We start from the raw sequence: 55,152 nt of genomic DNA on the forward strand, positions 1-55,152 counted from the left end.
ACCAAATCTAACTAATTTTTTTTTTGGGGGGGGGGGGGGGCCCCCCCCCCGCCCGGGGGGGGGGCCCGCCCCCCCCCCCCCCGGGGGGGGGGCGGCCGGGGGGGGCCCCCCCCCCCCGGTGAGTTCGCCCGCCCGTGCGCTGACGCACCGCCATGCACGACGGCGGCTTCTCGGGGCTGTCTCGCATCCGGTCTGATCCGACGAGTGGTCCGACATCAGAGAAGGCGCCGCGTGCGGGCGAACTGACGGTCTCGACGAGGCGCGGGTGAGCTGGCACCATGTGCCGATCATGAAGCGGGCCCGGACGGAGAACCTGTTGAACAGCGTGTGGTCGGGGCCGGGTGGGCTCCCGGGGCGATCGGGTCCTCGCCCGGTGGGCAGGATGGCTGTGGCGGCAGGTGCCGCCGTCGTGCTGGCCGTGGCGGCTGGCTGCGCCGACGCGGCGTCGCAAACGTCGGCACCGAGCCCGTCGGCAAGCATGGTGGAGAAGGACCTCCACGCGTGGCTGCACGAGGGCGCGAAGAAAGTCGGTCAGGACACCTACTCGACCCGGCTGACCATGACCCGCAGGGACGTCGAGGGAGCTTCGGTCAGACGAGAGTCGAGATGACGGTGGACCCGGCCAGGTGCCGGAGCGACATGGCTATCCACTTCCCCATTCAGCAACCCGGCCACTTTCAGTGGATCGAGATCAAGACCGTCGACGAAGAGAGTTGGGTGCGGTTCTTCGGCTTCGGGGCGCCTCCCGAGGGGTGGCTACCGGTCGACCTGCCGCGTCTGCTGGGTGCGGACTCCTCGATCTTCATCGGTACGCAGGCGACGGACGATCTGCAGGAACTGGTGAAGACATCGGTCGAGCTGCGGCTCGTCACCGAACGAGCCGTTCGTGGTGTCCTCGACCTCCGTCGGCATCCGCACCTGACCGCCGAACTGCGTGCGGAACTGCCGGCGACCAACACGATGGTGCCCTTCGACGCCACCCTCGACGCGCAGGGCCGGCTCACGAACCTGACGCTGCACTTCGATCAGGTGGAAACGGGCGCCGGTGGGTGGCGGTTTCTCTACCACTCGTTCGGTCGGCGACTACCGATCGAACCGCCACCCGCCAAGGACGTACTCGATCCGGACGACCTCGACCCGCAACTGCTTGCCGAACTGCGCGACGTCGGCTGGTTGTAGGCGGGCCGCCGCCACCCCCACCGCCGGGACTGCCGCGTCTACGATCGGCCGGTGGCCCGATCCCTTGACCGCATCGCCCTCATCTCCGACGTCCATGGCAACCTGACGGCGCTGGAGGCCGTGCTGGCCGACATCGACGCGCGCGGCATCGAGCGGATCTTCAACCTCGGCGACTACGTCGGCAAGGGGCCGCGCGGTCGCGAGGTGATCGAGGTCTGCCGGGAGCGCTGCGAGGTCAACATTCTCGGTAACTGGGACGATTTCCTCCCCGACCCGGACCGGACCTACGACAACGAGGCGATGGCCTGGTGGCTGGCGCAGCTCGCCGACGGCCAGGGCAACTGGCTGCGCGGCCTGCCGTTCTGCCACGACTTCCTGCTGAGCGGGCGGCGGGTCCGACTCTTCCACGCGTCGGCGACAAGCGTGCACCGTCGGGTCCGGTTCGACCACGACGAGGCCGAGTTCCTCGGCATGTTCGCCAACACCCCGGCCACCGGCGACGGACCGGAGCCCTCGGTCGTCGGTTACGGCGACACCCACGATCCGTTCTACGAGGTCGACCGGGAACGCCGGACCCTGTTCAACACCGGCAGCGTCGGCAACTCGATGGGCGATCCGACCCCGGTCTACGTGATCCTCGAAGGTGTCCTGGGCTCCGAGGTCGACGCGCCCTTCTCGATCCAGTTCGTCCGCGTGCCGTACGACGTCGAGGCCGAGTTGGCCGTGGCGGCCCGGTTGGGCATGCCAGAGTTGGCGGGGTACGTCTCCGAGCTGCGGCGCGGCATCTACCGGGGCGCGATGCACGTTCCGGGCGGACCGAGGTACCACCGGCAGCCGAGACCGCAGCAACCGGCCGCGTGACCGGTCCGGAACCACAGACCGTACGCGCGGCGACGGCGGCCGACGCCGGGTGACCTCGCGACGGCCAGCGACCGAAACCCGTAGCCGTCGGGCACCTGCGCAGTTGCGTCCGGATTACCGCGAGAGCGTCGCGTCGAGCATGTCGATGAGCTGCTCGGCCGCCGCCGCCGTGTCGTAGTCGGGATCGTGGAGTTGCTCGGCGACGATCGCGTCGATGCCGCCACCGATGATGATCGCCGTTGTGCGTGCGTCGATGTCGCCGCTGCCGCCGCGCGCGAGCCGGGCCGCGCTGATGAGCTCGGCCAGGGGCCGCCAACGGGCGGCCGGATCCTGGTCGCCGTCGTCGTGCACCATCGCCTCGATGATCATCCGGGTGTGCCGGGGATGCTCACGCAGGTGCCCCACCATCGACCTGACGTACGCGGCGGGCCGGCTCGCGGCGTCGGCGGCCTCGACCGCACCGGCCACGCCTGCGACGAGAGCGGCGAGGGCGTGCTCGTGGGCGGCGCGTACCACGGCGTCCTTGGTCGGGAAGTGGTAGAGCACGGCGGCCTTCGTGATTCCGGCGCGTTCGGCGATGGCGGCCAGTGAGGCGCCCGCGTAGCCCCGGTCGGCGACCAGCTCGATGGTGACCTCGATCAGTTGGGCGCGGCGGGCGCGCTCGATCAGGGTCAGTTCGGCCGTCGCGCCGTCTCGTCTCCTTGTCACCCGCCGAATTCTACCGTACGGTCAAAAAATCTACCGATCGGTTAGGAGGGGTGTCGTGGGTGCCATGAGTGTCTGGTTGAAGAAGGCCGGCAAGCGACTGCGCCCCCGGAGGCGGCGGATCAAGGTGCTCCTGCTCGGGATCGGGCTCAGTGTTTTGGTGATCATCTTCGTCATGCGTACGCCGGCTCCGATCGGTCACTGGGACAGCGCGGACGGCCAGGACCGGTTCCTCCGGGCCTATGCGGAGGCCTTCGCCGCCCTGCCCGACCCGGCGGAGACCATCGACGTACGCACCGACTTCGGCATCGTCCGCGTCTACCGCTTCGCCGGCACCGGCGCGGAAGGCGGCGCGGACACCCCGCTGCTACTGCTGCCCGGGCGTGCCTCGGCCACGCCGGTCTGGGCGGACAACGTGCCGCTGTTGCTGCGGATCAGCGACGTCTACGCCATCGACCTGCTCGGCGAGCCGGGCATGAGCGTGCAGGCCTGCCCGATCGATAGCGACGAGGCGCAGGCCGAGTGGTTGCACCAGACCCTCGATGCGCTCACACCGGACAAGTTCCACCTGGTCGGCCTGTCGATCGGCGGCTGGACCGCGGTCAACCTCGCGCTGCACCGACCGGACCACGTCGCGTCGATGACCGTCATCGATCCGGTGTACGTCTTCGCCGACCTGCCGTTCGGCACCATCGTGCGCTCCATCCCGGCCGCGCTGCCCTGGCTGCCGAGGTCGTGGCGGGACAGCTTCAACTCCTACACCGCCGGCGGCGCGCCCGTCGAGGGCGAGCCGGTCGCCGACATGATCGAAGCCGGCATGCAGCACTACAAGCTCCGGCTGCCGCAGCCCACCCGGATCAACGAGGAACGACTCGGTCGAATCGACCTGCCGGTCCTGGCGATCATCGCCGGGGAATCGGTGATGCACGACCCGCAGTCGGCAGCCGATACCGCGCGCCACAACCTGCCCCGTGGCACCGTACGGCTCTACCCGGGCGCGTCCCACGCCGTCAATGGTGAGCAACCCGACCAACTCGCCGCCGACATCGCCGGTTTCATCGCCTCGCACCCGTGACCGGATTATCGGGCCTCGCCGTAGCCGTCATTATCCGTGGAAGTTTCATCTTTGTTCGCCGGATAGGAAACGTACCCTGTGTCATTCATTCGACGTCGACCGTCCAATCTGTACCGGTCTGCCGGAGTGCGTCCACCGCTTGTCGGGAGGTTTCTGTTCGGAACCGGGTGGCGTAGCGGGTATCGACCGGAGTAAGGTCTGCGTCTGCCACAGAGCGGTCTCCGGCTGAAAGGCAGCTGCTGTCCGCTGGCGAGATTCGTTTTCGCGCGAACCGTTCCGTGATTCACCCCTTTCGGCTTGTGCAGGAGTTTCCGTGCAGCAGGACGCGGTGCAGCCTTCCGGCGATGAACAGAATCAGATTGGCGGCAACTTTTTGCAACCCCGGGCGCGATCGTCCATACCAGAGGTCGACCTTGCGCGAGCAGGTTCGAACCCCGGACGGCTCGCCAACCGTCCGCCCGGCTACCCGAACGCGATCGTCTGGCTGCGGGTCGGCATTCTGCGTGACTGGCGTGGTGTACTGGGCTCCTTTGTCGCCGCCTGGTTCTACGTGCCGGTGGCACTGTTCACCGCGGTGGTGCTCGCAGCGGTCGCGGGCCTCGTGCTGGCGTTCACCGGCGGCGCGGTGTTCGTGGACCAGGTTCCCGACGAGGTTCGGGACGCCCCGGTTATCGGGCGACTGGTCAGTTCCTTCCTGGAACAGTCCGGTGGGGCGATCGGTGCTTTCGTCGGTGCCGCACTTGCGTTCCTGGTCGGTCTGCTGATGGTGCCGGTCCTCCGGTTTAGCGGCGCGGACAGCGGCGTTTCGGTGCTGGCCCAATTGGTCGGGATAGCTGCGGCGGCCATCGTGGTGGGCGTGCTCTACACCCTGTACCGGGTCCTGCTGGAGGATCGACTGCTCCGGGTGTCAGGTGCGCGTGATCTCAGCCGTCGGGAGAAAGAACTGGTCATTCCGATCCTGCAAGAGTGCGCGGAGCGGCTCGGTCTGCCCGGAGTACCGAGACTGCTGGTCGAGGACGATCTGGTCAGCACGAATGCGCGGACGTACGCGCGGCACATTGTCGTCACCACCGGTCTGCTCACTGATCCACGCGACGAGATCGCCGCGCTGTTGAGCCACGAGCTGGTGCACTGGCGTACCGGTGACGAGATCACCTCGGCCTTCGTTCGGGGTGTCGGCCTGCCACTCGTGCTCGTGCACGCCGTACCGACCTGGCTGATGCGCAGGTTTCCGCACCCGGCGACGAACCTGTTCGTCTTCCTTTTCTTCTGGCCAGTCCTGCTGACCATGAAGTACCTGGTCCAGCCGTTGCACCGGGCGGACGTCCGGGCCGCGGAGTACCGGGCGGACCTGGGCGCGGTGGTGACCGGGCACACCGAGGGGCTGCGGGCCGTCCTTGAGCGCCGTAGGTCGTTCGAGAGCGGGCGCAGCGGCTGGGACGAGGCCGTCTGCGCCGAACACCCGCCGAACGAGCTGCGTCTGGAACGGCTGGAGTCGGTCCGGGTAGATGGCGACACCGACGCACCGGAGACCCCGCCTCGGCGGGTGATCGCCTCCGCGGAACTCTTCGGCGGCGACGACCCGGTCGACCTGCGCCGCCCGGCCGTCATCGGTGGGGTCGCTCTGCTCTCCTTCTGCCTGCTCTCCAGCCTGCTGGGCGTCGTGCAGTGGGGCTTCTTCCGGCCGGAGTCCTCCGTCGACGGGTACTTCTCCGCCCTGGCCGACCGCAATGTCGACGACCTGGCCGGGTGGCTGAGCCCGGAGGCCGGCGCCGCCGTACGCGACGACGCTCTTCTCGGCGAGTTGATCAGGTCGGCGGATTACCAGCCGCCCACCGACATCGACATCCGGGCGATCGAGCGGGAGGACGACGACGCTACCGCCACCGTCTCGTTCGTCGTGGGCGAGAGCCGGATGGAGGCGGACGTCATGCTCCGTCGCAACGAGGAGTCGAAGCTCGGCGTGTTCAAGGGCTGGCACGTCGTCGGCGGCGTCTCGACCCTCTCTGTCGCCGCCGGACAGCAGGGTCTCATGATCAACGGCGTGCCGGTGCCGGAGGGCCTGCAGGAGCAGACGGTGCTCTCGGTGCCCGGGGTCCACGTCGTGACCGCTGCCGCCAACCCGCTCAGCGAGGTGGCGCCGCAGCGCATCACCGTGCTGCCCGGCACCGACTTCGACACGCCGATCTACGCGGTCCCGGAGTTGAAGCCCTCCGCCCGGAGCAGCATCGACGCACAGGTGAAGACGTACCTGGACGAGTGTGCGCGGCAGACCGAGGCCGCACCGCAGGGCTGCCCCTTCCGGTTGTCCGGGTACCAGGACGCCAAAGACCTCAAGTGGACGATCGACAGATACCCCACCACGCAGATCGACGTGATCGGTCCGGCGTCCGCACAGGTCTCGACGCCGTACGACGGGCAGGGCGAGGTGCGGGTCAGCGGTACCTACCAGTCCTTCTTCGGCAAGGAGACGTTCACCGAGAACTACGTCGTGGACGTCGCCGGTGTCGTCACCGCCACCGGCGACGAGCTCACCTTCCAGCCCGGTGTCGACGAGTGAACAGGAGCATCGGGTGACCGACACGTATCCGACGGCGAGGCAGCCCGTGCGGCTACAGATGATCACCGATCGGCGGCAGCCCGCCTCGGTCTCGCTGATCGACTGGATCCACCGTCGCCCGGAGTTCCGTACGGGTGTGCGGGACCTGGGCGCACGGACCGGCGGCCGGGCCGGCTTCAGCGAAGCTGTGATCATCGCGGTGGTGGCGCAGAGCCTGCTGCCCGGTCTCTTCGCCCTGCTGCAGACCTGGCTGAGCCAGCAGCCCAGCGGCGCCACCGTCCGGATGCGCATCGGTGAGTCGGAGGTGGAGATTCAGGTGACCGGGCGCACCGATCCCAGGCAACTGCTGGAGCAGGTCACCCGGACCATCCAGGAGAACCCCGGCCCCGAACCACCTCACCCGGGCCGGGGCGTCACCGCTTAGCTCTCGCCGGCTGGACGAGCCGACGCTCAGAAGAGGGTTGTCGGTTCGACCGGGACCGGTTCGGGCAATGGCGCCAGCGCCGGTACGCGGGCGCGTACCTCGTCGTGGAAGCGGCGGGCCAGGGGCGGCGCATCGGCGTTGTCCGGGGTGTGGATGAAGACGGTGGGCGACCGGCCCTCGCGCAACCACTCGGCGGTGACCTCCACCCACCGTCGCCAGCCCTCGACGGTGCGCTCCGGATCGTCGCGACCGAGGTAACGGATGATCGGTCGGGCGGTGAGCGCGACCGTACGCGGCGGCATCCTCGGCTTCTTCGTCCAGGCGTCCCGCTCGGCGTCGCTTGTCGGCGGGTCGGCGAAGAACGCGGTGGTGTCGAACGGTATCCACTCGGCGTCCGTCTCGGCCAGGGTGGTCTCCAGCAGCCGGGTCGCGCGGCGGTCGGTGAAGAAAACCGGGTCGCGCACCTCCACCGCGGGGTGGTGGGCGGCGGGCAGGCGGCGCAGGAAACGGGCGAGCGTCGGTACGTCGTCCGGGCCGAAGGAGCCGGGCAACTGGACCCAGAGGGCGTACGCCCGGGAGCCGAGTGGCTCGATCGCGTCGAGGAAGGTGCGCATCGGCTGGTCGACGTCGGTGAGGCGGCGCTCGTGGGTGACCACTTTTGGCAGCTTCATCAGGAAGCGGAAGTCGGGTTCGGTCTGCTCCGCCCAGGACGCGACCGTCTCGCGGGCCGGCGTGGCGTAGAAGGTGGTGTTGCCCTCGACCGCGTCGCACCAGCCGGCGTAGTGCCGGAGCCGCTCATGCGCCGGCAGTGGATGGGGGAGCAGCCTGCCCTGCCACGACCGATGGGTCCACATCGCACACCCGACGTGCAGTCGCATGGCCACCTGTTCAGCCGGCGTCGACGCGGTCGACGGTGATGGAGGAGACGCCGCCGGTGGCGTCGATATCGTAACGGTCCGTGGCGGAGTTCCACTCCGGCGGGGTGAAGGTCGTGCCGCCGGCCACCCCCGAGTGGGTAGTGCCGTCGATGGTGACCGAACCGGCGCCGCCGCCAGCGCGTACCTGCACGGGAGCGTCACCGGCCAGGCGGACGACGACCTGGCTCGCCCCGCCGCCGAGCAGGGTCCGCTGAGTCCCCTCGGGGGCGGGCAGCGTCAGTTCGACCCGGTTCGCGCCGGCGGTGAACTCGACGTCGCCGAGCTGCGCGCCGCGCAGGTCGAGGTGCTGCTCCTTGGCGCCACCGCTGAGCCGGACGTGCCAGCGGACCGAGTCGGCCAGCACCACCTCCACGACCGCCGGGCCGTCCAGGTCGGTGCCGCGCAGGCTGGTCAGCAGGCTTCCGTCGGTGAGGGAGACGGCGGGACGGACGCTGGCGTCGCGGGGGGTCGACACCCGGTACGCGTCGTCGCCGAGGTCGGCGGTGCGCACCTGGACCACGTCGGCACCGTCGAGCAGGACGAAGGTGGCCTCCCGCAGATCGCCGACGGCACCGGTGACGACGTGACCGTTGCGGCCGTCACCCCGAACCGACACCCACGTCCAGGTGGCGACCACCACCACCACGATGACCAGTACGGCCGCACCGATCCACCACCACAACCGTCGTCCGCCGGCTGCCTGAGCGTTCTCCACGTCGCCTCCCGTACATCGATGACCGCACGGGTTACTACCCGCCTGTCACCGACTCTTACGCGTGGGACGCCAGGCGGGCTCACCGCGGGCAGCGCCCGGTGTGCTTGCGGACGCTCGGTGTGCGCCGCGACATCGACTCCGGCCCGGAAGCAACATGGGTTGGAGCCGACATGTCTGAGCGACATGATTATGTCGTTCAGACATGTCGATGCAGAAGCTTATTGGCTCAGGCGGTCACTACGGACGGTGGTGACGTCAGGCGCGGGACCACTTCTGGTTGGGGGTGCCGGCGCAGTCCCACAGTTGCAGCCGGCCGCCGTTGTTCGGGTTGTTGTCGCGTACGTCGACACAGCGGTTGGCGTTGAGGTTGACCAGGTCACCGGCGGCGTTGAGGGTGAAGCGTTGCGCCGGGTTGCCGTTGCAGGCGACGAGGTTGACCTCGGTGCCGTTGGCCGTGCCGGCCCAGGCCGGGTCCATGCACTTGCCCATCGCGCGGATCGTGCCGTCGGCGGCGAAGGTCCACGCCTGCGCGGCGGTGGTGTTGCAGTCCCAGACCTGTAGCGGCGCGCCGTCGACCGGGTTGGCGCCGGGGATGTCGATGCACCGGCCGCTCTGCTGTCCCCGGATCCGGGTGGTGCCGGTGTTACCGTCCGGGACGTAGCCGTAGACCCGGACGTAGTCGACGAGCATCTGCTGCGGGAACTGGGTGCTGCCGTCGGGGTAGCCGGGCCAGTTACCACCGACGGCCACGTTGAGGATCATGAAGAAGGGGTGGTCGAAGACCCAGCGGTTACCGCCGAGCCGGCTCGGGTCGACCCGGAAGAACTCCGACCCGTCGAGATACCAGCGGATGATGTTCGGCTCCCAGTCCACCCGGTAGGTGTGGAAGCTGTCGGCCAGTGGCTGCCCAATGGTGCGGCTGCCGGTGATCCCGCCGCCGCCGGAGTAGCCCGGCCCATGGATGGTGCCGTGCACGGTGTTCGGCTCCCGCCCGACGTTCTCCATGATGTCGATCTCGCCGGAGGCCGGCCAGCCGACGTCGCCGAAGTCCCGGCCGAGCATCCAGAACGCCGGCCAGATGCCCTGCCCTCGAGGGATCTTGATGCGCGCCTCGAACCGGCCGTACGCCTGGCTGAAGGTGGCCGCGGTCAGCAGCCGGGCCGAGGTGTACTCGCACCGGCCGTAGTGGCACTGGTAGTTGGCCGGGTTCTCCCGGCGGGCGGTGATGACGAGGTTGCCCTGGCCGTCGTGCACCGCGTTGCTGGTGCTGTTGGTGTAGTACTGCCGTTCGTTGTTGCCCCAGCCGTGGCCGCCGATGTCGAAGCGCCACTTGGACTGGTCGACCGGGGTTCCGGCCGGCGAATTGAACTCGTCCTGCCAGGTGATCCCGCCGATCGCGGCGGCGGCCGGTGCGGACTGCACGGGTAGCAGGAGCGCGCTTGTGACGAGGGCCGCGCCCAGGGCGGCGGCTGCCCGCCGGAGGCTGCGGGAGGTGGCGTACACGATGGGATCTCCTCGGGGTGGAGGGACGGATGCGCTGGCGAGGCGGTTGGAGAGCGCTCTCCACATCCGAGTCTGTCGATTTCGACAGAATTAGTCAAGGTTGTTAACAGCTATCATCCGGCCGGGCTTGCGGTAAGCGTGCGTCAACCGGTGGTTGACGCACGCTTACCGTCAACCTAAAGTTGACGCATGACTGAACCCGTGCAGATGAGCAACCCGGTCCGGCTCGACGACCTGATCCAGACCATCAAGCGGACCCGTACCGACGCCCTCGACCAGCTCAGTGACGCCGTCATGATCGCCGACCACATCGGTGAGGTCGCCGACCACCTGATCGGCCACTTCGTGGACCAGGCCCGCCGCTCCGGGGCGTCCTGGACCGAGATCGGTCGCAGCATGGGGGTGAGCAAGCAGGCCGCCCAGAAACGTTTCGTGGCCTCGGCGTTGGATCCGCAGGAAGGCTTCCAGCGGTTCACCCCACGCGCCCGCAACGTGGTGATGGCCTCGCAGAACGAGGCGAAGGCCGCCGGTAACGCCGAGATCACCCCGGCGCACCTGGTGCTGGGCCTGCTGGCCGAGCCGGAGGCGCTGGCCGCCAGGGCGTTGGCCGCCGGCGGTGTGTCCGTCGAAGCTGTGCGCGAGGCCGCCACGGCGGCGCTGCCGCCATCCTCGGAGGAGGTCCCGGACCTGATCCCGTACGACACCGCCGGCAAGAAGGCCCTGGAGCTGACCTTCCGCGAGGCGCTGCGGCTCGGGCACAACTACATCGGCACCGAGCACATCCTGCTGGCCCTGCTGGAGCAGGAGAACGGCGAGGGCGTGCTCACCGGCCTCGGTGTGGACAAGGCCGCCACCGAGGCGAACATCGTGGCGGCCCTGGCCAAACTGCGGACCTTCGAGTAGCCGGTCAGGGCTCGACGGGGAAGCCGTACCGGGCGGCGTGCTCCGGGTCAGCCGGATCGATCTGGCGTAGCCCGGCGTCGGCGAGGCGCTTGTTCACCTCGTCGAGCTGCTCGCGCACCAGCCGGGCCTCCTCCTCGGTGACCCGCCCCCGGTGCGGCCGACCCGCGTGCTCGATCGTGCCGTAGTCGATCTTCTCGGCGCTGCGGCGGGTCTTCGGCGGGCGTACCCGCTCGGCGGTCTTCAGCAACTGCGCCATCGGCACATCGGTGGCCATTGCGTCGAACTCGCTCGCGGTCAGCACCACCCGACGCGGCTCACCGTGGCCGTGCCGGTCATGGATCTCGACCACCGCCACGTCCAGTGCCGCGTCGTCGATGCTCTCCACCTCCATCGGGGTGGCGTCCAGTTGCACGGGCCCGGCCACCAGGTCAGGGTGCTCGAGAACGACGATGCGAACCGCCTCGTCGTCGGCACCCAGCACCGTGCCGCTGAAGTCGGAGACGTGGATCGTCTTCTTGCCCATGGATGTGCCAGCTCCCGTCGTGACCGTCGAAGGACCAGCAGACGTTACCCGACAGGTGTGCGAAAGCGCGCGCTGGCTCGCCGCCCTACAGGCTTCCTCGGCGCGCCACCCACTCGGTCGGCTGACCGGTGATCGCGGCGATCCGGTCGTAGTCGGCGTCGTAGTGCAGCACAGTCGCTCCGTGCACCTCTGCGGTCGCCGCGATCACCAGGTCGGGTAGTCGGAAGTTGCGATGCTGGCTGTCCGCGGCGAGCATGCGGTGCACGGCGAGAGCGCGATCCATCGCCTCGGTTGTCACGTCCATCCACCGGTGGCCGCGCAAGGCTTGCCACAGGATCTCGTACCCCTTCGGATGAGGAGCATTGTTGAGGAACTCGAGAGCTGCCATGTGACAGGTCGCCAGTCGTCCCTCGGCCAGCAACGTCTCAAAGCGGCGTCGGACCGCCGGATATCGCCCCTGAAGCACGAACACCGACGTGTCGGCGAGATAGATCGCTCCTGCCATCACGCGGCCTCGGAGTCGCGCGCATCCTCGACTAGTCGACCGAGATCCCGGCCGCCGCCGTAGCGCCACGCCTCTGCGGAGTCGGTGAAGTCCATCTCCACCTGATCGAATGCGGAGACGATCTCCCGTGCCTGGCGACGCAGGGCAAAGGCGTGCAAGGCGGCGTTGATGGTCGCCACCTTGGTCTCGGTGCCGAGCACCTCGCGGGCTGCCTCAAGCCACTCGTCGTTCACGTCCACGGTGATGCGTGTCATGCCCACAATCATACGCCAGACAGGCGGCTTTCAAGGCACCAAGATTGCGTTGTGGTTGGTGCGTCAGTGCGGGTTCAGGTGGTGCCGAATGGGGCCGGCAGGCAGGCTGTTCAGCTCGCCCCAGGAGAGCGCGCCAGGACGAGTGCGGTGACCCCGGTACGACGCCTGGGCCGGGAAGCGGCCGGTGAGACCGTGGTTGCGCCAGGCGCGCTCGGGGTCCTGCTGATCACGGTCCTGCGGCTGTTTCTGCATGCCCCCACCGTTCCAAAGAAAGTTGTACATGTATGGAAATGAATATGACGGTCGATCGATCGTTCAGGTTCCCCGGAACGGGCCCACCTACGCCCCGAACTGACCGCGTCGTCGTACGGTGAGCGGCGTCGGCGGTGACGGACCGGGAGGTGTTGATGCTCGATCGGCGGCTGCACCTTCACCTGGCGACCTGGCTGGGGCAGTGGCCGGCCGGCCCGGGCCTGCACGTGGTCGGGTCCGGGCGGCGCACGCGACCCGCCTGGGACGGTCGGCCGCGTCCGGCCATCGCGGTCCACGCCGGGGCGAGCGGCGTGCTCTCCGTGGCGCCCGACCGGGTCGCGAGCGTGCGTGAGCTGGCCCGGCACCCGGACGGTCTGCTGAAGGCGCTGCCGGCGGCGGTCGGCTATCCGGGTTGGGCGGTGCACGACGACGTGTTCCGGTGGAGTGTGGCGCCGGCGGCGCTGCCGGACGTCGGTGAGTGGGTGCCTCCCACCACCGCTGGCCTGCCCTCCTGGCTGCGGCTGTTCGACCGGTCGGTGCTCATCGTGTGCGACCACCGGGGCCGCTACCTGGCCGGCGTCGGGATCAAGCGCCATGACCGGCACGGACACGAGTTGGCGGTGGGCACCGTCCCGGCGGCTCGCGGCCGTGGGCTGGCCCGACGGCTGGTGGCCCAGGCGGCTCGCCGGGTCCTCGACGACGGTGCCGTGCCGACCTATCTGCACGACCGGCGCAACGGCGCCTCGGCGCGGGTGGCGGAGGCCGCCGGATTCCCCGACCGCGGCTGGCGCTCCTACGGTGTGTACCCGAGCTGAACGCCGACCGGCAGGGCGCGGACCGTGGATCCCGGGCCGGATCCACGGTCCGCAGCCTCCCCCCAGGTCCGCGTGAGGCTTCGGTGCCGATCACGCTACGTATCCAGAACCCTCTCGGCAAGCTGCCGCCGCCGTCTCCTTGCTGTCCAATTGTGGACTTGACCTGGGGAAAAACAGCTCCCCCGCTCGTCTCGGTCAGTGACGCAGGGTGCTAATCAGGCTGACGACCTGTTGCGTCACTGGCCGCAGGACGCGCAGTCGCGACAGCTTCACCAGTCGGTCGACAAGCGGCACCGCGCCGTCGATCAGTTGCCGGGTCCGGGTCTGTCCCGGTGAACGGTCGTAGACCCAGAAGAGCACCACGCCCATGTAGGCGAGCCAGAGCAGCTCGGGCAGTTGGGGGCGCAACTCCGCGTCGACCTTGGCGGTGGAGCCGGTCAGCACGTCGGCGTAGAGGCCGATGGCCGCCTCGCGGGGCCCGGAGGACTCCGCGGAGAAGGGGCTCAGCGGCGAGGTGGGTTCCGCGGCGGTCTTGAAGAAGCTTGCCGCGAACTCGTGTGACGGGGTCAGCACGTCGATGCCCGCGTGCAGCACTCCGCCCAGCCGGGCGGCGAAGTCGGATTCGCGGTCGAGCACCGGCTGTGCCGCCGCCCGGTGTTCCGTCTGGGTGCGGGTGTAGAACTCCTGGATCAGGTGTTCCTTCGACTGGAAGTAGTAGTAGGCGTTGCCGACCGCGACGCCGGCCTCCGTCGCGATGGCGCGCATGGTGGTGCGGGCGTAGCCACGTTCGCGGAACAACCGCATCGCGGTCTCCAGGATCAGCTGCCGCGTGTGCTCGCCCCGGGCGGTCGCCGCCTCACCCGCAGCGGTCGTCGGCACAGTCTGGTCGGTCATTCCGGTCACCGTATCCCGTCGCACCGCCGGTCGGCTCCGGCGACGGCTCGCGGACCCGCTCGCGTACCGCGGAGGCGGCGGCCACCACCGTGCGGGCCAGTGGCAGCAGGTGCGGGCGGGCGAGGCGCTGGGCCGTCTCCCGATGGTCGGCAAGTGCCCACAGGCACGCGAACCAGGCGCCGTCGCCCGCGTACACCTCACCGGTGTCGGCGATCACCGTGAGATCGCGCAGCGTCGCGTCGTGGTCCAGGCCCGGGAAGCGCAGCCGGGCGGTCGCCGAGCCGGCCGGCACGAACTCCAGGGGTACGAGCTGGGCGCGCGACGCCAGCCAACTCCGCGCGGCCCGGCACAGTGGGCAATGCGCGTCGTAGAGGACGGTGAGGCGCCGGATGCCACCGCCCCCGTGTGCGGTGGCATCCGGCAGTCCGTCTGTCCCGCCCCGACCCGGCATTGTCATCGGGCCGGCGGCGTGGGCGGGGCCGGCGGGGTGCCCTGACCGGGTACGGCGGGTGGGACCCCCTGGCTCGGCGCGGCGGGTGGGGTGCCCTGGCCGTGCGGCACCGGCGGGTAGGCGTGCTGCATCGGGAGCCGACCGACCGGAGCCAGTGGCGGATGGGTGGCGAGCTGGCGCAGCCGGTTCCGCCGGTACCGGCCCAGGGCGAAGACGTTGAAGAAGTGCAGCGCGCCAAGCACGAGCAGCACCAGCCCGATCTTCAACGAGAGTTCCTCCATCGCGACGCTTGTCGAGCCGACGGGCTCGGAGTGCCGCATCGCCACCGTGACGTAGCCGAGGTTGAGCAGGTAGAAGCCGACCACGAGCAGGTTGTTCACCGCCCGTGCGAGGCGTTCGTCGGCGAACACCTCGTCGAGGAAGACCATTCCGTTGCGAGTGAGCGCCCGCGCCACCCAGACGGTCAGACCGATGCTGATCGTCAGGTAGGCCAGGTACATCCAGACCTTGGTGTCCATGTGTCGACCCAATCTTGAACGCGTTCAACTTAACGGACGTCAGCGTACGGCAGAAGTTGAACGCGTTCAAGATGGAGGAGTGGCTCAGCGGGCCAGGCCGAGTACCTCGGCGGCGGCCCGGCCGTTGGCGTGGCTCGCGCCGTACGTGGTGACGAAGGCCCGCACGGCGTCGGGGCGCCAGGTGGCCGGCCAACCCATCTCCACCACGGCCACCGGATGTGCCGCGGCCAGCGCACTGGCCAGTTCCGGGCCGCCGGCCAGCCGGTGCAGGTGGCGGGCGACCAGGACGATCGGCCGGTCGCCGGCGCGTCGGCGCAGATCGGCCGGGTCCGTCTCGGCGGCGACCACCCGGATCTGCTCGGTGGCGTCGAGGTGCGGGCCGAGTCCCCACGGCACCCGGCCCTCGGCGATCGTGGAGTTGGCGTGCAGGTGCACCACGAGCGACCGGTCCAGCCCGGTCAGCACGCCCTCCACCCGCACCGCTCGGCGGGCCGCCGCGTACCCGAGGTCGGTGGGGGTGGCGGTGCTGCGGTCGGCGGTCCGGGTCCAGGCGGCGAGGTCCGCAGCGCGGCCGGCGGCCTGTTCGACGCGGGTCCGCTCCAGCCGGCCGTCGCCGAGCGCGGACACGATCTCGGCGACGACCCGCTCGACCAGGTCGGCGTCGACCTTGGCACCGATGCAGAGCAGGTCGGCACCGGCGGCGAGGGCGCGTACCGCCCCGGGGGCGATGCCTCCGGCGGCCAGGGCCGCGCCCTTCATCTCCAGCGCGTCGGTGACGATGACACCGTCGAAGCCGTACTCGTGGCGCAGCAGGTCCACAAGTACGGCCCGGCTGAACGTGGCGGGTCCGTCCCCGGTCAGCGCGGGTACCCGGATGTGTGCGGTCATCACCGCCTTCGCCCCGGCGGCGACCACCGCGGCGAACGGGGGCAGGTCCCGCTGCCGCAGCAGGTCGGGCGCGACGTCCACGGTGGGCAGTTCGTGGTGGGAGTCCGCCACGGTCGCCCCGTGGCCGGGGAAGTGCTTGGCGCAGGCCGCCACCCCGGCGGCCTGGAGCCCGGTGGTCGCGGCGGCGGCGTGTGCGGCGACGCTTTCCGGGTCGGCGCCGAATGATCGGGTGCCGATGATCGGGTTGTCGTCCGCGGTGTTCACATCGACCGTGGGCGCCAGATCGAGGGTGATGCCCAGGCTGGCCAACTCGGCGCCGATGGCCTGGTAGACCTGGCGGGTGAGTGCCACGTCGCCGATCGCGCCGAGCGCGGCGTTGCCCGGGTACGGGCTACCGGTGGCGTGCGCCAGCCGGGTGACGTCGCCGCCCTCCTCGTCGATGGCGATCAGTACGTCGGGCCGGCCGCTGCGCAGCGCCGCCGTGCTGGCCGACACCTGCACCGCGTCGTGGACGTTGCTGCCGAACAGGGTGTGCCCGGCGAGCCCGGCGGCGACCAGGTCGACGGCCCACTCGGGCGGCACCGGCCCCGGGTACGCGGCCAGCAGGGTGCCCAGCGCCAGCCGGCGCAGTCCTGGATCCAGCCCCACGCGTGCTCTCCTCTCGCTGCCGGCCGGCGCGGGTCTCGTACCGGGTCGGCGGAGGGTCGCATTCCCGCGTGGCCGATACGCTACGGCTTACCCGTTCGCCTGTCGGTCTACAGTTACTTAAAAGCTTAAAGGTTAGCAAAGTTTACTAATACTTGAGGACAGATGGCATGAGTGCGACCCGGCTGCCCGGCACCCCACGTCTGTTGCGGGCCCTGAACGACCGCGCGGCGCTGGAACTGCTGCTGGAGCAGGGGCCACTGACCCGGGCCCGGATCGGCGAGCTGACCGGCCTGTCCAAGGTCACCGCCTCGCAACTGGTGGAGCGGCTGGAGGAGCGCGGGCTGGTCACCCGCGTCGGCGAGCAGGCCGGCGGGCGAGGGCCGAACGCCCAGCTCTACGCCGTACGACCCGGCAGCGCTCACGTGGTCGGTGTCGACGTGGGCCCGGAGCGGGTGGTGGCCGCCTGCGCCGACATCACCGGTGCGGTCATCGGCCGGGTCGAGCAGTCCACCCAGGACACCGATGACCCGGTCGGCGTGGTGCACAACGCGGTGGTCCGGGTGGCCGGCAGCGCCGGGGCGCAGTTGTCGAGCGTACGCCGGATCGTGCTCGGCACCCCCGGCCTGGTCGATCCGGGCACCGGCGACATCACCTTCGCGTACAACCTGCCCCGCTGGCATCGTGGTCTGCTCGCTGCGTTGCGGGACGACCTGGACACGCCGGTCGTCTTCGAGAACGACGTCAACCTGGCCGCGGTGGCCGAGGCGCAGTCCGGTGCGGCCCAGGGCCTGGCGGACTTCGTCCTGGTCTGGGTGGGTGCCGGTGTCGGTCTGGCGATCATGTTGGGTGGGCGGCTGCACCACGGCAGCAGCGGTGCGGCCGGTGAGATCGGGTACCTGCCGGTGCCCGGCGCACCCATCCCGCGCGACGTCTCGCGGCGGGCGAAGCCGGCCTTCCAGCAGTTGGCCGGCGCCGACGCGATCCGCGGCCTGGCCCGGGAGCACGGCTACCCGGACGCTGCCGCCGCCGACGCGGTCCGGGCCGCGATCGCCGACGGCACCTCGGGTGGGCCGATGCTCGACGAGGTGGCCCGCCGGCTCGCCCTCGGCGTGGCAAGCACCTGCGTGGTGCTGGATCCGCCGCTCGTGGTGCTCGCCGGGGAGGTGGGGCAGGCCGGCGGGGCGGCCCTGGCCGAGCGGGTGCAGCACGAGGTCGCCGCGATCACCCTGGTACGCCCCCGGGTGGTGCCCACCGGCCTGACCGAGGAGCCGATCCTGCACGGCGCCCTGCGCACCGCACTGGACGCCGTCCGCGACGAGGTCTTCGACTCCACCATCACCTGACCACGGCCACCTTTTCGCCGTTGATCATGAAGTTGTTGGTCTGGGAAGCGCTTGCCTGTGACAACAACTTCATGATCAACCTGGGTGGTTGGGGCGAGCCGGTCAGATCAGGTCGCGGCGGCGGAAGAGGGCGAAGGCCGAGGCGCTGAGGCCGGCGGTGAGCAGCAGGAGCACCGCCAGGGCGGGCTGCCAGGTGAGGGTGTAGCTGCCGTCGCAGTAGCCGTCGGTGACGGTCCGGCAGGCCGTACTGTCCCAGAATCGGACCTCTCCGGCCAGCCACGCGCCGACGTAGCTGGCGAGCATGAGCTGATCGGGTCGGGCCACCTCGAGGATCTGCAACACGATCCGCCCACCGAGCTCCCACACCACCAGGTACGCGGCCACCGCGCCGAGCGCCGCCGCGGTGTGCCGGCCCATCGTCGCGATGGCGAAGCCGGTCGCCGCCGCGAGCAGCACCAGCGTCAACCCGCGACCCCAGATCGCGCCCAACTCGGCCCAGAAGGCCACGTTTGTCGGCCCGGGATAGCCGGCGACCTGGGCGATGACCCAGAAGGTGACGAGATAGGCAAGGGTGGCGAGCACCGACACCGTGAGCACCGCACCGAGCAGCGTGCCGAGCTTGGCCCCGAGCACGGTCAGCCGGCGTGGTCGCCACAGCAGCAGGTTTACCACTCCGCCGGAGTTCAAGTCGGCACCGATGTACGAGGCGCCGACCAGAAACCCGAAGAGCACCAGGTACGCCACCAGGAAGTAGAGCAGCGGCTCGGCCTGCCGGGTGAAGGTGAACACCCCGGTAAGGAAGTCGGCGGCCACCGGCAACCGGTCCCGCAGCGCCGGATCCAGCTCGGAGCAGTCCGGCGGCAGGTAGAAACTCTCGTCGCCGGGGAGCGATTCGCCCCGCTCCCGGGCCAGGCACCGCTCGTGCTGCAACTCCATGCCGCGCAGGTTGGCGGTGGCCTGCCGCTGCGCCTCGGCCAGCTCGACGGCGGAGGGTTGGTGCGACCCGGCCAGCGTGGTCGCCGCGGTCACCCCGAACGCCAGCATCAGCAGGACGATCATCAGCTGTACGAAGCGGCGGGCACCGAGCCGCTCCACCTCGGCACGGATCAGGTTCATGCGTCCACTCCCCGCATCCCGAGGTCGATCTCCTGGTCGGCGGCCGGACTGCCCGGCGGTGCCGAGCCGTCCACCTGCCGAGGAACAGCCGGGTGGGCGGGGGTGCCGGTCAGCTCCAGGAAGACGCTCTCCAGATCCGGCCGCAGCGGCGTCAGCTCGCGTACCCAGACCCCCTGCTCGCCCAGCGTCCGGCTCACCACGGTCGGATCCGGCACCCCGCTGACACCAGATGGTCGGCGTGCCCGGTGACGGCCAGCCCGGCAGCCAGCAGCAGCTCCTCGGCCCGGCCCAGGTCGTCGGCGCGGACCAGATGCTCGTTGTGGTCGAAGCCGGCGAGCACCTCCGCCACCGGGCCGGCCGTCACCCGCCGGCCGTGCGAGATAATCGTGACGTGGTCGCAGATCAGCTGGATCTCGGCCAGGATGTGGCTGGAGAGCAGCACCGTCACGCCGTTGGCCGCCAGCGCCCGCACGAGATCCCGCATCTCCCGGATGCCCGCCGGGTCGAGCCCGTTCGCCGGCTCGTCAAGTATCAGCAGCTCGGGTCGCTTGAGCAGCGCCGAGGCCACCGCCAGTCGCTGCTTCATGCCCAGCGAGTAGCCCTTCACCCGCTCGTCGCCCCGGTCGGCCAGCCCGACCTGCTCCAGCACCTCGTCCACTCGGGCGACCGGTACGCCGCCGGCAAGGGCGAGCAGCCGCAGCGTCCGGTACCCGGTGAAGTTGCCGTAGAACTGCGGACTCTCCACGATCGCCCCGACCCGGCCGGCGACCTGCGGCAACTGCTCCGGCGCGTTGGCGCCGAGCACCCGCATCCGTCCGTCGTCGGCGCGTACCAACCCGAGCAACGCACGCAGGGTGGTCGTCTTGCCCGAACCGTTCGGCCCGAGGAAGCCGTGCACCTGGCCGGCCTCGACAAGCAAATCGAAGCCGTCGACCGCGATCCGTCGCCCGCGACGCAGGCTGTGGAAGGTCTTCCGGAGACCTTCGATCTCGATGACCCCACTGGTCATGGGCGATCCTCCGGGTGGGGTGAGCAACGACACGGCGCCTCACCCTACGGCGGCGACGCCCGCCCGTGGGGGCACCTCGGCGGTGCGTGGTTGGATGGGCTGGTGACTGGTGACCTGATCCCTGGCGCCGCCGGCGCCGCACCCGCCCCCTCGCCCGTGGACGCGGATCTGGTGGTCAGCCTCGACGGCGTCGCCGTACGCCGGTCCGGCACCGCCCTGCTGCACGACGTCGACTGGCGGGTGGAGCTGGACGAACGCTGGGTGGTGCTGGGGCCCAACGGCGCGGGCAAGACCACCCTGCTCAACCTCGCCTCCGGACGACTGCACCCGACCACCGGCACCGCCCACGTGCTGGGCGAGCGGATCGGCCGCACCGACGTGATGGAGCTGCGTACCCGGATCGGCCTGTCCACCGCCGCGCTGGCCGAGCGGTTGCCCGCCCAGGAGCGGGTCGTCGACGTGGTGATGACCGCCGCCTGGTCGGTGGTCGGCCGGTGGCGAGAGAGCTACGACCCGGCCGACGAGGCTCGCGCCCGGGCGTTGCTTGACCAACTGGGCGTCAGCGCGTTGGCCGACCGGGCGTACGGCACGTTGTCGGAGGGGGAGCGCAAGCGGACGCAGATCGCCCGGGCGCTGATGACCGACCCGGAACTGCTGCTGCTCGACGAGCCGGCGGCCGGGCTGGACCTGGGCGGCCGGGAGGACCTGGTCGCCCGCCTCGCCGACCTGGCGCAGGATCCGGACGCTCCGGCGTTGGTCCTGGTCACCCACCACGTCGAGGAGATTCCCCCGGGTTTCACCCACGCGCTGCTGCTGCGCGACGGTGCCGTGATGGCGCAGGGCTTGCTCCAGGACACCCTCACCGCCGACAACCTCACCAAAACCTTCGGGCTGCCGCTGCTCGTCGAGCGCAACGGCGACCGCTACACCGCCCGCGCCGCCTGAGGCGACGCCCGCGCGAACCGGGAGGTGCCCGTGCGACAGACCCGCGTCGTGGTGGTGGGCAGCGCGAACATGGACCTGGTCGCCACCGCGGAGGCGCTGCCCCGGCCGGGGGAGACCCGGCTCGGCACCGACTTCGTCACCGTGCCCGGCGGCAAGGGAGCCAACCAGGCCATCGCCGCCGCGAGAGCCGGCGCCGCAAGCGTCTTCCTCGGCGCGATCGGCTCGGACGCCTTCGGCGTGACCCTGCGGGCCCGGATCACCGCCGCCGGGGTCGACACCAGCCAGTTGCGCACCACCTACGGCGCATCCGGGGTGGCCCTGGTCATGGTCAACGCCGAGGGCGAGAACGCGATCCTGGTGACCCCGGGGGCGAACACGTCGCTGACCGACCTGACCGCAACCGAACTCGCCGCCGTACGCGACGCCGACGTGCTGGTCGCGCAGCTGGAGATCCCGGTGGAGACGGTGACCGAAGCGGCGGTGACGGCCCGCGCCGCCGGTACCCGGGTGGTGCTCAACGCGGCACCGGCCGTGCCGCTCCCGCCGGAGCTGCTCGCCGCCGTGGACGTGCTGGTCGTCAACGAGAACGAGGCGCAGGCGTACACCGGGCGGGGCCGGGAGGATCCGCGTGCGTTGCTGGACCTGGTGCCCCGGGCGGTGTTGACCCTCGGCGCGGAGGGTGCCTGGTACGGCGACCGGGACGGTACGGCGGTGCACGTGCCGGCGGTCAAGGTGGACACGGTCGACTCGACGGCTGCCGGTGACGCCTTCACCGGTGCGCTCGCGGTGGCCTGGGGCGAGGGACGTGACCTGGTGGACGCGGTGCGCTGGGCCTCGGCCGGCGGTGCCGCCTGCGTACGCCGGCTCGGTGCCAGCGTCTCCCTGCCGCACCGGGTCGAGATCGACCAGCTGTACGTACCCGCGTCCTGACCGGATCAGCGTCGCTCGGTCGGGTCGTGCCGGCCCACCCGCCGGGCACCCGGAACGGCGTCGACGCCGGTCCGGAACGCGCGGCGGTACGCCGACGGTGAGGTCCGCATCGCCCGGGTGAAGTGGTGACGGTAGGTGACCGGGGCGTCGAAGCCGACGGCCGTCGCGATCTGCCCGACCGGCGCGTCGGTGGCCTCCAGCAGCGCCAGGCTGGCCCGGACCCGTTGCTCGACCAGCCACCGGATGGGGCTGGTGCCGGTGGCTCTCGCGAAATGCCGTAGATAGGTGCGGGTCGACATGTGGGCCTGCCGGGCCAACCGGGCCACGGTGAGCGGCTCCGCCAGGTGCGCCAGCGCCCAGTCGATGCTGCTGGCGATCCGGTCGTCGTCCGGGTCCACCGTCACCGGTGCCTCGATGAACTGCGCCTGGCCGCCGTCACGGTGCGGCGGAATGACCAGCCGGCGGGCCACCGCGTTGGCCACGACCGAGCCGTGGTCACGTCGCACGACGTGCACGCACAGGTCGAGGCCGGCGGCACTGCCGGCACTGGTGAGGATGTCGCCGTCGTCGAGGTACAGCACGTCGGCGTCGACCGTGACCCGCGGGTACCGGCGGGCCAGCAGGTCCGCGTACCGCCAGTGGGTGGCGGCCCGCCGACCGTCGAGCAGCCCGGCACCGGCCAGCGCGAAGGCGCCCGAACAGATGGACAGCAGTCGGGCACCGGCTCGGTGTGCCAGGCGTAGGGCCGCGACCAGTTCCGGCGACGGTGTGCCGTGCACGTCGGGCACGCCGGGAACGATGACGGTCGCGGCGGCGGCCAGCACGTCGAGGCCGTACGGGCTGTGCAGGCTGGCACCGCCGAGCAGCGGAACGGGGCCCGGTCGCTCGGCGCAGAGCCGCAGGTCGTACCAGGGCACGTCGAGTTCCGGCCGGGGCAGCCCGAAGACCTCCGTGACGATCCCGGTCTCGAAACCCGACATCCCGGGGTACGCGAGCACGGCCACGCTACGGTCGACCGGATCCATGGCCGGATGTTAGCGGAGTAAGGCGTTGCCGCCACTGGCCCACCGCTCGGCCGCGGCCGACCATCGAAGACATGACCCGAGCCTTCGCCGTACCGGCTGCCGAACCGTCCACCGCCGTCGCCCATTTTCTGGACCGACTGCGCTTCGAGACCGACGTGGCCGACGTGCACGCCGACCTCAGCGCGGTCGTGCCGGACCTGGTCGTGGTCGATTCGCGCGGTGACGCGGCCTGGGCGCAGGGCCACCTGCCCGGCGCCGTGCACCTGCCCACCGAACTGATCGCCGAGCGGGCCGCCGGGGCGGTGCCACCCGGCGCGCGCGTGGTCACCTACTGCTGGGGGCCCGGCTGTGACGGCGCCACCCGGGCCGCGCTGGAGTTCGCCCGGCTCGGCTACCCGGTCAAGGAGATGCGCGGCGGCTACGAGTACTGGGTCCGGGAGGGCCTGCCCGTGGCGACCGCCACGGGACTCACCCACCGGCCGGTGGACGACCTGACCGCCCCACGAACCGCTGCCGCCTGCGACTGCTGACCGCCGCCCGTCAAGCGGGGCGGACCGACCATCACGGGCCGGGTGGTCAGCCGGCGTCGTCGTTGAGCTTCTCGCCCCGCCTGCGCAGCATCGACAGGCCGGGGATGCCCGCCACCGCGAGTTTGAGGTCCCGGGTGACGTCGAGCAGGTCGTGCAGGTCCGGGCCGACCCGGTCCAGGGTGGCCAGGATCGGCAGGACGTCGGCGGTGAGGTGCTGCCGCAGCTTCGGCAACTCGTCGACCAGCCGGACCGCCGCGGTCACCTCCTCGTGGCTGAGTTGCTCGACGAAGTGGTTGGCCATCGGGGCGGCCCGTCGCAGCGCCGGCTCGTACGCCTTCAGCAGTTCCGCCGCGGTGGCGGCAGCCTCCGCCGCCGTACCCACGGTCTCGGCGGCCCGCCCGGCCACCGACCGCGCCGACTCCACGACGACGGCCGCCGCTGCGGCCACCTCAGTGGCATTGTCCACGGCGGCGGTGGCGGCGGCACTGATCACCGCGACCTCACGGACCGCCACCTCGGCGTCGGTGACCATCTGGTCGGTCCGGTCCAGGGTCTGCTCGACCCGGTCCACCACGCCGTTGATCCGGGCGAGCAGCGCCTCCACCTCGTCGAGCACCGCGAACGCGCGGGACGGGATGGCGGCGAAGGACGCGGCCTGGTCGAGGGCGGAACGGGTGAGACCGAGAACCGCGGTCGGCCGGGGAAGGGGGAGTGCCATGGGATCAAGTGTGCGTCGGGCGGGCCACCACAGCCCGACGACGGGTTTCAACGATCGCTCTGCTGCTCGACGGCGCGCTGCACCGCCCGGTAGATCTGGCCGAACCGCAGCGCGTCCGGCGTGCGCAGCACCAGCACCTCCTGCCGCCGGTACTGCACCCACAGTTCCAGCACCCGGTTGCCGCGTTCGTAGGAGCGGTCCAGCCAGCCCAGGGGTATCTCCAGGAACGGGACCAGGGCGAGTGGGACGATGACGCACGCGGCGAGCACGATCAGCGCCGGCAGCCACTCGCCCCGGTCCTGCGCGGACCAGGCCAGCGAGAGCACACAGATCAGCCCTACCAGTGGGGGCAGGGACAGCAGCAGAACCAGGACGCCCCGACCGAGAACCCGACCGCGTACGGCGAGGGTGGTGCGCCCTTTCGCATGCCAGACGTAGGTGACCTCGGTGATCGGGATGACGTGCCCACCGGCCCGGATCGCCTCGGAGGTCACCTGTACCGCGTCGTCCCGGTAATAGAGCGCCATCACTAAGCCTAAGCACCACCGGGCAACCTTTCGTAGTCAGATGGGCGCTCAGCGTCGACGGGGTGGTATCGGTCGGCCGACCTCCATGGCCCGTTGCACGGCCCGGTAGATCTGCCCGAAGCGCAGCGCGTCCGGTGTGCGGAGCAATTGCACGGGACGGCCGCGCCAGCGGATCCAGACCTCCCGCTGCCGGCTGCCCCGGGTGTAGGAACGGTCGAGGTGCTCGAAGAGGAAGTCGGCGACCGGCCCGACCGCCAGCCCGACCAGCACGGAGGCCCCGATGATCGCGATCGTGACGGTCGCCGAGCGGTCCAACCAGACGGCCAGCGCGACTCCGGCGGCGGCGGCCACCAGCGGGGCGACCATCGCGGCACCGATGGCGCCGCGCCCGGCCAGCACCCGCCAGGAGCGGGTGCCGTGGTGGTGCCAGATCTCGGTGATCTCGGCAAGCGGGTAGACCCGGCCTTCGACGGTCACCGCGGCTGAGGTGACCCGCACCAGCCGGTCGTCGTAGTAGGTGACCACGGAACGCCTGTCGGCCGGCCCGGGTGCCGCACGCGGGTAAGCGGCCGGCGTCGCGGCACGGCCACCGCGCGGCTCGGGCTGACCAGGGTTCATCGTGCGACTCCCGACTGACGGGGCTGGCACCAGACTACTTACCCCAACGAGCCGGGTCGTAAGGTTGGCACGCGACTTCGACGAGGAAGTGAGGCTCAGCGTGGGCGAGTTCGTGCGGCTGGAGACCTGGGACGGCATCGGCACCATCCGGCTGGAGCGGCCGCCGATGAACGCCCTCAACACCCAGGTGCAGGAGGAGTTGCGCGCCGCCGCGACCGCCGCGACCGCCGACGACGGCGTCCGCGCGGTCATCGTGTACGGCGGCGAGAAGGTCTTCGCGGCCGGCGCGGACATCAAGGAGATGGCGGACATGTCCTACGTGGACATGGCGGGGCGGGCCGCCGACCTGTCGAGCGCGCTCGGCGCGATCGCCCGGATCCCCAAGCCCGTCGTCGCCGCGATCACCGGCTACGCCCTCGGCGGCGGCTGCGAACTGGCGCTGGCCTGCGACTGGCGGGTGGTGGCCGAGGACGCCAAGCTCGGCCAGCCCGAGATCAAGCTCGGCATCATCCCCGGCGCCGGGGGTACCCAGCGGCTTGCCCGGCTGGTCGGGCCGGCCCGCGCCAAGGATCTGATCATGTCGGGTCGGATGGTGGACGCGCAGGAGGCGCTGCGGATCGGCCTGGCCGACCGGATCGCCCCGGCGGCCGAGGTGTACGACACCGCGGTGGCGATGGTGCGGCCGTATCTCACCGGTCCGGTGCAGGCGCTGCGGGCGGCGAAGCTGGCCGTCGACGGTGGCCTGGACATGGATCTGAACTCGGGTCTGGCCTGGGAGAGCCAGCTCTTCGCGGCGCTGTTCGCCACCGACGACAGGCGTGAGGGAATGGCGGCCTTCGTGGCGAAGCGGAAGCCGGACTTCACCGGACGCTGAGCATGCCGAGAACGGTTCACATTCCTTCTACCGGCCAGTAGCGTGTGACTCCGGTCAGGCGACGAGAAGGAGCGGGAATGACGGAGCGGATCGAAGGCCACGGCGGGGAGCTCGCCCTCGCGGCGCTGCGCGCGTACGGGGTGCGGGAGATGTTCACCCTCTCCGGCGGGCACGTGTTCCCGCTCTACGATGCCGCACACAAGACCGACTTCCCGATCTACGACGTGCGCCACGAGCAGTCCGCCGTCTTCGCCGCCGAGGCGGTGGCCAAGCTCCAGCGCCGGCCCGGGCTGGCCGTACTCACCGCCGGCCCCGGCGTGACAAACGGCATCTCCGGTCTGACCAGCGCCTTCTTCAACGCCTCGCCGGTACTCGTGCTCGGCGGCCGGGCGCCCCAGTTCCGCTGGGGCTCGGGCAGCCTCCAGGAGATGGACCACCTCCCGCTGGTCGCCCCGGTCACCAAGCACGCCGAGACGGTCTTCAGCGCCGACGACATTCCGCGGGCGGTGGCCGCCGCGCTGACCACCGCCCTCACCCCGCACCGGGGGCCGGTGTTCCTCGACTTCCCGCTGGAGGCGGTCTTCTCGGTCGGCGACGCGGAGCTGCCGGCCGGGCCGCAGCTCAGCCCGCTCGAAGCCGACCCCGACGAGGTGGCCCGCGCGGCCGCGCTGATCGCGGGCGCGACCCGTCCGGTGATCATCGCCGGGTCGGACGTCTGGACCGGTGACGCCGTCGACGAGCTGCGGGCGGCGGCCGAGGCGCTCACCGTGCCGGTCTTCACCAACGGCATGGGTCGGGGCGCCCTGCCGCCGGAGCACCCGCTGGCCTTCGCCAAGGCCCGTCGGGTGGCCCTGTCCAACGCCGATGTGGTCGTGGTGATCGGCACCCCGTTGGACTTCCGGCTCTCCTTCGGCGACTTCGGCGAGGCTCAGGTGGTGCACATCGTCGACGCGCCCAGCCAGCGCGCCGGTCACGTACAACCCGCCGCCGCCCCCGCCGGTGACCTGCGGCGCATCCTCACCGCCCTGGCCGATCACCCCGGCGACCGGCTCGACCACGACGACTGGGTCGCCCAGCTGCGCACCGCGGAGGACGCGGCGAAGGCCCGCGACGCCGAGGAGATGGCGGCCGAGACCGACCCGATCCGCCCGGCCCGGATCTACGGCGAGCTGCGAAAGGTGCTCGCCCGTGACGCGGTCACCATCGGCGACGGCGGCGACTTCGTCTCGTACGCGGGGCGCTACCTGGAGCCGGCCCAGCCCGGCACCTGGCTCGACCCCGGCCCGTACGGCTGCCTCGGCACCGGCATGGGCTACGCGATGGGTGCCCGGGTCACCCACCCGGACCGGCAGGTCTGCGTGCTGATGGGTGACGGCGCGGCCGGCTTCTCCCTGATGGACGTGGAGTCACTGGCCCGGCAGAAACTGCCGGTGGTCATCGTGGTCGGCAACAACGGCATCTGGGGCCTGGAGAAGCACCCGATGCGGGCCATGTACGGCTACGACGTGGCCGCCGACCTCCAGCCCGAGCTGCGCTACGACCAGGTGGTCGGTGCGCTCGGCGGGGCGGGCGAGACGGTCGCCAAGGCCGCCGAGCTGGGTCCGGCCCTGCAACGGGCCTTCGACGCCGGGGTGCCGTACCTGGTCAACGTGCTCACCGATCCGGCCGACGCGTACCCCCGCTCCTCGAACCTGGCCTGAGCCGGGGCACCCCGCCCCGGCCGCTACATCTCGGGGCGGGGTTCCTCGCGCGGTGGCTCGCCCTCGCGTTTGCGCAGGTCGTCCTCGCGTTTGCGCAGGTCCTCCTCCCAGCGGCGGAAGAGTTCCTGGTCCTCCTGCCGCGAGCGCTCCTCGATCGAGCGGAGGAACTCCGGGTCGTCGTCCGGCGCGGGCGGCCGAGGACGCTCGGCCGGGCGTGCGCCCGGAGCCCAGGACGTCGACCCACCGGCAGGCTTTCGCTCGCGACCGGCGACGAACCAGGCGATCGAGCCGACCAGCGGGAAGAACAGAATGATCAGCAGCCAGGCGATCCGGGGGAGGTGGCGGATGCCGTCCTCCTCGGCGGAGAGGCAGCTGATCAGGGCACAGACGGCGAGGACGACCTGCACCAGGAAGAGGAGGATGTACAGCCGGGCCATGTAACCATCATTACCTACCGGGCACAGCGGTCACACCCCGCGCAGCACCAGCAGTGCGCCGAGCAGTGCGAATCCGGCGGCGGCCAGCCCCACCAGGGCAAAAAGCCGACCGCCGGTCGGGGGCACGCCGCTGCCGGTGGCCCGTCGCCAACAGAGCGTGACGACCACGCCCCAGCCGAGGATGGTCAGCGCCGCCAACCCGGCTCCGACCGGCCCGCCGGTGAGCGCGAGCCGGACCGTCAGCAGCGCCACCACGGTCAGCGTGAGCAGGGTGCGCCGCCAGGCCAGCCGGGTGCGTTCGGGTTGCAGCCCCGGGTCGCGGACCGTGCTCATCCGCTGATCGCCCCGGCGAGCACCGCCACCACCAGCGACAGCGCGCCGAGGCCGACGATCAGGGCGAGGACGGCCGGGAAACGGGACGCGGGCAGTTCCTCGCCGAGCCGGATGGCCCGTTCGGTGCGTGCCCAGTGGTCGACGGCCCGGATCGCGACCACGCCGCCGAGCAGCAGCAACGCCACGGCGATCGCCTCGCGCAGGTGGACCAGGGCGAGGTTCGGCAGGAACTGCGCGGCGGCGAGTCCACCGGCGATCAACGCCAGTCCGGTACGCAACCAGGCCAGGAACGTGCGTTCGTTGGCCAGCGAGAAGCGGTAGTCGGGGGTGCTACCCACCGACCGCAACTCCTGCGGATCGAACCAGTTCCTGATCATCTGCATCACGTTGGTGATTATCCGGTTTCCAGCGGGAATAGTTTGGGGGCATGACGGATCTTGACGCGATCACCCTGCGGGCGGCGTACGACACCCAGCTGCGGCCGGATCTGCCCGACCCGGTACCCGACGGCGTCGTGGTGGAACCCGACGGTCCGTTGTTCCGGGTGCTGGGCCTGGACCAGTGGGGTTCGGTGACCTACCGCGACCTCGGTGGGTTGGCCGGCGCCGAGCTCGACGAGTTGATCGCCCGGCAGGTGGCGGTGTCCCGCGAGCGGGGTGAGCCGGTCGAGTGGAAGCTGCACGGTCACGACGAGCCGGCCGACCTGCCGCAGCGGTTGCGAGCCGCCGGCTTCGTGCCGGAGGAGCAGGAGACCGTCGTGGTCGGCCCGGTCGCCCCGCTGGCCGCCGCGCTGCCGGTGGTCCCCGAGGGCGTACGCCTGCGGGAGGTGACCGGGCGCGCGGACCTGGACCGGATCGCGGAGCTGAAGACCCAGGTGTGGGGGCGTGACCTGTCCGGACTGGCCGACGGGCTGGAACGGGAGATCGCCGCCGATCCGCAGGCGATCACGGTCGTGGTGGCCGAGGCGGGCGAGACGATGGTGAGCGCCGGTTGGGTGCGGTATCCGGCCGACAGCACGTTCGCCACGCTCTGGGGCGGCTCGACGCTGTCGCAGTGGCGGCGCAGGGGCATCTACCGGGCACTTGTCACCTACCGGGCCCGGCTGGCCGGGGCGCGTGGCCGGACCTTGGTGCAGGTCGACGCGTCGGATGAGAGCCGTCCGGTGCTGGAGCGGCTCGGGCTCGTCCCGGTCACCACCACCACGCCCTACGTCTACACTCCGTGATCATGAGCCAGCGGCTGACGGACGACGAGAAGATGACCCTGAAGACGGGTGCCTTCGGTGCGGTGCTGATGGTCTCGAACGCCGACCCGGGGGTGATCGCGTTGTTCCGGGAGAGCTTCGCGGCCTCCGGGGCGATGGCCGATGCCAGTGGCGTGGTGAAGGAGGCGTTGACCAGCGGGCCGTTGCCGAAACTGCCGCGCGACTCGGCGCTGGAGGTGGAGTCGGTGGTGCTGCCGGCGCTGCGCCGGGGGGTCGAGATCCTGACCGAGAAGGTCCCGCAGGACGTCCCGGTCTACCGCGCGGTGGTGCTGGCGGCGGCCGATCGTACGGCCCGCGCCCACGACGGCGTGAGTCCGGCCGAGGCCGAGGTGATCGAACGCATCAGGGGCGTGCTGGGCGCCGATGCTACTGGCAGGTAACATGGCGCCGTGGGCAACCGCACAACAGCCCTTGGTTGACCGGACGGCACCGCACGCGCGAGGCTGCGCCCAGATCGGGGCGAAAAATCACATAACCACAGCAGGAGGGTCGTCGAAGCGCGATGAACATCGTCGTACTCGTCAAGCAGGTGCCTGATTCGGGCGCGGACCGCAACCTGCGTACTGACGACAACACTGTCGACCGCGGTTCGGCGAACAACGTCATCAACGAGATGGACGAGTACGCCATCGAGGAGGCGTTGAAGATCAAGGAGGCGCACGGCGGCGAGGTGACGATCCTGACCATGGGTCCGGACCGGGCGACCGAGTCGATCCGCAAGGCGCTGTCGATGGGCCCGGACAAGGCGGTGCACGTGGTGGACGACGCCCTGCACGGCTCCTGCGCCGTCGCCACCTCGAAGGTGCTCGCCGCCGCGCTCGGGCAGCTCAATGCCGACCTGGTGCTCTGCGGCTCCGAGTCGACCGACGGGCGGGTGCAGGTGATGCCGCACATGCTCGCCGAGCGGCTCGGCATCGCCGCGCTGACCGGTGCGCGCAAGCTCACGGTCGACGGGGCCACGCTGACCGTGGAGCGGCAGACCGAGGAGGGCTACGAGGTGGTCACCGCCTCGACCCCGGCCATCGTCTCCGTGTGGGACACGATCAACGAGCCCCGGTACCCGTCGTTCAAGGGCATCATGGCCGCCAAGAAGAAGCCGGTGCAGACGCTCTCCCTGAGCGACCTGGGTGTGGCCGCGAACGAGGTCGGCTTCGACGGGGCGACCAGCACCGTGGTGGAGCACAGCAAGCGTCCGCCGCGTTCGGGTGGCGTCAAGGTCACCGATGAGGGCTCCGGCGGCACGCAGCTCGTCGAGTTCCTCGCCACCGAGAAGTTCGTGTGAGGGGTGTGGGACATGTCTGAGGTTCTCGTCGTCGTCGAAGCCACCGCGGAGTTCGGCGTCAAGAAGGTCACCCTGGAGATGCTCACCCTCGCCCGTGAGCTGGGCTCCCCGTCGGCGGTGGTGCTCGGCGGCACCGGTGCCGCCGAGGCGCTCGCGGGCAAGCTGGGCGAGTACGGCGCGGAGAAGATCTACGCGGCCGAGGGTGACGAGATCGACGGCTACCTGGTGGCGCCGAAGGCCACCGCGGTCGCCGACCTGGTCAAGCGGGTGCAGCCGGCCGCCGTGCTGCTCGCCTCCTCGCAGGAGGGCAAGGAGATCGCCGCCCGGCTGGCGGTCAAGCTGGACAACGGCATCCTGACCGACGTGGTGGGCCTGGCCGCCGACGGCACCGCCACCCAGGTGGCCTTCGCCGGGTCGACAATCGTGAAGTCCAAGGTCACCCGGGGCCTGCCGCTGGTCACCGTCCGGCCGAACTCGGTGAACCCGACGCCGGCCGCGGCCACTCCCGCGGTCGAGCAGCTCACCGTCGCCGTCACCGACAACGACAAGCTGGCCAGGGTGGTCGACCGGGTGGCCGAGCAGAAGGGTTCCCGCCCCGAGCTGACCGAGGCCGGCGTGGTCGTCTCCGGCGGTCGCGGCGTCGGCAACGCGGACAACTTCAAGCTGGTCGAGGAACTGGCCGACCTGCTCGGCGGTGCCGTCGGCGCCTCCCGGGCCGCGGTCGACTCCGGCTTCTACCCGCACCAGTTCCAGGTGGGCCAGACCGGCAAGACCGTCTCCCCGCAGCTCTACGTCGCGCTGGGCATCTCCGGCGCGATCCAGCACCGGGCCGGCATGCAGACCTCGAAGACCATCGTCGCGGTCAACAAGGACGGCGAGGCGCCGATCTTCGAGCTGGCCGACTTCGGGGTGGTCGGGGACCTGTTCAAGATCGTCCCGCAGGCCGCCGAGGAGATCCGCAAGCGCAAGTGAGCCGTACGCGAGCAGCCGCCGTCCGGGTTTCCGGGCGGCGGCTGTGTCGTCGGTGGCATGGGGAGCTGATCGGCGGGCCGGGGAGCTGAACCGGCCCGCCGATCAGCCCGTCAGGGAGCCCCGCAACAGGCTGTCGCCGGAGTGGGCGGTGTCGTTGTCGAACTCCTCGGCCGAGACGTCGACGATCGAGTACTGCCCCAGGTCGACGTTCGGCGGCAACGGCAGCAACACGTCGGAGCCGTCGCCGAGCACACCTACCGAGAACATCTCCATGTTTCGCGGGTTGATGAGCCAGACCTCGTAGTACCCCGGTACGGCCGGGAGATTCGCCACGTGCAGGTGCAACTCGCCGGTGCCCAGCACCCGGGCGTCGCCCTGGGCCGCCGGTGGGGTCGACCCGTACGCCGCCAGTGGTGCGCTGGCCACCACCGTCGGCTCGGCGGGCGTACCGTCGCGCAGCACGGCGACGGTGCCGACCACACCGACGGTGGCGGCGGCGACCGCCGTGACCGCCGTCGTGGCGAGCCGTGACCAGCGCCCGCTCCGCGATCGGCGCGGCCCGGGCGGGGCGTCGGTGGTGACCGGGCCGGCCGGGTCCGGCCGCTGCCGGTCGGCGGCGAGCCGGGGCAGTTCCTTCGCCGCCGTGATCTCGGCCATGATGCCCTGCCAGACGTGTTCCGGCGGGTCGGGCAGCTCGCGCAGCTCCTGACTGGCGGCGCCGAGGCCGGCGACGTGGCGCAGGCTCTCCAACTCCGCCTGGCAGTGCGGGCAGGCGTCGAGGTGGGTGCGGTCGGAGGTGTCCACCTCACTCTCACCGAGCGCCAGAAATACCAGCCGGTCGTGCTCCAGGTGCTGCACCGTCCACCTCCCATCTGCGCTTCAGACTTGCCATGCCCCGCCGGATGTGACTCTTGACCGTGCCGAGCGGCACCCCGGTCATCGTCGCGATCTGCTGGTGGGTCAGGTCGTCGAAGAAGGCCAATTCCAGCATGCGCCGCTGTTCGTCCGGCAGCCGCGCCAGCTCGTCGGCCACCACCAGCCGGTCGACCACCGTGTCCGGGTCGCTGCCGGCGGGTGCCGGCTCAGGCAGTTGGCGTACGGTCTCGACCACCCGGTTCTCCCGGGCGGCGGACCGCAGCCGGTCGATCACCTTGCGCCGGCCGATGCCCAGCAGCCAGCCGACCAGCGAGCCCTTCGCCGGATCGAAGGTCTCTCGGCCGAGCCAGGCGGCGACGAATGTGGCCTGGGTCGCGTCCTCCGCGTCGCTGCGGTTCACAAGCGTGCTGGTGGCCAGATGGAGAACGGCCCGACCGTACCGGTCGTACGCCTCGCGCAGCGCCAGCTCGTCGCCGGCACGGAAGCGGTCGGCCAGCTCGTCCTCAGGTGTGCCCGGTTGCTGCCGGATCCCGGTCACGGGACGGTTCGCCTGGTTGGGGGCATGCCCGACTGTAGCTCGCACCGGCGCCGTCCCCTCTGTCAGCCCAGCGTCTCCTCGGCCTCTCTTCGTCCGTCCGGTGCCTGACGGATGCGGTTGCGACCGGAAAAAGAAAGTCGCACCGGCCCGCATCCGGGCGGCGACGAGCCGGCGTAACTCGGGGTGCACAGCAAGCCTGACGAAATGGCATGGACCACCAGGAGGCAGACATGCAGTTCGCGTACCTTCGCCGCGTCGCCGCGGGTGGCGCGGTCGCCGCGCTGACCTTCGTCGGCGCCGGCCTCGCGACGGCGACCCCGGCTTACGCCGCCGACTCGAAGGTCTCCGTCGTGCACGGCATTCCGGACACCCCTGTCGACGTCTACGTCAACGGCGAGAAGACCCTGGAGAACCTTGAGCCGGGTGACGTGGCCGGGCCGCTGGACCTGCCCGAGGGGCAGTACGACCTGGCCCTGACCAGGCCGGGCGAGCCGATCGGGCAGGCCATCCTCACCGCCGACGACGCCGAGGTCCCCGGCGGGGCGAACATCAGCATCGCCGCCCACCTCGACGCCGACGGTCAGCCCACGATCACCCCCTTCGTCAACGACACCGCGAAGGTCGACGCCGGCAAGGCCCGGCTGATCGTCCGGCACACCGCCGCCGCGCCCGCCGTGGACGTGCGGGCCGGCGGCAGCCCGGTCTTCGAGGGCCTGACCAACCCGAACGAGGCCAAGGGCGACGTGGATGCCGGCAGCGTCTCGGCGGACGTGGTGCTCGCCGGCACCGACACCGTGGTGATCGGGCCGGCCGACCTCAACCTGGCTGAGGGCACGGCGACGATCGTCTACGCCATCGGCTCCGCCGAGGCGGAGAACCTGTCGATCGTGGCGCAGACCATCGACGGCCTGCACTCGGCGCCGTCCGGCGTGCCGAGCGGCACCGGCGGACAGGCCGGCACCGGCCTCGGCACCTGGTGGTACGCCCTGGCGGGTGCCGGGATCCTGCTGCTGGTCGCGGGCGGGGCGCGGGCGGCTGTCGTCCGGTCGGGTCGCCGGTGACCGTCGTCAACCGTGGGGCGCTGGCGGCGGTGGCCGCCGGCGCCGCCGCGCTCGCCGTCGCGGCGGTGGTGGCGGTCGTGTCCCGGCCGGCGGGAGACGTCGGCGCCGAGCAGGCCGCCGCCCTGGCCAATCCCACCCCGTCGACCACCGGCCCCACCGTGGCGGTGGCCCCGGGCGCGCTGCCCGACGACGCCGAACCGGTGCGCCCGGTCCGGCTGCGCATCCCCGCGATCGGGGTCACCGCGCGGGTCGACCCGGTCGGCGTCAACGAGCGAACGCGGGAGTTCGACGTGCCGCCAAGCGTCGACGAGATCGGCTGGTACCGCTACGGTCCCGGGCTGGAGGCCGAGTCCGGCTCGGTGGTCATCGCCGGGCACGTCGACAGCGCCGAACAGGGCAAGGGTGCCTTCCACCGGCTGCGTGAACTGGCACCGGGTGACACCGTGACGGCCACCGGCGACGACGGGACCGAGCGGACCTACCGGGTGGTGGCGCGGGAGGAGTACGACAAGACGAAGATTCCGCTGGAGCGCTACTTCGCCCGCGACGGGCGCCCTCGCCTGACGCTGATCACCTGTGGCGGGCCGTTCGACGCCGACGCCCGCCGTTACCGGGACAACATTGTGGTGACCGCCGCACCGGTCTGACGTCCCGCCAGGCAATCCGGTCTGCGGTCGACACCGGAGTGGTCGTTAGGCTGAACCGTGATGGCTTACCTGGATCATGCCGCGACCACTCCGATGCTCGACGAGGCACTGGAGGCGTACGTCGCGACCGCCCGCGAGGTCGGCAACGCGTCTTCCCTGCACGCGTCCGGCCGGCGCGCCCGTCGCCGGGTGGAGGAGTCGCGGGAGCGGGTGGCCGCCGCGCTGGGTGCCCGGCCGTCCGAGGTGATCTTCACCGGTGGTGGCACCGAGAGTGACAACCTCGCGGTGAAGGGCATCTTCTGGGCGCGCCGGGCCGCCGACGCCGGGCGGCGCCGGGTGATCTCCAGTGCCGTCGAACACCACGCCGTCCTCGACGCGGTGGAGTGGCTGGACCGGCACGAGGGCGCCGAGGTGGGCTGGCTGCCCGTCGACGGGGCCGGGCGGCTGCACCCGGACGCGCTCCGCACGGAACTGGCCGAACACGGCGACCGGGCGGCGCTGGTCACCGCCATGTGGGCCAACAACGAGGTCGGCACCGTCCAGCGGATCGGCGAGCTGGCCGCCGTGGCGGCCGAGTACGGCGTGCCGTTCCACACCGATGCCATCCAGGCGGTCGGTCAGGTGCCTGTCGACTTCGCCGGCAGCGGCGTCGCCGCGCTCACCGTGACCGGTCACAAGCTCGGTGGCCCGGTCGGGGTCGGCGCGTTGCTGCTCGGCCGGGACGTGACGGCGGTACCGCTGCTGCACGGCGGGGGACAGGAGCGGGACGTGCGGTCCGGCACCCTCGACGCGGCCGGCATCGTCGCCTTCGCGGTCGCCGTCGAAGCGGCCGTCAAGGGCCAGCAGGAGTACGCGGCCGGGCTGGCCGCGCTCCGGGACGACCTGGTGCGGCGGGTCCGCCAGGCGGTCCCCGAGGTGGTCTTCAACGGTGACCAGACCGATCGGCTGCCCGGCAACGCGCACTTCTCGTTCCCCGGTTGCGAGGGGGACGCGCTGCTGCTCCTGCTGGACGCCCAGGGCATCGCCTGCTCGACCGGCTCGGCCTGCTCGGCCGGGGTGGCACAGCCCTCCCATGTGCTGCTGGCGATGGGCGCGGACGACGACCGGGCTCGCTCGTCCCTGCGGTTCTCCCTCGGCCACACCAGCACCACCGACGACGTCGACGCGCTCATCGCCGCCCTTCCGGGGGCCGTGGAACGGGCCCGGCGGGCGGCGGGCCCGCGTACGCCCCGCTGAGCCGGTGCCGGGCGGGGATAGGCTCGGTGGGAAGGGAGAGTGGTCCGGGTGAGGGTGTTGGCGGCGATGTCCGGCGGCGTGGATTCCGCCGTGGCGGCGGCGCGGGCGGTGCAGGCCGGGCATGACGTGACCGGCGTGCACCTGGCGTTGGCACGCAACCCGCAGACCTACCGCACCGGAGCCCGGGGGTGCTGCACCCTGGAAGACTCGCGGGACGCCCGGCGGGCCGCCGACGTGCTCGGCATCCCGTTCTACGTCTGGGACATGGCCGACCGCTTCCACGCCGACGTGGTCGACGACTTCGTCGCCGAGTACGCGGCGGGGCGTACCCCCAACCCGTGCCTGCGCTGCAACGAGAAGATCAAGTTCGCCGCGGTGCTGGACCGGGCGGTGGCCCTGGGGTTCGACGCCGTGGTGACCGGCCATCACGCCCGGCTCGGTCCCGACGGCCTGCTGCGCCGCAGCGTCGACGCGGCCAAGGACCAGTCGTACGTGCTGGCCGTGCTCACCCGCGAGCAGTTGGACCGCTCGATCTTCCCGCTGGGGGACTCCACCAAGGCGCAGGTCCGGCAGGAGGCCGCCGAGCGTGGGCTCGCCGTCGCCGACAAGCCGGACTCGCACGACATCTGCTTCATCGCCGACGGTGACACCCGCGGCTTCCTGGCCCAGCGCCTCGGCGAGACGCCCGGCGACGTGGTCGACGCGACCACCGGTGCCGTGGTGGGGCAGCACGCCGGTGCGTACGCGTACACCGTCGGCCAGCGGCGCGGCCTGCACCTGGACCGGCCCGCCCCGGACGGCCGGCCCCGCTACGTGCTCTCCATCACGCCGAAGACGAACACCGTCACCGTCGGCCCCGCCGAGGCGCTTGAGGTCTCCGAGGTCACCGCCACCCGCCCGGTCTGGACCGGCGGACCGCGACCCGACGGCCCGATCGAGTGCGAGGTGCAACTGCGCGCCCACGGCGTCGTGGTGCCCGCCGCCGTCACCGTCGACGGCGAGACCCTCCACGCCGACCTGCGCCACCCGGTGCGCGGCGTGGCCGCCGGCCAGGCCATCGTCGCCTACCGCACCGACCCCGCCGGCGACATCGTCCTCGGCTCCGCCACCATCACCGACTGACAGCCCCGCCAACCGCTCGCCCTCCGCCTCGGCCCTCCGCCTCGGCCCTCCGCCTCGGCCCTCCGCCTCGGCCCTCCGCCTCGGCCCTCCGCCTCGGCCCACGAGTTGCGGTATGTCGGGCCTTCCCGCCGGCGTGACCGCCCGACATACCGCAAGCCGTGATCTCGCCGAGGGTCGGACTGCGGGAGGTACCCTGCGGCGGTGAGTGATCAGGGGCTGCCGTGGGGAGTGGGCGCGGCGACGGGGCTGGGGTCGTTGCCGGGGACCGACATCGCCGAGGCGCAGCGGATCGTTTTCGGTGAGCTGCCCGACCTGCCTCATCTGCCGGAGCTACCGGCCCGTGGCCCGGGCGCCGACGTGATCGGGCGTACCGGCGGTCTGCTGGTGGAGCTGCCGGTCGAGCTGTACGCGGCGCGGTGGCGGGTGGCCCCGCGTCCCGGCCGCGACCTGCGCCGGGCCCGCGACCTGATGGAACGTGACCTGGACCAGCTCGCCGAGCAGGCCGAGGAGTACGCCGGCCCAATCAAGATCCAGGCAGCCGGCCCGCTGACCCTGGCCGCCTCGATCGAGCTGCCGATCGGCGGTCGGATGCTGCGCCATCCCGGCGCGCTGCGGGACCTGGCCGGCTCGCTGGCCGAGGGGCTGCGCGGCCACGTCGAGGCGGTGACCCGCCGGTTGCCGCGCGCGTCGGTGCTGCTCCAACTGGACGAACCGTCCCTGCCGGCGGTCCTGGCCGGCCGGATCCCCACCGAGAGCGGCCTCGGTGCCTACCGGGCGGTGGAGACGGGCGACGCCCGTGGGTTGCTGAGCACGGTGGTCGAGGCGGTCGGGGTGCCGACCGTGGTGCACTGCTGCGCCCCGGACGTGCCGCTGGACCTGCTCCGCTCCACCGGAGCGATGGGCGTCGCACTCGACCTGAGCCTGCTCACCGACCTCGACCCGCTCGGCGAGGCACTCGACGCCGGGTTCGGGCTGCTGGCCGGCGCCGCACCGACGACGCCGACCGGTCGCGCGCCGACCTCCGCCGACCTCGCCGACCGGGTACGCACGCTCTGGGACCGCCTCGGGTTTCCGCGCCGCCGGCTCGCCGAGCAGGTGGTGGTGACCCCCGCCTGCGGCCTGGCCGGTGCGGACGCGGCGTACGCCCGGGCGGTCCTCGCGGCCTGCCGGGACGCCGGGCGCCGGCTGTCCGAGGAGTGAGGTTTCTGGTCGTACCCACCGGGCACGATGCTCGCCATGATTGGACAGCTGCGTTCGACGGTGATCGACTGCCCCGACCCGCGTGGGCTGGCCGGCTTCTACTCGGAGCTGCTCGGCCTGCCGCTGATCGAGGACAACTCCGACGGTGACGACTGGGTGGTGCTCGGCGGGCCGCCCGGCCACCTGCCCCGGCTGGCCTTCCAGCGGGCGCCTGAGCTGCGCCCGCCGGCCTGGCCCGATCCGGAGCGGCCCCAGCAGTTCCACCTCGACGTGACGGTGGACGACATCGAGGCGGCAGAACAGGCGGCCCTGGCCCTGGGCGCCCGGCGGCTACCCGGCGAGGGCGAAGGCTTCCGGGTCTACGCCGACCCGGCCGGCCACCCGTTCTGCCTCTGCTGGGACTGACCGTCGGGCCTGCCCGGCCGTCCAGCGTGTCCGGCCGTCCAGCGTGTCCGGCCGTCCAGCGTGTCCGGCCGTCCAGCGTGCTCGGTCGGCCGGTGGGCTCGGGCGGCCGGTGGGCCTCGCCGGACGGCTGGGCGTCGACGGCTGGCCGCGAAGCGTCGAGAGCCGGCCACCGGCCGACCTCGGGCGGGCCGGCAGCCCGACGGTGGTGGTCCGATCGGACGCTGCGCGGCTTGCGGCCGGCGGGCATCATCGCCTTCATGATCAGTTCCGCTCCTCGGCGCGCCTCCGGTTCGCTCTTCGGTCTGGCTTACGGTGACTCGCTCGGCAAACCCACCGAGTTCCTCACCGTCGCCGAGATCGACCGGCGGTTCGGCCCGACCGGCCCCCGGGAGCTTGTCGGCGATCCGGCGCTTGTCACCGACGACACCCAGATGGCGTTGGCGGTTGGCTGGGCGCTGCACGACGCGCCGACGTACACCGCCGAGGCGGTGGAGCCGCTGCTGCGCCGTCGCTTCCTGGACTGGGCGGTCAGCCCGGACAACAACCGCGCGCCGGGGATGACCTGCCTGCGGGCCTGCGCCGAGCTGTCCCGGGGGCTGCCCTGGCAGCAGGCCACCGAGGCCGGGTCGAAGGGGTGCGGGGCGAACATGCGGGTCACCCCGGTCGGGTTGCTCGACGTCGACCTGGACACCCTCGCCGGGCTGGCCCAGCTACAGGCCGGTCTCACCCATGGTCACCCGACCGGCCTGGCGGCGAGCGAGTTGACCGCGTACGCGGTCCGGCTGCTGGTCGGCGGCGATGTCACGCTGGCCGAACTGCCCGGCCTGCTCACCGCCCGGGCCAACGAGCAACGCACGGTCTACCGGGCCGACTGGCTCGGCGAGCTGTGGCGGCGCTCGGCGGCCGGTACCCCCGAGGAGTTCATCTCCCTGGGCTGGCACGAGTGCCGGCGAGCACTGGCCCGGCTCGACGCGGCACTTGCCGCCCCCGACGACGGCGGTGACCCGTGCCGGTTCACCGGTGAGGGCTGGATCGCCGAGGAGGCACTCGCGGCGGCCCTGTACTGCGCCGTCCGGCACGCCGACAGCCCGGTCGACGCGCTGACCCGAGGCGCCCGGACCGCCGGCGACTCCGACTCGATCGCGGCCCTCGCCGGAGCCTTCGTCGGCGCGGTCCACGGCATGTCCGGCTGGCCGACCGGGTGGGCGGACCGGATCGAGTACGCGGACCAACTCACCGCCCTGGCCGCACCGCACGACTGATCCACTCGCGCCACAGCCGTCGTCCGGCCGGATCCGGGCACGTCAGGCCGGGTGGCGGCACCGTTGTCCCACCCGGGGACTACCGTGCGGGGGTAGCACGATCACGGGAGGTCGACAGCGGTGTCCGGAGGCGGCAGGGTGTCCGAGGAAGCGGTTCCCCAGCAGGTCGATGCGGCGCAGGAGGCCGCCGGTCCCGAGCCGACGCCGCAGGCGCGGGAGCGGCACACCACGCTCAGCCAGGAGCTGACCGAACACCAGTACCGCTACTACGTGCTCGACGCGCCGACCATCTCCGACGCCGACTTCGACCGCCAACTGCGCGAGCTGGAGGCGTTGGAGGCGGAGTTCCCGGCGTTGCGCACCCCGGACTCACCGACCCAACGGGTCGGCGGCACGTTCTCCACCGACTTCACTCCGGTCGCCCACGCCGAACGGATGATGTCGCTCGACAATGCCTTCGCCGACGAGGAGTTGGCCGCCTGGGCGGAGCGGGTCGAGCGGGACGCCGGTGGTCCGGCACCTTATCTGTGTGAGCTGAAGGTCGACGGGCTGGCGATCAACCTCACCTACGAGGGCGGCCGGCTGGTCCGGGCGGCCACCCGCGGCGACGGCCGCACCGGCGAGGACGTCACCGCCAACGTGCGCAGCATCCGGGACGTGCCCGGTCGGCTGACCGACTCGGCGGAGTTCGGTCCGCCCCCCGAGTTCATCGAGGTGCGGGGCGAGATCTACTTCCCGGTGGCCGCCTTCGCCGACCTCAACGCCGGCCTGGTCGAGCAGGGCAAGGCACCCTTCGCCAACCCGCGCAACGCCGCGGCCGGCAGCCTGCGGCAGAAGGATCCGCGGATCACCGCCTCCCGCCCGCTGCGCCTGGTGGTGCACGGCATCGGCGCGCGCCGTGGCTTTCAGCCGGCCACCCAGTCCGAGTCGTACGCGGCGTTGACGGCATGGGGGCTGCCCACCAGCGACCGCTGGCGGGTGGTGCCCGACCTGACCGGCGTCCGGGACTACATCGCGCACTACGCGGCGCACCGGCACGACGTCGAGCACGAGATCGACGGTGTGGTGGTGAAGGTCGACCCGGTGCCCATCCAGGGACGGCTGGGCTCCACAAGTCGGGCACCACGCTGGGCGATCGCCTTCAAGTACCCGCCAGAGGAGGTCAACACGACCCTGCTCGACATCGAGGTCGAGGTCGGGCGGACCGGCCGGGTCACGCCCCGGGCGGTGCTCCAGCCGGTCCGGGTGGCCGGCTCCACCGTCGAGTACGCCACCCTGCACAACGCCCGCGAGGTCGAGCGCAAGGGAGTCCTGATCGGCGACACGGTGGTGATCCGTAAGGCCGGTGACGTGATCCCCGAGGTGCTCGGCCCGGTGGTCGACCTGCGTCCGCCGGACGCCCGACCGTTCGTCATGCCGACCACGTGCCCGGCCTGCGGCACCCCCCTCGCCCCCGCGAAGGAGGGCGACGTCGACATCCGGTGCCCCAACTCGCGCAGTTGCCCGGCGCAGTTGCGGGAGCGGGTGTTCCACCTGGCCGGGCGCGGTGCCTTCGACATCGAGGCACTCGGCTACAAGAGCGGCGCCGCGCTGCTCGACGCGCAGATCATCACCGACGAGGGTGACCTGTTCGCGCTCGACGCCGAGCGGCTGGCCCGCGCGCCGTTCTTCGTCAACAAGGACGGCACCCTCGGCAGCAACGCCGTCAAGCTGCTCGACAACCTCGCCACGGCCCGGGAACGTGACCTGTGGCGGGTGCTGGTGGCCCTCTCCATCCGGCACGTCGGGCCGACCGCCGCGCAGGCGTTGGCCCGGCATTTCAGGTCGATCGAGGCGATCGACCAGGCGACCGAGGAGGAACTCTCCTCAGTCGACGGTGTCGGCCCGACCATCGCCGCCAGCATCCGCGAGTGGTTCGCCGTCGACTGGCACCGCGAGGTGGTCCGGAAGTGGGCCGAGGCGGGTGTACGCATGGCGGAGGAGGCGGTGCAGGAGGGGCCACGCCCGCTGGAGGGGGTGACCGTGGTGGTGACCGGGACGCTCGGCGGTTTCTCCCGGGACCAGGCGGCCGAGGCGATCCAGTCTCGGGGTGGCAAGGTCAGCGGCTCGGTGTCGAAGAAGACCGGCTTCGTCGTGGTGGGCGACAACCCCGGCTCCAAAGCGGACAAGGCGGCCAGCCTGAAGGTGCCCGTGCTCGACGAGGAGGGCTTCCAGGTGCTCCTCGACGCCGGCCCCGAGGCGGCCCGGCAGGTGGCCCGCGTCGAGGAGTGACGATCTTTACGGCACTCTGCCGGATACCAACTTAATTACGACTACGACCGATTCGTGACTGTCGTGACGGGAAAGTGGGTGGTGGGGGCGTTTCATTGGGGCACGGCGCGTGAAACCACGGGCCGGTTTCGTGCCGGGAGGTGTGATGGAGTCGCCCGATCCGCGCAACCTCGTCCCGCCCGGGCGGACGGCGCAGTTCTCGGCGTTCGTCGCGGCCGTACTCATGGTGGCCCTGCTCGTCTCGGCGAACGGGCTGGTGTCCTTCGTATCGGCCCTGCCCGACCTGCCGGCGGCGTTCTGGACGATGGCGGTGCTCGCCGTGGCGTGCGACGCCCGGCCCTTCCTACCGCCCGGCCGAGGGCAGTCCTCCTCGGCCGTCTTCCCCTCGACCTGCTTCACCTTCGCGATCCTGCTCGGGTGGGGGCTCGGCCCCGCGGTCGCGGTGCAGGCGGTCGCGGTGGTGGCGTCCGGGGTCCGGATGCGGCACGCGCCCTGGCGGACGGCCTTCAACGCCGGGCAGTACGCCTGCTCGCTGGCCGCGGCGTACGCGATCACCCGGCTCGGACCCGGCGGGATCTACGACGGCGCGGCGCTGGGCTGGACCGACATCACCGCGATCGGCGGCGCCGGGGTCGCCTGGTTCGCGGTCAACTACGGGTTGGTCACCACGGCGGTCCGGCTGCGCTTCGGGGAGCGGTGGTGGCCCAACGCGTGGCACGGCCTGCCCTTCGAACTGCTCTCCACCGGGTCGTTGCTGCTGCTCGCACCGGTGCTGGTCACCGCCGCCAGGGCAAGCGCCGCCCTGGTGCCGCTGGTGCTGGTGCCGCTGTTCGCGGTCTACCGGATGGCCCGGCTCACCGTGGAGCAGCACCAGTTGGCCGCCCTCGACCCGCTCACCGGGCTGCCCAATCGCAAGGCGTTGCTGGCTGAGGTCAACGAGCAGGTGCACCGGCATGCCGAGCGCGCCGCCCGAGGCGAGTCCGGAACCCGCCTCGCCCTCCTCTTGATCGACCTGGACCGGTTCAAGAACGTCAACGACGCGCTCGGCCATGCGGTCGGCGACCGGCTGCTGGTGGAGGTGAGCGCCCGGTTGACCGACGCGGTCGCGTCGCCGCAGATGGTCGCCCGGCTCGGCGGCGACGAGTTCGCGATCGTGATGACCGGGATCACCGATGTCAGCGAGGCCCGTTCGCTGGCCGACCAGGTCGTCGAAGCCCTCGCCGAGCCGGTGCCGCTGGACGGGTTGCCGCTGGATGTCGGCGGTTCCATCGGCATCGCCCTGTTTCCGGATCACGGCGAGGACTTCGCCACCCTGATGCGGCACGCGGACGTGGCGATGTACGACGCGAAGCACCGCAACGACACCGTCGCCGTCTACACCGCCGAGTCCGACCACAACTCCGCCGAGCGGTTGGGGCTGCTGGCCGACCTGCGCCGGGTGCTGGAGGTCGGTGCGTCGGGGCGGGCCGACGGGTCCGGGTCGGCCGAGGCGACCACCGTTCGCGGCGGGGACGGCGCGGTGTTGTCCACCTCGGCACCGCTGGAGGAGCCGGCCGGCATCCGATGGTGGAGTCGGCGGCGACGTCGCCCCCGGCTGCTGCACCACGATGACGAGCTGATCGCCCGGATCATCACCGGCGCGGACCCGACCGTGCGCCGGGCGGCCCGTGACGGGGAACCGGACGCTGCGGCGGCCGGCGGCGCGGTGTGGTCCGGGACGGGTGGCGGTGGCCAGCCGGATCTCGGCGGTGGCGGTGCGGATCCCGCAGCTCCGACCGTCGGCGACCGCCCCGGCGCTGAGCCGGGCACGGACGCGGGCGAGATCATGATGTATTACCAGCCGCAGGTCGCCATCGCCACCGGAGAGGTGGTCGGGGTGGAGGCGCTGCTGCGCTGGCGGCACCCACGCCGGGGGATGGTGGACCCGGAGGAGCTGATCCGGGTCGCCGAGCAGAGTGCGGTGATGCGGCTGCTCACCCGCCGGGTCGTCGACGACGTGGTGGAGCAGCTCGCCAAGTGGTCGGCGGCCGGCCTCGGGCTGCGGGCGGCGTTGAACGTCAGCGTGCGGGACCTGCACACCGGCGAGATCGCCGACCAGATCGCCGACCGGCTCACCCGCTACGGCGTGGCACCGGAGCGGCTGCAACTGGAGATCACCGAGGGTGCCCTGATGGCCGACCCGCGCCGGGTGCTGACCACCATCACCCGGCTGCACCGGATCGGGGTGGGCATCGCGCTCGACGATTTCGGTACCGGCTACTCCTCCCTTCAGCACCTGCGCCGACTGCCGCTGTCGGAGGTGAAGGTCGACCGCTCGTTCGTGCTCGGCATGACCGAGGACGCCGACGACGCGGCGATCGTCCGCTCGACGATCGAACTGGCCAAGGCGCTGGGGCTGCGGGTGGTGGCCGAGGGCGTGGAGGACGAACGGACCTGGCGGATGCTGCACGCGGCTGGCTGCGACGCCGCCCAGGGCTGGTTCTACGCCCGGCCGATGCCGGCCGAGGAACTGGTCGCCTGGCTGGCCCGGTACCGTCCGCTCCGCCCGCTCGGCGGCCACGACGAGGCGGAGATCCCCCGCCGGCACGCCCGCTGACCCCGACGGAGCCATCGGGACCAGCCACGTCGGTCGCGCCGGGATCAACGGTGTCGGTGCGGCCGGGACCAGCGCCGTCGGTCCGGCCGGGACCAGCGGCGGCGGTGGCGGCGGGACCAGCCGGGTCGGGCGCCCGGGGAGGCGGCAACGGCCGGCCGGGCGGGAAACAATAGACTCGCTGCGGTCACCGCGCGTCGCGTACCCGGCAGCGGTGGGCGCAGGTCAGGCAGACGCAGCACAGCCACGAAGGGGGCACCGATGGCCGCCATCTCCCGCGAGGAGGTCGCGCACCTGGCGCGACTGTCGCGGCTCGCCGTGACGGAGGAGGAGTTGGACACCTTCGCCGGTCAGCTCGACGTGATCCTCCAAGCGGTCGCGCAGGTGGGCGAGGTCGCCGCCGCGGACATCCCGCCGACCTCCCACTCGGTGCCGTTGACGAACGTGCTCCGCGAGGACGTCGTGACGCCGTGCCTGACACCCGAGGAAGCGTTGTCGGGTGCCCCCGACGCGGAGGAGCAGCGGTTCCGCGTACCGCGGATTCTGGACGAGGATGTGGCCTCATGACCGACGTCACCGCAATGACCGCGACGCAGATCGCGGGGCTCGTCGCCACCGGCGCGGCGTCCGCCGTCGAGGTCACCCAGGCCCACCTGGACCGGATCGCCGCCGTCGACGGCCGGGTCAACGCCTTCCTGCACGTCGACACCGAGGGCGCGCTTGCCGCCGCCCGCGACATCGACGCCCGCCGGGCGGCCGGTGCGGAACTGGGGCCGCTGGCCGGTGTGCCGGTCGCGGTCAAGGACGTCCTCACCACCAAGGGCGTGCCGACCACCGTCGGCTCGAAGATCCTCGAGGGCTGGCGTCCGCCGTACGACTCGACGATCGTGGAGCGGCTGCGCGCCGCCGGCACGGTGATGCTCGGCAAGACCAACATGGACGAGTTCGCCATGGGTTCCTCCACGGAATACTCGGCGTACGGGCCGAGCCGCAACCCGTGGGACACCGACCGCATTCCGGGTGGTTCCGGCGGGGGGAGCGCGGCGGCGCTCGCCGCGTACGAGGCGCCGCTGGCGATCGGTTCGGACACCGGCGGCTCGATCCGCCAGCCCGGCGCGGTCACCGGCACCGTCGGCGCGAAACCGACCTACGGCGGCACCTCCCGGTACGGGTTGGTGGCTTTCTCCTCCTCGCTGGACACTCCCGGCCCGTGCGCGCGTACGGTGCTCGACGCGGCGTTGCTGCACGCGGCGATCGGCGGGCACGACCCGCGTGACTCCACCTCCATTCCGGCACCGGTGCCGGACGTGGTGGCCGCGGCGAAGCTCGGCGCGACAGGCGACCTGAGCGGGGTGCGGCTGGGCATCGTCACCGAGTTCGGCGGCGAGGGCGCGGAGCCGGGCGTGACGGCCGCCTTCAACGAGGCCGTCGCCACGCTTACCAAGCTCGGCGCGGAGATCGTCGAGATCTCCTGCCCGCACTTCCGCTACGCGCTGCCGGCGTACTACCTGATCGCGCCCAGCGAGTGCTCCTCGAACCTGGCCCGCTTCGACGGCGTCCGGTTCGGGTTGCGGGCCGGCGACGACGGCAACCGATCGCTCGAGGAGGTCATGTCGCTGACCCGGGAGGCCGGCTTCGGTCCCGAGGTCAAGCGGCGCATCATGCTCGGCACGTACGCGCTCTCCTCGGGCTACTACGACGCCTACTACGGGCAGGCGCAGAAGGTGCGTACGTTGATCACCCGCGACTTCACCGCGGCGTTCGAGCGGGTCGACGCGCTGATCTCGCCGACCACCCCGTTCGTCGCCTTCCCGCTCGGCGCGCGCACCTCCGACCCGTACCAGATGTACCTGGCCGACCTGTTCACCATTCCGAGCAACCTCTACGGCGGGCCCGGCATCTCGGTGCCGTGCGGGCTCTCCGACGGGCTGCCGGTCGGACTTCAGGTGATGGCCCCGACGCTTGCCGACGACCGGATGTACCGGGTCGCCGCCGCGTTGGAGAGCGCCGTCGGCACGTTCACCCCACCGGCACTGTGAGGCAGGAGCACAGATGACCACGACACTGCCCGCGTACGACGAGGTCGTCGCGCGCTACGAGCCGGTGATCGGCCTGGAGACCCACGTCGAGCTGGGCACGAACACCAAGATGTTCTGCGGTTGCCCGACCGACTTCGGTGGTGAGCCGAACACCCGGGTCTGCCCGGTCTGCCTGGGGCTGCCCGGCTCGCTGCCGGTGGCGAACAAGGCGGCGATCGAGGCGACCATTCAGATCGGCTTGGCGCTGAACTGCTCCATCGCGACGTGGTGCCGGTTCGCCCGGAAGAACTACTTCTACCCGGACATGCCGAAGAACTTCCAGATCAGCCAGTACGACGAGCCGCTCTGCGTCGACGGTTACCTGGACGTCGAGGTCAACGGCGAGACGGTGCGGATCGGCATCGAGCGGGTGCACCTGGAGGAGGACACCGGCAAGACGCTGCACGTCGGCGGCGCTACCGGTCGTATCCACGGCGCGACCGAGTCGCTTGTCGACTACAACCGGGCCGGCATTCCGCTTGTGGAGATCGTCACCAAGCCGATCCCGGGTACCGGCGCGTTGGCGCCCGAGGTGGCCCGCGCTTACGTCACCGAGCTGCGGGACGTGATCCGCAGCCTGGGCGTCTCCGACGTACGCATGGAGGAGGGTTCGCTGCGGTGTGACGTGAACACCTCACTGAACTTGCCCGGGCAGGAGTGGGGCACCCGTACCGAGACCAAGAACGTCAACTCGCTGCGGTCGGTCGAGCGGGCGGTCCGCTCGGAGATGCTGCGTCAGGCCGCCGTCCTCGGCGCGGGTGGCCGGATCACCCAGGAGACCCGGCACTTCCACGAGGACACCGGGGACACCACTCCGGGACGGTCCAAGGAGACCGCCACCGACTACCGGTACTTCCCGGAGCCGGACCTGGTGCCCCTGGCCCCGGATCCGGCCTGGGTGGCGGAGCTGAAGGCGGCCCTGCCGGAGCTGCCCCGGCTGCACCGCCGCCGGCTCCAGCAGGCCTGGGGCCTCTCCGACCTCGACATGCAGTCGGTGCTCAACGCCGGTGCGGTCGAGCTGATCGAGGCCACCGTGGCGGCCGGTGCGACACCGGCCGCGGCCCGCAAGTGGTGGCTCGGTGAGCTGTCCCGGCGGGCCAACGAGACGGGCGTGGAGCTGGCCGACATCGGGGCCACCCCGGCCCAGGTCGCCGAGCTTCAGGGCCTGGTCGACGCCGGAAAGCTCAACGACAAGTTGGCCCGCACCGTGCTGGAGGGCGTGGTCGCCGGTGAGGGTTCGCCGACCGAGATCATGACCAACCGCAAGCTGGAGGTCGTCTCCGACACCGGCGCGCTGACCGCCGCGGTGGACGAGGCGATCGCCGCCAACCCAGCCATCGCCGACAAGGTCCGCAGTGGCAAGGTCGCCGCAGCCGGCGCCCTCGTCGGCGCGGTCATGAAAACCACCCGTGGCCAAGCCGACGCCCAAACCGTCCGCACCCTCATCCTCGCCCGCCTAGGCGCCCAAGGCTGACCCCCCAACCCCCTCCCACCAACCCGAGTCGATCATGAGGTTGGCGGCAATTGTCGATCTTCAAACTGCCGCCAACCTCATGATCAACCAGCATCACCTCGATGGGCATCAATGGGGATGTCCGGATGGAGTTCCAGCGCGTGGACCGGCACGATCTTGATGTTCTTGACGAGATTCAGCGGCGGGTGTTGTGGCTCGCTACCCGGATCGTGGACGCGGCCAACCATGACCGGGGTGCTGGGGACGGGGTGAAGGTCGGTGGGCATCAGGCGTCCAGCGCCTCGCTTGTCACCGCGATGACCGCCCTGTGGTTCGCCCACCTGGGCGCCGAGGACCGGGTCGCCGTCAAGCCGCACGCCTCCCCGGTCTTCCACGCCATCCAGTACCTGCTCGGCAACCTGGACCGGTCGTACCTGCCCCGGCTGCGGGCACGGGGCGGCCTCCAGTCGTACCCGTCGCGGACCAAGGACCCGGACGAGGTGGACTTCTCCACCGGCTCGGTGGGGCTCGGTGCCGCCGCGCCGCTGTTCGCCGCGGTGACCCGTCGCTACGTCGACGCCCACTTCGGTGCGCGGCCGCACTCCCGCTTTGTCGCCCTGATCGGTGACGCGGAACTGGACGAGGGCAACATCTGGGAGGCCGTCGCCGACCCGGCCACCACCGGGCTCGGCAACGTGATGTGGGTGGTCGACTTCAACCGGCAGTCGCTCGACCGGGTCGTTCCCGGGGTACGGATCGACCAGTGGCGCGGCCAGTTCGAGGCCGCCGGCTGGCACGTCGTCGAGGTGAAGTACGGCCGCCGGCTCGCCGAGGCGTACGACCGGCCGGGCGGGGCGGCGTTGCGCGACTGGATCGACGCGATGCCGAACGAGCAGTACCAGTCGCTGTTCGGGCTGACCGGGCCGGCGCTGCGCAAGCAGTTCCTGGACGGTGCTCCCGAGGGCATCGCGGCGTTGATCGCCGACGTCTCCGACGACGACCTCGGTCCGCTCGTCACCGACCTGGGCGGGCACGACCTGGCGGCGCTGCTGGACGCGTACGCCCAGTGTGACGCGGTGACCGACCGCCCGAGCGTGGTGTTCGCGTACACCGTCAAGGGTTGGGGGTTGCCGATCGCCGGTAACCCGCGCAACCACTCCGCCCTGTTGACTACCGAGCAGGTCGACGCGCTGCGCACCGCGCAGGGGTTGACCCGCGACACCGAGTGGGACCGGCTCGACCCGGCGTCGCCGGCCGGGATCCGGGCCGGGCAGCGCCGCGAGGCGCTGTCCCGCGCGCCCCGCGAGCGTGCGCTGGGGGTCACCGTGCCCCAGGCCACGAACGTACGCGCCAACAAGCCGATCTCCACTCAGGAGGTCTTCGGTCGGGTGCTTGTCGACCTGGCCCGTGATCCGCAGGTGGGGCGGTATCTCGTCACCACCGCGCCGGACGTGGCCACCTCCACCAACCTGGCCGGGTTCATCAACAAGACCGGTGTGTTCGCACCGACCGCCCAGCGTTCCTGGTCGGAGGACCGGATGCTGCGCTGGACGGAGAGCCCCGAGGGCCAGCACATCGAGCTGGGCATCTCCGAGATGAACCTGTTCCTGCTGCTCGGCCAGCTCGGCCTGGCGTGGGACCTGTCCGGGCAGCCGCTGCTGCCGGTCGGCACCGTCTACGACCCGTTCGTGCTGCGCGGGCTCGATGCGTTCCTGTACGGCACCTACTCCGGTTCCCGCTTCGTCGTCGCGGGTACCCCGTCCGGTGTCACCCTCGCGCCGGAGGGTGGCGCCCACCAGTCGACAATCACCGCGAGCGTGGGGCTGGAACTGCCCGGGGTGACCTTCGTCGAGCCCGCGTACGCGGCCAGCCTCGACTGGCTGCTCTGCGACGCCTTCGGGCACATGGCCGGGGCGGTTCGGCCGACGACGACGGCGGTGCCGGCCGAGGACGGGGCGTACTACTTCCGGCTCAGCACCCGACCGGTCGACCAGGCGCCGTTCGAGGCGGCCCGGGCCCGGCTCGGTGACGCGGTGCTGCGCCGCCAGGTGCTCGCCGGTGCGTACCGGCTGGTCGACGCCCACCAGGCGTACCCGCACCTGGCCGACGCGCCGACGGTGCAACTGGCCGCCTCCGGGGCGGTGCTGCCCGAGGTGCTGGCCGCGGCGGCGGAACTGGCCGACGAAGGTGTCGCCGCCCACGTCGTGGATGTGACCAGCCTGGACCGCCTCTACCGGGCCTGGCAGCGCACCCTGCGTCAGGGCGTACGCACGGCGACCGTGCCGAGCGTGCCGGGCGCGCTGCGGTCCGCCTTCGCCGACCGGGTGCCGGTGGTGACCGTGCACGACGCCGCCTCGCACGCCATGGCCTGGCTCGGCTCGGCCGTGGCCGCGCCGGCGGTCCCGCTCGGCGTCGACGAGTTCGGCCAGTCCGGCAGCGTCCACGACCTCTACGACCTCCACGACCTGCTTCCCGGCAGCATCGTCAACGCCGCCCTCGCCGCCCTCTCCCTCCGCTGACTCCCACCCCGCCTTTCCCGGCCCTCTCCCTCCGCTGACCCCCCTTTCCCGGCCCTCTCCCGGTCGATCATGAAGTTGTTGTCCTCGGCAAGCGCTCTCCCGGGCAACTACTCCATGATCGTCGCTGGGTGCTGGGTGCTGGGTGCTGGGTGCTGGGTGCTGGGGGTCAGCGGGTGGGGGTGGGGGTGGGGGAGATGGTGGGGGTGGGGGTGGGGGTGGCGCCCAGGGGGGTGGTGGGGGGTGGGGCGATGACGGTGCGTTCGAGGTTGACCTGGGCCTGGCCGGTCCCGCCCACGGTGATGTCGTCGTATGCCTGGAGTCGCTTCTCCTGGTCGAAGTAGAGCACCGTCATCGCCAGCGGCGTCGGCTCCTCCTGCTCCAACCCGCGCAGCCCGGCACCGCCGGTGGAGCCCTGCACCATCAGCGTGGTGGGCTGCTGGCCGGCCACCTCCGGCAGCGTGTTGATCTGCCGGTCGTGGGTGTGCCCGGCGAGCACCAGCGGGCAGGTGCCGGAGAGTGGGCCGGCGGCGGCCGGGTCGTGCACCAGCGCGATGTCGACCGGGCGGGGAGAGCTGCGGATCGTGGCGGCGAGCTTCTCGCCCGTGGTGATCAATTCGTCGGCGGTGGGTTGGCTCAGCCCACCGCTGGCCGGCGAGGTGCTCTTGTCCGGGGTGAAGCGGGGATCACCGATCCCGGCGATGGTCAGCCCGGCGACGGTGGTCGTGGTGTTGTCAAGTACGACCGCGTTGGGTTGGCGGGCCACCGCCGCCGCCGTACGGCCCGAGTCGTGGTTGCCCCGGATGTACACGTACGGCTTCTCGAGCAGGCTGATCGAGCCGACGTACGACGCCTCCGGCTCGCTGCCCCAGTCGGTGATGTCGCCGGTGTCGATCACCACGTCGATGCCGAACTGCTCGGTCACGGTCCGGATGATCTGCCAGGCACTCGGATTGAGGTGCAGGTCGGAGATGTGCAGCACCCGGGTGGTGCCCGGCTCCGGCTCGTACACCGGCAGCGCCGACACCGTCGTGTACAGCTGGGTGACGTTGCCGATGAGCCGCTGGAGCTGCTCGGCGTACCGGGTGTAGTCGTCGGCGATCTTGCGTACGTCGCCGACGATCGCCGGGGCGTTGACCAGCAGTCCCTCGTACCGGGGCTCCTCGATCGACTGGGGTCGGATGGTCGCCGCGGCGGTGCCCAGACTGCCGGCCGTGATCAGCAGCGCCAGCCCACCGGCCCAGGCTGCCCGGCGGGTGTTCCGGAACACCAGCAGCGCCAGCACCAGCGTGGCCAGTACGGAGGAACCGACCGTGCGCAGCCCGAGCCGCATCACCCCCTCCCGGACCTCGTCGACCGCCGACTGGGTGGCCCGGTTGAGGCTCGCCGGATCATCGATCAGCGCCTCGACCCGGCTCTGGTCCAGCGCGCCCAATTCCACGGTCAGGTGGGTCGGCCCGCCGTGACTGTTCAGCAGCAGCGAGCCCAGCGGTGGGATGTCGACGGTGGTACCGCCGGTGGTCGCGGGCGAGACGGAGAGTCGAGCGTGGAACGGCCCGATGTCGGTGCCCACGTTCCCGCCCGCCACGACACCGGCGAGCACACCGACCAACGTGACCACCAGGACGGAAACGGCGACGGCGAAGCGGCGCAGGCCCCGCTGCCACCCGCCGTCACGCCGCGGTGCGGCGAAGCGTCGCATCGGTGGAAAACGGCGCGGCCGACCCGGGGTCGTGTCCCCGTCCCGATCGCGGCGCGGCTCGTCGTTCTGCTGACCGTCCATGCTGAGATTCTGACCTGCCCGCCGAAGGATCTTGGCAAACCTGGAATGTCGCGTCAGGCGACCTGCTTAGCTGCGCCCGGCACCGCCACCGGCGAAGACGAGGCGCAGCAGTCGGTCGTCCTCGGGCGCCGGCCGGCCCCGCCCGTCGTGGTTGGAGGTGCCGACCCAGAGCGAACCGTCCGGCGCGGCGGCGATCCCGCGCAGTCGACCGTACCGCTCGGTCAGCAGGGCCTGCGGCTGGCCGAGGACCGTGCCGGTCTCGGTCAGCTCGACCAGCCAGAGCCGTTGACCGCGCAGGCACGCGGTGGCGAGCATCCGTTCCACCGCGGCCAGGCCGGAGCAGGACGCCTCGTCGGTCGACCACTGCACGATCGGGTCGACGTACCGCTCGTCGTCGCCGCGTCCCTCGACCTCGGGCCAGCCGTAGTTCTTGCCCTTGGTGATCTGGTTGATCTCGTCCCAGGTGTTCTGGCCGAACTCGACGGCGTACATCCGGTCGCCGGACCAGGCGATGCCCTGCACGTTGCGGTGGCCCAGGGACCAGACCGGGGAGTCCGGGAAGGGATTGCCGGGAGCCGGCTTCCCGTCCGGCGTGATCCGCAGGATCTTGCCGCCGAGCTGCTCGACGTCCTGCGACTGATCGGTGTCCCCGGCGTCGCCGGTGCTGGCGTAGAGCTGCCCGTCGGGACCGAAGGCCAGGCCGCCGCCGTTGTGGATGCCCGCCTTGGGGATGCCGGTGAGGATCGGGGTCGGCTTCTCACCGAGTCGCAGCCGGGCCACGCGGTTGTCCCGTTCGGCGGTGTAGTAGACGAAGACCGTCCGGTCCTGGGCGAACTCCGGAGAGACCGCGATGCCCAGCAGGCCACCCTCACCCGAGGCGACCACATCGTCGATGGTCTGCACCTCGGTGATCTTCAGACCGTCGGCGGTCGACTCCGGCCCGACCTGGACGATGCGGCCACTGTCGCGCTCGGTGACCAGGGCGCCACCGTCGGGTAGGAAGGCGATCCCCCACGGCACCCGCAGCCCCTGGGCGAGCACGGTGGCGACAACCTCCTGGTCGCCGTTGCCCGCGGTGACCGTCGGGCTGGGCAGGTTCGGTGGCTCGCCGGCCGGGTCGGGTTCCGGGTCCCCGAGGCTGCAACCACTGGCAACGAGCAGCAGCGTCGCGCAGGACGCCACGAGGGCGGCACGGACCTGACGGGCGCGGAGGTACGGGGGAGCGCTCACCCGCCCCAGAGTAGCCCGCCGGGGCCGGGCCCGTGGAAGGCGAGGCGGTGCCGCCCCCCATTGGCTGGTCGGGCCGCGCCGACGCCTATCGTCGGCCGGGTGAAGGTATGGATCCCGCACCAGGCCGGCCACGCCCCGCTCGGCGAGCTGCCGCCGGAGGTCACCGTCGAGACGATGGAGGATCCGGCGACGCTGCCCTCGCCGATGGCCGGCGTCCGGTTCTGGGTACCGCCCTTCCTGGCCGGCGAGGAAGCCGTGGCCCTCCTGCACGAGTTGCCCGACCTGGCGGTGGTGCAGTTGCTCTCGGCCGGCGCGGACGCCTGGGCGGGTCGGGTACCGGCCGGTGTCACGCTCTGCGACGCCCGTGGGGTGCACGACCCGTCCACCGCCGAATGGGTGGTCGCCGCGATCCTGTCCCAGTTGCGTGCCTTCCCGGCGATGGCCCGGGCACAGGCCCGGCGACGGTGGGCGTACGACGAGGTGGCCCCCACCGACGAGCTGACCGGCAAACGGGTGCTGATCGTCGGTGCGGGGTCGATCGGTACCGCGCTACGGGAGCGACTGACGCCGTTCGAGGTGGAGTTCGTGATGGTGGCCCGGACCGCCCGGCCCGAGCAGGGGGTGCACGGGGTCGACGAGCTGCCGCGACTACTGCCGCAGGCGGACGT

General features: G+C 71.5%; 56 protein-coding genes and 1 pseudogene (1 of these 57 only partly in view). 32 read left to right on the plus strand and 25 right to left on the minus strand.

The window, feature by feature from the left end; genetic code table 11:
* Positions 1 to 382 precede the first annotated feature (382 nt).
* From ACFY2A_RS04885 to ACFY2A_RS04895, 3 genes are read left to right on the plus strand one after another with little or no spacing between them, the layout of a single operon-like run.
* Positions 383 to 610, plus strand: a complete 228-nt coding sequence (locus tag ACFY2A_RS04885) for a hypothetical protein (RefSeq protein ID WP_387168588.1) — start codon at positions 383 to 385, stop codon at positions 608 to 610.
* A 29-nt stretch (positions 611 to 639) separates the two neighbouring features.
* Positions 640 to 1,179, plus strand: coding sequence for a hypothetical protein (locus ACFY2A_RS04890; RefSeq protein WP_387168591.1), 540 nt, complete (start codon positions 640 to 642; stop codon positions 1,177 to 1,179).
* A 51-nt stretch (positions 1,180 to 1,230) separates the two neighbouring features.
* A complete protein-coding gene (locus ACFY2A_RS04895; protein ID WP_387168594.1) occupies positions 1,231 to 2,040 on the plus strand; it encodes a metallophosphoesterase family protein in 810 nt (269 codons plus the stop codon).
* 114 nt (positions 2,041 to 2,154) lie between these two features.
* On the opposite strand, the gene ACFY2A_RS04900 is transcribed toward ACFY2A_RS04895, so the two are convergent.
* A complete protein-coding gene (locus tag ACFY2A_RS04900; protein ID WP_387168596.1) occupies positions 2,155 to 2,748 on the minus strand; it encodes a TetR/AcrR family transcriptional regulator in 594 nt (197 codons plus the stop codon).
* A 64-nt stretch (positions 2,749 to 2,812) separates the two neighbouring features.
* Between ACFY2A_RS04900 and ACFY2A_RS04905 the strand changes: the two genes are divergently transcribed.
* The 3 genes from ACFY2A_RS04905 to ACFY2A_RS04915 all read left to right on the plus strand — a co-directional run bounded on the left by ACFY2A_RS04905 (position 2,813) and on the right by ACFY2A_RS04915 (position 6,804).
* Entirely contained in the window at positions 2,813 to 3,820 is a 1,008-nt protein-coding gene (locus ACFY2A_RS04905) for an alpha/beta fold hydrolase (RefSeq protein WP_387169468.1), read from the plus strand.
* Positions 3,821 to 4,133: 313 nt separating this feature from the next.
* Complete coding sequence (locus ACFY2A_RS04910) at positions 4,134 to 6,380, plus strand: M48 family metalloprotease (RefSeq protein WP_387168599.1); 2,247 nt, start codon at positions 4,134 to 4,136, stop codon at positions 6,378 to 6,380.
* A gap of 13 nt (positions 6,381 to 6,393) precedes the next feature.
* Complete coding sequence (locus ACFY2A_RS04915) at positions 6,394 to 6,804, plus strand: hypothetical protein (protein ID WP_387168602.1); 411 nt, start codon at positions 6,394 to 6,396, stop codon at positions 6,802 to 6,804.
* 26 nt (positions 6,805 to 6,830) lie between these two features.
* Here the strand turns inward: ACFY2A_RS04915 and ACFY2A_RS04920 are convergent, their stop codons facing one another.
* The 3 genes from ACFY2A_RS04920 to ACFY2A_RS04930 form a co-directional block, all read right to left on the minus strand.
* Positions 6,831 to 7,658 (minus strand): DUF72 domain-containing protein, encoded by an 828-nt coding sequence (locus tag ACFY2A_RS04920; RefSeq protein ID WP_387168605.1) that lies wholly within the window; start codon positions 7,656 to 7,658, stop codon positions 6,831 to 6,833.
* A gap of 34 nt (positions 7,659 to 7,692) precedes the next feature.
* Positions 7,693 to 8,436, minus strand: a complete 744-nt coding sequence (locus ACFY2A_RS04925) for a hypothetical protein (RefSeq protein ID WP_387168608.1) — start codon at positions 8,434 to 8,436, stop codon at positions 7,693 to 7,695.
* Between the two features lie 255 nt (positions 8,437 to 8,691).
* Complete coding sequence (locus ACFY2A_RS04930) at positions 8,692 to 9,939, minus strand: ricin-type beta-trefoil lectin domain protein (RefSeq protein ID WP_387168611.1); 1,248 nt, start codon at positions 9,937 to 9,939, stop codon at positions 8,692 to 8,694.
* 189 nt (positions 9,940 to 10,128) lie between these two features.
* On the opposite strand from ACFY2A_RS04930, the gene ACFY2A_RS04935 reads away from it, so the two are divergent.
* Entirely contained in the window at positions 10,129 to 10,842 is a 714-nt protein-coding gene (locus ACFY2A_RS04935; protein WP_363916740.1) for a Clp protease N-terminal domain-containing protein, read from the plus strand.
* Between the two features lie 4 nt (positions 10,843 to 10,846).
* Here the strand turns inward: ACFY2A_RS04935 and ACFY2A_RS04940 are convergent, their stop codons facing one another.
* From ACFY2A_RS04940 to ACFY2A_RS04955, 4 genes are all read right to left on the minus strand, one after another.
* A complete protein-coding gene (locus ACFY2A_RS04940; RefSeq protein ID WP_387168615.1) occupies positions 10,847 to 11,365 on the minus strand; it encodes a hypothetical protein in 519 nt (172 codons plus the stop codon).
* A gap of 85 nt (positions 11,366 to 11,450) precedes the next feature.
* A complete protein-coding gene (locus tag ACFY2A_RS04945; RefSeq protein ID WP_387168618.1) occupies positions 11,451 to 11,870 on the minus strand; it encodes a PIN domain nuclease in 420 nt (139 codons plus the stop codon).
* Positions 11,870 to 12,124 carry a type II toxin-antitoxin system VapB family antitoxin gene (locus ACFY2A_RS04950; RefSeq protein ID WP_093401820.1) on the minus strand — a complete coding sequence of 85 codons (255 nt, stop codon included), beginning with the start codon at positions 12,122 to 12,124 and terminating at the stop codon, positions 11,870 to 11,872. Before ACFY2A_RS04950 ends, ACFY2A_RS04945 begins: the two co-directional genes overlap by 1 nt.
* A 63-nt stretch (positions 12,125 to 12,187) precedes the next feature.
* Positions 12,188 to 12,376, minus strand: a complete 189-nt coding sequence (locus ACFY2A_RS04955) for a DNA repair protein (protein ID WP_387168621.1) — start codon at positions 12,374 to 12,376, stop codon at positions 12,188 to 12,190.
* A gap of 155 nt (positions 12,377 to 12,531) precedes the next feature.
* Between ACFY2A_RS04955 and ACFY2A_RS04960 the strand changes: the two genes are divergently transcribed.
* Positions 12,532 to 13,191, plus strand: a complete 660-nt coding sequence (locus tag ACFY2A_RS04960) for a GNAT family N-acetyltransferase (protein WP_387169470.1) — start codon at positions 12,532 to 12,534, stop codon at positions 13,189 to 13,191.
* Positions 13,192 to 13,386: 195 nt separating this feature from the next.
* Here the strand turns inward: ACFY2A_RS04960 and ACFY2A_RS04965 are convergent, their stop codons facing one another.
* The 4 genes from ACFY2A_RS04965 to ACFY2A_RS04980 form a co-directional block, all read right to left on the minus strand.
* Positions 13,387 to 14,085, minus strand: coding sequence for a TetR/AcrR family transcriptional regulator (locus tag ACFY2A_RS04965; protein ID WP_387168624.1), 699 nt, complete (start codon positions 14,083 to 14,085; stop codon positions 13,387 to 13,389).
* Positions 14,048 to 14,542, minus strand: a complete 495-nt coding sequence (locus ACFY2A_RS04970; RefSeq protein WP_387168627.1) for a thiol-disulfide oxidoreductase DCC family protein — start codon at positions 14,540 to 14,542, stop codon at positions 14,048 to 14,050. Before ACFY2A_RS04970 ends, ACFY2A_RS04965 begins: the two co-directional genes overlap by 38 nt.
* Positions 14,539 to 15,054, minus strand: coding sequence for a hypothetical protein (locus ACFY2A_RS04975; protein WP_387168630.1), 516 nt, complete (start codon positions 15,052 to 15,054; stop codon positions 14,539 to 14,541). The genes ACFY2A_RS04970 and ACFY2A_RS04975 overlap by 4 nt, the downstream gene beginning before the upstream one ends.
* An 84-nt stretch (positions 15,055 to 15,138) precedes the next feature.
* The gene (locus tag ACFY2A_RS04980) at positions 15,139 to 16,590 is read right to left on the minus strand and encodes a glycoside hydrolase family 3 N-terminal domain-containing protein (protein WP_387168633.1); all 1,452 of its coding nucleotides are present in this window, start codon (positions 16,588 to 16,590) and stop codon (positions 15,139 to 15,141) included.
* 167 nt (positions 16,591 to 16,757) lie between these two features.
* On the opposite strand from ACFY2A_RS04980, the gene ACFY2A_RS04985 reads away from it, so the two are divergent.
* On the plus strand, positions 16,758 to 17,933 hold the full coding sequence (locus ACFY2A_RS04985) for an ROK family transcriptional regulator (RefSeq protein ID WP_363916756.1): 1,176 nt from the start codon (positions 16,758 to 16,760) through the stop codon (positions 17,931 to 17,933).
* Positions 17,934 to 18,035: 102 nt separating this feature from the next.
* Here ACFY2A_RS04985 and ACFY2A_RS04990 read toward each other — a convergent pair whose 3' ends face one another.
* Together ACFY2A_RS04990 and ACFY2A_RS04995 are read right to left on the minus strand one after the other, a co-directional pair.
* Positions 18,036 to 19,049: an ABC transporter permease gene (locus ACFY2A_RS04990; RefSeq protein ID WP_387168637.1), complete on the minus strand. Its 1,014-nt coding sequence runs from the start codon at positions 19,047 to 19,049 to the stop codon at positions 18,036 to 18,038.
* Positions 19,046 to 20,058 (minus strand): annotated as a pseudogene (locus ACFY2A_RS04995) (ABC transporter ATP-binding protein). The gene ACFY2A_RS04990 and the pseudogene ACFY2A_RS04995 overlap by 4 nt, the downstream one beginning before the upstream one ends.
* Positions 20,059 to 20,160: 102 nt before the next feature.
* On the opposite strand from ACFY2A_RS04995, the gene ACFY2A_RS05000 reads away from it, so the two are divergent.
* The gene (locus ACFY2A_RS05000; protein WP_387168640.1) at positions 20,161 to 21,003 is read left to right on the plus strand and encodes an ABC transporter ATP-binding protein; all 843 of its coding nucleotides are present in this window, start codon (positions 20,161 to 20,163) and stop codon (positions 21,001 to 21,003) included.
* 30 nt (positions 21,004 to 21,033) lie between these two features.
* Positions 21,034 to 21,933 (plus strand): ribokinase, encoded by a 900-nt coding sequence (locus ACFY2A_RS05005; RefSeq protein WP_387168643.1) that lies wholly within the window; start codon positions 21,034 to 21,036, stop codon positions 21,931 to 21,933.
* Between the two features lie 5 nt (positions 21,934 to 21,938).
* Here the strand turns inward: ACFY2A_RS05005 and ACFY2A_RS05010 are convergent, their stop codons facing one another.
* Positions 21,939 to 22,958: a helix-turn-helix domain-containing protein gene (locus ACFY2A_RS05010; protein WP_363916766.1), complete on the minus strand. Its 1,020-nt coding sequence runs from the start codon at positions 22,956 to 22,958 to the stop codon at positions 21,939 to 21,941.
* Positions 22,959 to 23,029: 71 nt separating this feature from the next.
* Here ACFY2A_RS05010 and ACFY2A_RS05015 point away from each other — a divergent pair, with 71 nt between their 5' ends.
* A complete protein-coding gene (locus tag ACFY2A_RS05015) occupies positions 23,030 to 23,488 on the plus strand; it encodes a rhodanese-like domain-containing protein (protein ID WP_387168646.1) in 459 nt (152 codons plus the stop codon).
* A gap of 46 nt (positions 23,489 to 23,534) precedes the next feature.
* On the opposite strand, the gene ACFY2A_RS05020 is transcribed toward ACFY2A_RS05015, so the two are convergent.
* The 3 genes from ACFY2A_RS05020 to ACFY2A_RS05030 are packed head-to-tail and all read right to left on the minus strand — an operon-like array spanning position 23,535 to position 25,258.
* The gene (locus ACFY2A_RS05020) at positions 23,535 to 24,206 is read right to left on the minus strand and encodes a hypothetical protein (protein WP_387168649.1); all 672 of its coding nucleotides are present in this window, start codon (positions 24,204 to 24,206) and stop codon (positions 23,535 to 23,537) included.
* A 47-nt stretch (positions 24,207 to 24,253) separates the two neighbouring features.
* Entirely contained in the window at positions 24,254 to 24,733 is a 480-nt protein-coding gene (locus tag ACFY2A_RS05025; RefSeq protein ID WP_387168652.1) for a DUF6232 family protein, read from the minus strand.
* A gap of 48 nt (positions 24,734 to 24,781) precedes the next feature.
* On the minus strand, positions 24,782 to 25,258 hold the full coding sequence (locus tag ACFY2A_RS05030) for a DUF6232 family protein (RefSeq protein WP_387169472.1): 477 nt from the start codon (positions 25,256 to 25,258) through the stop codon (positions 24,782 to 24,784).
* Positions 25,259 to 25,451: 193 nt separating this feature from the next.
* Between ACFY2A_RS05030 and ACFY2A_RS05035 the strand changes: the two genes are divergently transcribed.
* The gene (locus tag ACFY2A_RS05035) at positions 25,452 to 26,225 is read left to right on the plus strand and encodes an enoyl-CoA hydratase-related protein (protein WP_387168655.1); all 774 of its coding nucleotides are present in this window, start codon (positions 25,452 to 25,454) and stop codon (positions 26,223 to 26,225) included.
* Between the two features lie 77 nt (positions 26,226 to 26,302).
* On the plus strand, positions 26,303 to 27,925 hold the full coding sequence (locus ACFY2A_RS05040) for an acetolactate synthase (protein ID WP_387168659.1): 1,623 nt from the start codon (positions 26,303 to 26,305) through the stop codon (positions 27,923 to 27,925).
* A gap of 23 nt (positions 27,926 to 27,948) precedes the next feature.
* On the opposite strand, the gene ACFY2A_RS05045 is transcribed toward ACFY2A_RS05040, so the two are convergent.
* The 3 genes from ACFY2A_RS05045 to ACFY2A_RS05055 are packed head-to-tail and all read right to left on the minus strand — an operon-like array spanning position 27,949 to position 29,072.
* Positions 27,949 to 28,362: a PLD nuclease N-terminal domain-containing protein gene (locus ACFY2A_RS05045; protein ID WP_387168662.1), complete on the minus strand. Its 414-nt coding sequence runs from the start codon at positions 28,360 to 28,362 to the stop codon at positions 27,949 to 27,951.
* 30 nt (positions 28,363 to 28,392) lie between these two features.
* Complete coding sequence (locus ACFY2A_RS05050; protein ID WP_363916778.1) at positions 28,393 to 28,695, minus strand: DUF202 domain-containing protein; 303 nt, start codon at positions 28,693 to 28,695, stop codon at positions 28,393 to 28,395.
* Complete coding sequence (locus ACFY2A_RS05055; RefSeq protein WP_387168666.1) at positions 28,692 to 29,072, minus strand: YidH family protein; 381 nt, start codon at positions 29,070 to 29,072, stop codon at positions 28,692 to 28,694. The genes ACFY2A_RS05050 and ACFY2A_RS05055 overlap by 4 nt, the downstream gene beginning before the upstream one ends.
* 50 nt (positions 29,073 to 29,122) lie before the next feature.
* Here ACFY2A_RS05055 and ACFY2A_RS05060 point away from each other — a divergent pair, with 50 nt between their 5' ends.
* The 4 genes from ACFY2A_RS05060 to ACFY2A_RS05075 all read left to right on the plus strand — a co-directional run bounded on the left by ACFY2A_RS05060 (position 29,123) and on the right by ACFY2A_RS05075 (position 32,213).
* Positions 29,123 to 29,920 (plus strand): GNAT family N-acetyltransferase, encoded by a 798-nt coding sequence (locus ACFY2A_RS05060; RefSeq protein WP_387168669.1) that lies wholly within the window; start codon positions 29,123 to 29,125, stop codon positions 29,918 to 29,920.
* Entirely contained in the window at positions 29,917 to 30,339 is a 423-nt protein-coding gene (locus ACFY2A_RS05065) for a hypothetical protein (RefSeq protein WP_387168672.1), read from the plus strand. Before ACFY2A_RS05060 ends, ACFY2A_RS05065 begins: the two co-directional genes overlap by 4 nt.
* Before the next feature lie 122 nt (positions 30,340 to 30,461).
* Entirely contained in the window at positions 30,462 to 31,241 is a 780-nt protein-coding gene (locus ACFY2A_RS05070; protein WP_363916786.1) for an electron transfer flavoprotein subunit beta/FixA family protein, read from the plus strand.
* Between the two features lie 12 nt (positions 31,242 to 31,253).
* Positions 31,254 to 32,213 (plus strand): electron transfer flavoprotein subunit alpha/FixB family protein, encoded by a 960-nt coding sequence (locus tag ACFY2A_RS05075; protein WP_387168675.1) that lies wholly within the window; start codon positions 31,254 to 31,256, stop codon positions 32,211 to 32,213.
* Between the two features lie 102 nt (positions 32,214 to 32,315).
* Here the strand turns inward: ACFY2A_RS05075 and ACFY2A_RS05080 are convergent, their stop codons facing one another.
* Both ACFY2A_RS05080 and ACFY2A_RS05085 read right to left on the minus strand, forming a co-directional pair.
* Positions 32,316 to 33,071 carry an anti-sigma factor gene (locus ACFY2A_RS05080; RefSeq protein WP_387168678.1) on the minus strand — a complete coding sequence of 252 codons (756 nt, stop codon included), beginning with the start codon at positions 33,069 to 33,071 and terminating at the stop codon, positions 32,316 to 32,318.
* A complete protein-coding gene (locus ACFY2A_RS05085; RefSeq protein ID WP_387169474.1) occupies positions 33,025 to 33,627 on the minus strand; it encodes an RNA polymerase sigma factor in 603 nt (200 codons plus the stop codon). The genes ACFY2A_RS05080 and ACFY2A_RS05085 overlap by 47 nt, the downstream gene beginning before the upstream one ends.
* A 230-nt stretch (positions 33,628 to 33,857) precedes the next feature.
* On the opposite strand from ACFY2A_RS05085, the gene ACFY2A_RS05090 reads away from it, so the two are divergent.
* From ACFY2A_RS05090 to ACFY2A_RS05150, 13 genes are all read left to right on the plus strand, one after another.
* On the plus strand, positions 33,858 to 34,688 hold the full coding sequence (locus tag ACFY2A_RS05090) for a DUF4397 domain-containing protein (RefSeq protein ID WP_387168681.1): 831 nt from the start codon (positions 33,858 to 33,860) through the stop codon (positions 34,686 to 34,688).
* The gene (locus ACFY2A_RS05095) at positions 34,685 to 35,335 is read left to right on the plus strand and encodes a class F sortase (protein ID WP_387168684.1); all 651 of its coding nucleotides are present in this window, start codon (positions 34,685 to 34,687) and stop codon (positions 35,333 to 35,335) included. Before ACFY2A_RS05090 ends, ACFY2A_RS05095 begins: the two co-directional genes overlap by 4 nt.
* Positions 35,336 to 35,395: 60 nt before the next feature.
* The gene (locus ACFY2A_RS05100) at positions 35,396 to 36,571 is read left to right on the plus strand and encodes a cysteine desulfurase family protein (RefSeq protein WP_363916796.1); all 1,176 of its coding nucleotides are present in this window, start codon (positions 35,396 to 35,398) and stop codon (positions 36,569 to 36,571) included.
* A 48-nt stretch (positions 36,572 to 36,619) separates the two neighbouring features.
* Positions 36,620 to 37,693 carry a tRNA 2-thiouridine(34) synthase MnmA gene (gene mnmA, locus ACFY2A_RS05105; RefSeq protein ID WP_387168687.1) on the plus strand — a complete coding sequence of 358 codons (1,074 nt, stop codon included), beginning with the start codon at positions 36,620 to 36,622 and terminating at the stop codon, positions 37,691 to 37,693.
* A gap of 201 nt (positions 37,694 to 37,894) precedes the next feature.
* The gene (locus ACFY2A_RS05110) at positions 37,895 to 38,893 is read left to right on the plus strand and encodes a methionine synthase (RefSeq protein ID WP_387168690.1); all 999 of its coding nucleotides are present in this window, start codon (positions 37,895 to 37,897) and stop codon (positions 38,891 to 38,893) included.
* A gap of 36 nt (positions 38,894 to 38,929) precedes the next feature.
* A complete protein-coding gene (locus ACFY2A_RS05115) occupies positions 38,930 to 39,298 on the plus strand; it encodes a VOC family protein (protein WP_387168693.1) in 369 nt (122 codons plus the stop codon).
* Positions 39,299 to 39,555: 257 nt separating this feature from the next.
* Entirely contained in the window at positions 39,556 to 40,560 is a 1,005-nt protein-coding gene (locus ACFY2A_RS05120; protein ID WP_387168696.1) for an ADP-ribosylglycohydrolase family protein, read from the plus strand.
* Positions 40,561 to 40,698: 138 nt separating this feature from the next.
* Positions 40,699 to 42,831, plus strand: coding sequence for an NAD-dependent DNA ligase LigA (gene ligA / locus ACFY2A_RS05125; protein WP_363916806.1), 2,133 nt, complete (start codon positions 40,699 to 40,701; stop codon positions 42,829 to 42,831).
* A gap of 145 nt (positions 42,832 to 42,976) precedes the next feature.
* Complete coding sequence (locus tag ACFY2A_RS05130) at positions 42,977 to 45,427, plus strand: putative bifunctional diguanylate cyclase/phosphodiesterase (protein WP_387168699.1); 2,451 nt, start codon at positions 42,977 to 42,979, stop codon at positions 45,425 to 45,427.
* Between the two features lie 258 nt (positions 45,428 to 45,685).
* Positions 45,686 to 45,991 carry an Asp-tRNA(Asn)/Glu-tRNA(Gln) amidotransferase subunit GatC gene (gene gatC, locus ACFY2A_RS05135; RefSeq protein WP_088995614.1) on the plus strand — a complete coding sequence of 102 codons (306 nt, stop codon included), beginning with the start codon at positions 45,686 to 45,688 and terminating at the stop codon, positions 45,989 to 45,991.
* A complete protein-coding gene (gene gatA / locus ACFY2A_RS05140) occupies positions 45,988 to 47,463 on the plus strand; it encodes an Asp-tRNA(Asn)/Glu-tRNA(Gln) amidotransferase subunit GatA (protein ID WP_387168703.1) in 1,476 nt (491 codons plus the stop codon). Before gatC ends, gatA begins: the two co-directional genes overlap by 4 nt.
* Before the next feature lie 13 nt (positions 47,464 to 47,476).
* Complete coding sequence (gene gatB / locus ACFY2A_RS05145) at positions 47,477 to 48,976, plus strand: Asp-tRNA(Asn)/Glu-tRNA(Gln) amidotransferase subunit GatB (protein WP_363916812.1); 1,500 nt, start codon at positions 47,477 to 47,479, stop codon at positions 48,974 to 48,976.
* A 140-nt stretch (positions 48,977 to 49,116) separates the two neighbouring features.
* The gene (locus ACFY2A_RS05150) at positions 49,117 to 51,474 is read left to right on the plus strand and encodes a pyruvate dehydrogenase (protein ID WP_387169475.1); all 2,358 of its coding nucleotides are present in this window, start codon (positions 49,117 to 49,119) and stop codon (positions 51,472 to 51,474) included.
* Positions 51,475 to 51,640: 166 nt separating this feature from the next.
* Here ACFY2A_RS05150 and ACFY2A_RS05155 read toward each other — a convergent pair whose 3' ends face one another.
* Both ACFY2A_RS05155 and ACFY2A_RS05160 read right to left on the minus strand, forming a co-directional pair.
* Positions 51,641 to 53,254 (minus strand): metallophosphoesterase, encoded by a 1,614-nt coding sequence (locus ACFY2A_RS05155; RefSeq protein WP_387168707.1) that lies wholly within the window; start codon positions 53,252 to 53,254, stop codon positions 51,641 to 51,643.
* Between the two features lie 66 nt (positions 53,255 to 53,320).
* Positions 53,321 to 54,484 carry a PQQ-dependent sugar dehydrogenase gene (locus ACFY2A_RS05160; RefSeq protein ID WP_387168711.1) on the minus strand — a complete coding sequence of 388 codons (1,164 nt, stop codon included), beginning with the start codon at positions 54,482 to 54,484 and terminating at the stop codon, positions 53,321 to 53,323.
* Between the two features lie 99 nt (positions 54,485 to 54,583).
* Here ACFY2A_RS05160 and ACFY2A_RS05165 point away from each other — a divergent pair, with 99 nt between their 5' ends.
* Positions 54,584 to 55,152 carry the 5' portion of a 2-hydroxyacid dehydrogenase gene (locus ACFY2A_RS05165; protein ID WP_387168714.1) on the plus strand. 358 nt of this gene lie beyond the right edge of the window, so 569 of the gene's 927 nt are visible here — the first part of the coding sequence; the start codon lies at positions 54,584 to 54,586; its stop codon lies beyond the right edge, outside the window.

Source organism: Micromonospora sp. NPDC000442, assembly GCF_042898635.1.
In the GTDB taxonomy this organism is placed as follows: domain Bacteria; phylum Actinomycetota; class Actinomycetes; order Mycobacteriales; family Micromonosporaceae; genus Micromonospora.

Excerpts from the sequence above, each read along its gene's own strand:
- ACFY2A_RS05025 (WP_387168652.1), bottom strand. The coding sequence starts at position 24,733 with ATGGCGCTCTATTACCGGGACGACGCGGTACAGGTGACCTCCGAGGCG.
- ACFY2A_RS04885 (WP_387168588.1), top strand. The coding sequence starts at position 383 with ATGGCTGTGGCGGCAGGTGCCGCCGTCGTGCTGGCCGTGGCGGCTGGC.
- ACFY2A_RS04905 (WP_387169468.1), top strand. The coding sequence starts at position 2,813 with ATGAGTGTCTGGTTGAAGAAGGCCGGCAAGCGACTGCGCCCCCGGAGG.
- ACFY2A_RS05010 (WP_363916766.1), bottom strand. The coding sequence starts at position 22,958 with ATGGATCCGGTCGACCGTAGCGTGGCCGTGCTCGCGTACCCCGGGATG.
- ACFY2A_RS05115 (WP_387168693.1), top strand. The coding sequence starts at position 38,930 with ATGATTGGACAGCTGCGTTCGACGGTGATCGACTGCCCCGACCCGCGT.
- gatB (WP_363916812.1), top strand. The coding sequence starts at position 47,477 with ATGACCACGACACTGCCCGCGTACGACGAGGTCGTCGCGCGCTACGAG.
- ACFY2A_RS05055 (WP_387168666.1), bottom strand. The coding sequence starts at position 29,072 with ATGATCAGGAACTGGTTCGATCCGCAGGAGTTGCGGTCGGTGGGTAGC.
- ACFY2A_RS04920 (WP_387168605.1), bottom strand. The coding sequence starts at position 7,658 with ATGTGGACCCATCGGTCGTGGCAGGGCAGGCTGCTCCCCCATCCACTG.
- ACFY2A_RS05040 (WP_387168659.1), top strand. The coding sequence starts at position 26,303 with ATGACGGAGCGGATCGAAGGCCACGGCGGGGAGCTCGCCCTCGCGGCG.
- ACFY2A_RS04945 (WP_387168618.1), bottom strand. The coding sequence starts at position 11,870 with ATGGCAGGAGCGATCTATCTCGCCGACACGTCGGTGTTCGTGCTTCAG.
- ACFY2A_RS04975 (WP_387168630.1), bottom strand. The coding sequence starts at position 15,054 with ATGGACACCAAGGTCTGGATGTACCTGGCCTACCTGACGATCAGCATC.
- ACFY2A_RS04955 (WP_387168621.1), bottom strand. The coding sequence starts at position 12,376 with ATGCAGAAACAGCCGCAGGACCGTGATCAGCAGGACCCCGAGCGCGCC.
- ACFY2A_RS05100 (WP_363916796.1), top strand. The coding sequence starts at position 35,396 with ATGGCTTACCTGGATCATGCCGCGACCACTCCGATGCTCGACGAGGCA.
- ACFY2A_RS04990 (WP_387168637.1), bottom strand. The coding sequence starts at position 19,049 with ATGAACCTGATCCGTGCCGAGGTGGAGCGGCTCGGTGCCCGCCGCTTC.
- ACFY2A_RS05090 (WP_387168681.1), top strand. The coding sequence starts at position 33,858 with ATGCAGTTCGCGTACCTTCGCCGCGTCGCCGCGGGTGGCGCGGTCGCC.
- ACFY2A_RS04970 (WP_387168627.1), bottom strand. The coding sequence starts at position 14,542 with ATGACAATGCCGGGTCGGGGCGGGACAGACGGACTGCCGGATGCCACC.
- ACFY2A_RS05070 (WP_363916786.1), top strand. The coding sequence starts at position 30,462 with ATGAACATCGTCGTACTCGTCAAGCAGGTGCCTGATTCGGGCGCGGAC.
- ACFY2A_RS04890 (WP_387168591.1), top strand. The coding sequence starts at position 640 with ATGGCTATCCACTTCCCCATTCAGCAACCCGGCCACTTTCAGTGGATC.
- ACFY2A_RS05015 (WP_387168646.1), top strand. The coding sequence starts at position 23,030 with ATGACCCGAGCCTTCGCCGTACCGGCTGCCGAACCGTCCACCGCCGTC.
- gatA (WP_387168703.1), top strand. The coding sequence starts at position 45,988 with ATGACCGACGTCACCGCAATGACCGCGACGCAGATCGCGGGGCTCGTC.
- ACFY2A_RS05020 (WP_387168649.1), bottom strand. The coding sequence starts at position 24,206 with ATGGCACTCCCCCTTCCCCGGCCGACCGCGGTTCTCGGTCTCACCCGT.
- ACFY2A_RS04950 (WP_093401820.1), bottom strand. The coding sequence starts at position 12,124 with ATGACACGCATCACCGTGGACGTGAACGACGAGTGGCTTGAGGCAGCC.
- ACFY2A_RS04985 (WP_363916756.1), top strand. The coding sequence starts at position 16,758 with ATGAGTGCGACCCGGCTGCCCGGCACCCCACGTCTGTTGCGGGCCCTG.
- gatC (WP_088995614.1), top strand. The coding sequence starts at position 45,686 with ATGGCCGCCATCTCCCGCGAGGAGGTCGCGCACCTGGCGCGACTGTCG.
- ACFY2A_RS05050 (WP_363916778.1), bottom strand. The coding sequence starts at position 28,695 with ATGAGCACGGTCCGCGACCCGGGGCTGCAACCCGAACGCACCCGGCTG.
- ACFY2A_RS04960 (WP_387169470.1), top strand. The coding sequence starts at position 12,532 with ATGCTCGATCGGCGGCTGCACCTTCACCTGGCGACCTGGCTGGGGCAG.
- ACFY2A_RS05060 (WP_387168669.1), top strand. The coding sequence starts at position 29,123 with ATGACGGATCTTGACGCGATCACCCTGCGGGCGGCGTACGACACCCAG.
- ACFY2A_RS04940 (WP_387168615.1), bottom strand. The coding sequence starts at position 11,365 with ATGGGCAAGAAGACGATCCACGTCTCCGACTTCAGCGGCACGGTGCTG.
- ACFY2A_RS05130 (WP_387168699.1), top strand. The coding sequence starts at position 42,977 with ATGGAGTCGCCCGATCCGCGCAACCTCGTCCCGCCCGGGCGGACGGCG.
- ACFY2A_RS05155 (WP_387168707.1), bottom strand. The coding sequence starts at position 53,254 with ATGGACGGTCAGCAGAACGACGAGCCGCGCCGCGATCGGGACGGGGAC.
- ACFY2A_RS05120 (WP_387168696.1), top strand. The coding sequence starts at position 39,556 with ATGATCAGTTCCGCTCCTCGGCGCGCCTCCGGTTCGCTCTTCGGTCTG.
- ACFY2A_RS04935 (WP_363916740.1), top strand. The coding sequence starts at position 10,129 with ATGACTGAACCCGTGCAGATGAGCAACCCGGTCCGGCTCGACGACCTG.
- ACFY2A_RS05045 (WP_387168662.1), bottom strand. The coding sequence starts at position 28,362 with ATGGCCCGGCTGTACATCCTCCTCTTCCTGGTGCAGGTCGTCCTCGCC.
- ACFY2A_RS05075 (WP_387168675.1), top strand. The coding sequence starts at position 31,254 with ATGTCTGAGGTTCTCGTCGTCGTCGAAGCCACCGCGGAGTTCGGCGTC.
- ACFY2A_RS04965 (WP_387168624.1), bottom strand. The coding sequence starts at position 14,085 with ATGACCGACCAGACTGTGCCGACGACCGCTGCGGGTGAGGCGGCGACC.